The 55,844-nt window shown below is 65.6% G+C and carries 52 protein-coding genes, 1 tRNA gene and 1 pseudogene (1 of these 54 cut by a window edge); 22 read left to right on the top strand and 32 right to left on the bottom strand.

All coding sequences use genetic code 11. From position 1 onward, the window contains the following. The 3 genes from ACYVJ8_RS08470 to ACYVJ8_RS08460 all read right to left on the bottom strand — a co-directional run. Positions 1–111, bottom strand: partial view of a hypothetical protein gene (locus ACYVJ8_RS08470; protein ID WP_460711307.1) — the start only. Its footprint begins 1,038 nt before the window's first position; only the first 111 of its 1,149 coding nucleotides appear in the window; its start codon is at positions 109–111; its stop codon lies beyond the left edge, outside the window. A gap of 83 nt (positions 112–194) precedes the next feature. Beyond that, positions 195–1,994, bottom strand: a complete 1,800-nt coding sequence (locus tag ACYVJ8_RS08465; protein WP_460711305.1) for an ATP-dependent nuclease — start codon at positions 1,992–1,994, stop codon at positions 195–197. A gap of 14 nt (positions 1,995–2,008) precedes the next feature. After that, positions 2,009–3,124 carry a hypothetical protein gene (locus tag ACYVJ8_RS08460; RefSeq protein ID WP_460711303.1) on the bottom strand — a complete coding sequence of 372 codons (1,116 nt, stop codon included), beginning with the start codon at positions 3,122–3,124 and terminating at the stop codon, positions 2,009–2,011. 145 nt (positions 3,125–3,269) lie between these two features. On the opposite strand from ACYVJ8_RS08460, the pseudogene ACYVJ8_RS08455 reads away from it, so the two are divergent. From ACYVJ8_RS08455 to ACYVJ8_RS08440, 4 genes and pseudogenes are all read left to right on the top strand, one after another. Continuing rightward, positions 3,270–3,715, top strand: a pseudogene (locus ACYVJ8_RS08455) (DUF6998 domain-containing protein). Between the two features lie 4 nt (positions 3,716–3,719). Further along, on the top strand, positions 3,720–4,328 hold the full coding sequence (locus tag ACYVJ8_RS08450; RefSeq protein WP_460711301.1) for an HNH endonuclease signature motif containing protein: 609 nt from the start codon (positions 3,720–3,722) through the stop codon (positions 4,326–4,328). Between the two features lie 23 nt (positions 4,329–4,351). Then, positions 4,352–5,317: a hypothetical protein gene (locus ACYVJ8_RS08445; protein WP_460711299.1), complete on the top strand. Its 966-nt coding sequence runs from the start codon at positions 4,352–4,354 to the stop codon at positions 5,315–5,317. A 14-nt stretch (positions 5,318–5,331) separates the two neighbouring features. Next, complete coding sequence (locus ACYVJ8_RS08440) at positions 5,332–5,973, top strand: DUF6988 family protein (RefSeq protein ID WP_460711297.1); 642 nt, start codon at positions 5,332–5,334, stop codon at positions 5,971–5,973. 322 nt (positions 5,974–6,295) lie between these two features. Here ACYVJ8_RS08440 and ACYVJ8_RS08435 read toward each other — a convergent pair whose 3' ends face one another. Next, on the bottom strand, positions 6,296–7,492 hold the full coding sequence (locus ACYVJ8_RS08435) for a tyrosine-type recombinase/integrase (RefSeq protein WP_460711295.1): 1,197 nt from the start codon (positions 7,490–7,492) through the stop codon (positions 6,296–6,298). 155 nt (positions 7,493–7,647) lie between these two features. Then, positions 7,648–7,724, bottom strand: a tRNA-Met gene (locus ACYVJ8_RS08430). A gap of 137 nt (positions 7,725–7,861) precedes the next feature. Here ACYVJ8_RS08430 and ACYVJ8_RS08425 point away from each other — a divergent pair. From ACYVJ8_RS08425 to bfr, 3 genes are all read left to right on the top strand, one after another. After that, a complete protein-coding gene (locus tag ACYVJ8_RS08425) occupies positions 7,862–8,473 on the top strand; it encodes an RNA pyrophosphohydrolase (RefSeq protein ID WP_460711292.1) in 612 nt (203 codons plus the stop codon). 67 nt (positions 8,474–8,540) lie between these two features. Beyond that, a complete protein-coding gene (locus ACYVJ8_RS08420; RefSeq protein ID WP_460711290.1) occupies positions 8,541–8,744 on the top strand; it encodes a (2Fe-2S)-binding protein in 204 nt (67 codons plus the stop codon). A gap of 140 nt (positions 8,745–8,884) precedes the next feature. Continuing rightward, the gene (gene bfr / locus ACYVJ8_RS08415) at positions 8,885–9,355 is read left to right on the top strand and encodes a bacterioferritin (RefSeq protein WP_460711288.1); all 471 of its coding nucleotides are present in this window, start codon (positions 8,885–8,887) and stop codon (positions 9,353–9,355) included. Between the two features lie 96 nt (positions 9,356–9,451). Here bfr and ACYVJ8_RS08410 read toward each other — a convergent pair whose 3' ends face one another. Beyond that, on the bottom strand, positions 9,452–10,051 hold the full coding sequence (locus ACYVJ8_RS08410) for a DUF4126 domain-containing protein (protein ID WP_460711286.1): 600 nt from the start codon (positions 10,049–10,051) through the stop codon (positions 9,452–9,454). 156 nt (positions 10,052–10,207) lie between these two features. Here ACYVJ8_RS08410 and ACYVJ8_RS08405 point away from each other — a divergent pair, with 156 nt between their 5' ends. The 5 genes from ACYVJ8_RS08405 (at position 10,208) to ACYVJ8_RS08385 (ending at position 13,913) form a co-directional block, all read left to right on the top strand. Further along, positions 10,208–10,636, top strand: coding sequence for a bactofilin family protein (locus ACYVJ8_RS08405; RefSeq protein WP_460711284.1), 429 nt, complete (start codon positions 10,208–10,210; stop codon positions 10,634–10,636). A gap of 97 nt (positions 10,637–10,733) precedes the next feature. After that, entirely contained in the window at positions 10,734–11,453 is a 720-nt protein-coding gene (locus tag ACYVJ8_RS08400) for a DUF6776 family protein (RefSeq protein WP_460711282.1), read from the top strand. Between the two features lie 49 nt (positions 11,454–11,502). Beyond that, the gene (erpA, locus tag ACYVJ8_RS08395) at positions 11,503–11,886 is read left to right on the top strand and encodes an iron-sulfur cluster insertion protein ErpA (protein WP_460711280.1); all 384 of its coding nucleotides are present in this window, start codon (positions 11,503–11,505) and stop codon (positions 11,884–11,886) included. Positions 11,887–11,928: 42 nt separating this feature from the next. Continuing rightward, a complete protein-coding gene (gene nudC, locus ACYVJ8_RS08390; RefSeq protein ID WP_460711278.1) occupies positions 11,929–12,852 on the top strand; it encodes an NAD(+) diphosphatase in 924 nt (307 codons plus the stop codon). Between the two features lie 134 nt (positions 12,853–12,986). Then, on the top strand, positions 12,987–13,913 hold the full coding sequence (locus ACYVJ8_RS08385; RefSeq protein ID WP_460711276.1) for a hypothetical protein: 927 nt from the start codon (positions 12,987–12,989) through the stop codon (positions 13,911–13,913). 2 nt (positions 13,914–13,915) lie between these two features. Here the strand turns inward: ACYVJ8_RS08385 and ACYVJ8_RS08380 are convergent, their stop codons facing one another. The 5 genes from ACYVJ8_RS08380 to ACYVJ8_RS08360 form a co-directional block, all read right to left on the bottom strand. Continuing rightward, the gene (locus ACYVJ8_RS08380) at positions 13,916–14,341 is read right to left on the bottom strand and encodes a DUF2752 domain-containing protein (protein WP_460711274.1); all 426 of its coding nucleotides are present in this window, start codon (positions 14,339–14,341) and stop codon (positions 13,916–13,918) included. A gap of 28 nt (positions 14,342–14,369) precedes the next feature. Next, a complete protein-coding gene (locus ACYVJ8_RS08375) occupies positions 14,370–14,720 on the bottom strand; it encodes a CD225/dispanin family protein (RefSeq protein ID WP_460711272.1) in 351 nt (116 codons plus the stop codon). Between the two features lie 270 nt (positions 14,721–14,990). After that, positions 14,991–16,886, bottom strand: a complete 1,896-nt coding sequence (locus ACYVJ8_RS08370; RefSeq protein WP_460711270.1) for an MFS transporter — start codon at positions 16,884–16,886, stop codon at positions 14,991–14,993. A gap of 64 nt (positions 16,887–16,950) precedes the next feature. Continuing rightward, the gene (locus tag ACYVJ8_RS08365) at positions 16,951–17,976 is read right to left on the bottom strand and encodes a magnesium transporter CorA family protein (protein WP_460711268.1); all 1,026 of its coding nucleotides are present in this window, start codon (positions 17,974–17,976) and stop codon (positions 16,951–16,953) included. Between the two features lie 136 nt (positions 17,977–18,112). Beyond that, on the bottom strand, positions 18,113–18,319 hold the full coding sequence (locus tag ACYVJ8_RS08360; protein WP_460711266.1) for a hypothetical protein: 207 nt from the start codon (positions 18,317–18,319) through the stop codon (positions 18,113–18,115). 309 nt (positions 18,320–18,628) lie between these two features. On the opposite strand from ACYVJ8_RS08360, the gene ACYVJ8_RS08355 reads away from it, so the two are divergent. Continuing rightward, the gene (locus ACYVJ8_RS08355) at positions 18,629–19,216 is read left to right on the top strand and encodes a DUF4136 domain-containing protein (protein WP_460711264.1); all 588 of its coding nucleotides are present in this window, start codon (positions 18,629–18,631) and stop codon (positions 19,214–19,216) included. Positions 19,217–19,272: 56 nt separating this feature from the next. Here ACYVJ8_RS08355 and ACYVJ8_RS08350 read toward each other — a convergent pair whose 3' ends face one another. From ACYVJ8_RS08350 to ACYVJ8_RS08325, 6 genes are all read right to left on the bottom strand, one after another. Beyond that, a complete protein-coding gene (locus tag ACYVJ8_RS08350) occupies positions 19,273–20,286 on the bottom strand; it encodes an esterase/lipase family protein (RefSeq protein WP_460711262.1) in 1,014 nt (337 codons plus the stop codon). A 138-nt stretch (positions 20,287–20,424) separates the two neighbouring features. Then, entirely contained in the window at positions 20,425–21,015 is a 591-nt protein-coding gene (locus tag ACYVJ8_RS08345) for a hypothetical protein (protein WP_460711260.1), read from the bottom strand. 4 nt (positions 21,016–21,019) lie between these two features. Beyond that, the gene (locus tag ACYVJ8_RS08340; RefSeq protein ID WP_460711258.1) at positions 21,020–24,463 is read right to left on the bottom strand and encodes a cytochrome c peroxidase; all 3,444 of its coding nucleotides are present in this window, start codon (positions 24,461–24,463) and stop codon (positions 21,020–21,022) included. 281 nt (positions 24,464–24,744) lie between these two features. After that, positions 24,745–26,382, bottom strand: coding sequence for an ABC transporter permease (locus ACYVJ8_RS08335; protein WP_460711256.1), 1,638 nt, complete (start codon positions 26,380–26,382; stop codon positions 24,745–24,747). After that, positions 26,379–27,245 carry an ABC transporter ATP-binding protein gene (locus tag ACYVJ8_RS08330; RefSeq protein WP_460711254.1) on the bottom strand — a complete coding sequence of 289 codons (867 nt, stop codon included), beginning with the start codon at positions 27,243–27,245 and terminating at the stop codon, positions 26,379–26,381. The genes ACYVJ8_RS08335 and ACYVJ8_RS08330 overlap by 4 nt, the downstream gene beginning before the upstream one ends. 106 nt (positions 27,246–27,351) lie before the next feature. Beyond that, on the bottom strand, positions 27,352–27,606 hold the full coding sequence (locus ACYVJ8_RS08325) for a hypothetical protein (RefSeq protein WP_460711252.1): 255 nt from the start codon (positions 27,604–27,606) through the stop codon (positions 27,352–27,354). Between the two features lie 157 nt (positions 27,607–27,763). On the opposite strand from ACYVJ8_RS08325, the gene ACYVJ8_RS08320 reads away from it, so the two are divergent. From ACYVJ8_RS08320 to ACYVJ8_RS08310, 3 genes are all read left to right on the top strand, one after another. Next, positions 27,764–28,603 (top strand): NYN domain-containing protein, encoded by an 840-nt coding sequence (locus tag ACYVJ8_RS08320; RefSeq protein WP_460711250.1) that lies wholly within the window; start codon positions 27,764–27,766, stop codon positions 28,601–28,603. A gap of 196 nt (positions 28,604–28,799) precedes the next feature. Further along, positions 28,800–29,426 (top strand): hypothetical protein, encoded by a 627-nt coding sequence (locus ACYVJ8_RS08315; RefSeq protein WP_460711248.1) that lies wholly within the window; start codon positions 28,800–28,802, stop codon positions 29,424–29,426. A gap of 136 nt (positions 29,427–29,562) precedes the next feature. Beyond that, positions 29,563–30,066, top strand: coding sequence for a CHRD domain-containing protein (locus tag ACYVJ8_RS08310; RefSeq protein ID WP_460711246.1), 504 nt, complete (start codon positions 29,563–29,565; stop codon positions 30,064–30,066). A gap of 21 nt (positions 30,067–30,087) precedes the next feature. Here ACYVJ8_RS08310 and ACYVJ8_RS08305 read toward each other — a convergent pair whose 3' ends face one another. After that, positions 30,088–30,906: an isocitrate lyase/PEP mutase family protein gene (locus tag ACYVJ8_RS08305; protein ID WP_460711244.1), complete on the bottom strand. Its 819-nt coding sequence runs from the start codon at positions 30,904–30,906 to the stop codon at positions 30,088–30,090. A gap of 168 nt (positions 30,907–31,074) precedes the next feature. On the opposite strand from ACYVJ8_RS08305, the gene ACYVJ8_RS08300 reads away from it, so the two are divergent. Further along, positions 31,075–32,850, top strand: coding sequence for a monovalent cation:proton antiporter-2 (CPA2) family protein (locus ACYVJ8_RS08300; protein ID WP_460711243.1), 1,776 nt, complete (start codon positions 31,075–31,077; stop codon positions 32,848–32,850). A gap of 450 nt (positions 32,851–33,300) precedes the next feature. Here the strand turns inward: ACYVJ8_RS08300 and ACYVJ8_RS08295 are convergent, their stop codons facing one another. Then, a complete protein-coding gene (locus tag ACYVJ8_RS08295) occupies positions 33,301–35,919 on the bottom strand; it encodes a hybrid sensor histidine kinase/response regulator (RefSeq protein WP_460711241.1) in 2,619 nt (872 codons plus the stop codon). Between the two features lie 248 nt (positions 35,920–36,167). Here ACYVJ8_RS08295 and ACYVJ8_RS08290 point away from each other — a divergent pair, with 248 nt between their 5' ends. After that, positions 36,168–37,943 carry a diguanylate cyclase domain-containing protein gene (locus ACYVJ8_RS08290; protein ID WP_460711239.1) on the top strand — a complete coding sequence of 592 codons (1,776 nt, stop codon included), beginning with the start codon at positions 36,168–36,170 and terminating at the stop codon, positions 37,941–37,943. A gap of 104 nt (positions 37,944–38,047) precedes the next feature. Next, positions 38,048–38,338: a hypothetical protein gene (locus ACYVJ8_RS08285; protein ID WP_460711237.1), complete on the top strand. Its 291-nt coding sequence runs from the start codon at positions 38,048–38,050 to the stop codon at positions 38,336–38,338. A 185-nt stretch (positions 38,339–38,523) separates the two neighbouring features. Here the strand turns inward: ACYVJ8_RS08285 and purD are convergent, their stop codons facing one another. After that, complete coding sequence (gene purD, locus ACYVJ8_RS08280; protein WP_460711235.1) at positions 38,524–39,810, bottom strand: phosphoribosylamine--glycine ligase; 1,287 nt, start codon at positions 39,808–39,810, stop codon at positions 38,524–38,526. Positions 39,811–40,042: 232 nt separating this feature from the next. Further along, the gene (gene purH / locus ACYVJ8_RS08275; RefSeq protein ID WP_460711233.1) at positions 40,043–41,614 is read right to left on the bottom strand and encodes a bifunctional phosphoribosylaminoimidazolecarboxamide formyltransferase/IMP cyclohydrolase; all 1,572 of its coding nucleotides are present in this window, start codon (positions 41,612–41,614) and stop codon (positions 40,043–40,045) included. A 180-nt stretch (positions 41,615–41,794) separates the two neighbouring features. On the opposite strand from purH, the gene ACYVJ8_RS08270 reads away from it, so the two are divergent. From ACYVJ8_RS08270 to ACYVJ8_RS08260, 3 genes are read left to right on the top strand one after another with little or no spacing between them, the layout of a single operon-like run. Beyond that, positions 41,795–43,693, top strand: coding sequence for a TonB-dependent receptor plug domain-containing protein (locus ACYVJ8_RS08270; RefSeq protein WP_460711231.1), 1,899 nt, complete (start codon positions 41,795–41,797; stop codon positions 43,691–43,693). 47 nt (positions 43,694–43,740) lie between these two features. Further along, positions 43,741–44,313: a YfiR family protein gene (locus ACYVJ8_RS08265; RefSeq protein ID WP_460711229.1), complete on the top strand. Its 573-nt coding sequence runs from the start codon at positions 43,741–43,743 to the stop codon at positions 44,311–44,313. Beyond that, positions 44,310–45,854 carry a sensor histidine kinase gene (locus ACYVJ8_RS08260; RefSeq protein ID WP_460711227.1) on the top strand — a complete coding sequence of 515 codons (1,545 nt, stop codon included), beginning with the start codon at positions 44,310–44,312 and terminating at the stop codon, positions 45,852–45,854. The genes ACYVJ8_RS08265 and ACYVJ8_RS08260 overlap by 4 nt, the downstream gene beginning before the upstream one ends. Positions 45,855–45,900: 46 nt before the next feature. On the opposite strand, the gene fis is transcribed toward ACYVJ8_RS08260, so the two are convergent. The 11 genes from fis to ACYVJ8_RS08205 form a co-directional block, all read right to left on the bottom strand. Continuing rightward, the gene (gene fis / locus ACYVJ8_RS08255; RefSeq protein WP_460711225.1) at positions 45,901–46,170 is read right to left on the bottom strand and encodes a DNA-binding transcriptional regulator Fis; all 270 of its coding nucleotides are present in this window, start codon (positions 46,168–46,170) and stop codon (positions 45,901–45,903) included. Between the two features lie 140 nt (positions 46,171–46,310). Next, a complete protein-coding gene (locus tag ACYVJ8_RS08250; RefSeq protein ID WP_460711223.1) occupies positions 46,311–47,099 on the bottom strand; it encodes a DUF3426 domain-containing protein in 789 nt (262 codons plus the stop codon). Positions 47,100–47,131: 32 nt separating this feature from the next. Continuing rightward, positions 47,132–48,055: a 50S ribosomal protein L11 methyltransferase gene (gene prmA, locus ACYVJ8_RS08245; RefSeq protein WP_460711221.1), complete on the bottom strand. Its 924-nt coding sequence runs from the start codon at positions 48,053–48,055 to the stop codon at positions 47,132–47,134. 368 nt (positions 48,056–48,423) lie between these two features. Beyond that, positions 48,424–48,891: a hypothetical protein gene (locus tag ACYVJ8_RS08240; protein WP_460711219.1), complete on the bottom strand. Its 468-nt coding sequence runs from the start codon at positions 48,889–48,891 to the stop codon at positions 48,424–48,426. A gap of 99 nt (positions 48,892–48,990) precedes the next feature. Next, the gene (gene accC, locus ACYVJ8_RS08235; RefSeq protein WP_460711217.1) at positions 48,991–50,358 is read right to left on the bottom strand and encodes an acetyl-CoA carboxylase biotin carboxylase subunit; all 1,368 of its coding nucleotides are present in this window, start codon (positions 50,356–50,358) and stop codon (positions 48,991–48,993) included. 18 nt (positions 50,359–50,376) lie between these two features. Further along, positions 50,377–50,853, bottom strand: a complete 477-nt coding sequence (accB, locus tag ACYVJ8_RS08230; protein ID WP_460711215.1) for an acetyl-CoA carboxylase biotin carboxyl carrier protein — start codon at positions 50,851–50,853, stop codon at positions 50,377–50,379. Between the two features lie 52 nt (positions 50,854–50,905). Then, on the bottom strand, positions 50,906–51,343 hold the full coding sequence (gene aroQ, locus ACYVJ8_RS08225; protein ID WP_460711213.1) for a type II 3-dehydroquinate dehydratase: 438 nt from the start codon (positions 51,341–51,343) through the stop codon (positions 50,906–50,908). Between the two features lie 147 nt (positions 51,344–51,490). Beyond that, the gene (locus ACYVJ8_RS08220) at positions 51,491–52,093 is read right to left on the bottom strand and encodes a TlpA family protein disulfide reductase (RefSeq protein ID WP_460711211.1); all 603 of its coding nucleotides are present in this window, start codon (positions 52,091–52,093) and stop codon (positions 51,491–51,493) included. Continuing rightward, on the bottom strand, positions 52,090–54,462 hold the full coding sequence (locus ACYVJ8_RS08215; RefSeq protein WP_460711209.1) for a protein-disulfide reductase DsbD family protein: 2,373 nt from the start codon (positions 54,460–54,462) through the stop codon (positions 52,090–52,092). The genes ACYVJ8_RS08220 and ACYVJ8_RS08215 overlap by 4 nt, the downstream gene beginning before the upstream one ends. A gap of 19 nt (positions 54,463–54,481) precedes the next feature. After that, on the bottom strand, positions 54,482–54,817 hold the full coding sequence (cutA, locus tag ACYVJ8_RS08210; RefSeq protein WP_460711207.1) for a divalent-cation tolerance protein CutA: 336 nt from the start codon (positions 54,815–54,817) through the stop codon (positions 54,482–54,484). A gap of 116 nt (positions 54,818–54,933) precedes the next feature. Beyond that, positions 54,934–55,329, bottom strand: a complete 396-nt coding sequence (locus ACYVJ8_RS08205; protein ID WP_460711205.1) for a helix-turn-helix domain-containing protein — start codon at positions 55,327–55,329, stop codon at positions 54,934–54,936. Between the last annotated feature and the right edge of the window lie 515 nt (positions 55,330–55,844).

The following is a 55,844-nucleotide window of genomic DNA, read 5'->3' as shown; positions in this document are numbered from 1 at the left end:
GGCCGCGAGGTCAGCCACCCGTCGGAGGGCGGCTTGCTGCAATGGGCTTGCCTTCTTCTTCGGCTTGCCGGGCTGTTGGGGCTTGCGTGGGGTCTTGCGTGGCTTGTGCATCGGATGCTCCGGGTGGGTATGTCCCAGATGCATACGGTGGCAAGGCATGGCATTAAAGCCATCTGTGGAACGATGCGTTTCCGTTATGCGGACCCAGGAATTGCTACTCCGCGAGCCCACTCGAACAACGCCTTGAGGGCTGGCATGGAAGCCTCAATGCCCTTAGCCCCAACTGCTTGTAGCTGTTCTTCCTGTCGCAGGATCGCGTCCTCGCCTTTGTCCGTGGCGCCGGTGACCTGTTCGATGCACCCCACTGACCATAACCACACTTGGTGGGCTTTCAATGCTTCGTGCGCCGCTTCCGAGTAGGTTTTTCCTTCTGCGTCTTTTGCGAAAGTCGCCCACGAACTCGCTGCCGTGAAGGCCCCCTTACTCATCGGCAGCCCATTGTCAGCCAAGGGAAACCCCTCGGCATCGCCTAGACGTTTCAAGATCGCTTTTACCGCTTTGAGGTCATCTGCATCCTTACTCAGCCACGCATCCGCCCCACCTTTTCGGGCCTCGGTATACGCAAAGTCCAGATCGGCGACGGCGCAGGCCGATATACCCATGGCGCGCAGGACTGGCAGCCCCTTAGGTATGTCAGAACTGCTCCCTAAGGAAACGAAGCAGATGCGGTCCAGTTCCGCTGGGTGCCCGTAGACTATTTCGTACGCCAACGGCAGCAGCCGCTGATCTGTCTTCCCTTCGCACAGGATCACCCGTTCGCAAAAATATATCTCCGCAACGTTGCCAAGCTGAAACAGTGCCCTGGCTTGGGCCGCTGCATCACTGAGGGCATTGAGCACAGCTTCGCGAAGCGGCAGTCGTATTGCAGTACCTTCGGACGCACGGGTCACTATGATCGTATCCGACGCATTTTCCCGACTAAGCATCAAGGGCGAATGTGTAGAAAAAATCACCTGGAAGCCGCGCTCCGTAAGCTTGCGCAGGGCTTCCCGAAGATGACGGACACCTTGAGGGTGAAGAAATAGCTCGGGTTCGTCTATTAGCAGTAGTCGCCGGCAGCTAGAGCCCCCTTGGCCCCCACGAATGCCAGCGAGATAGCGCACCAGCGCCATCTGGATTGCGCGCTGCGCGCCGGTGCCCATCTGATCGAACTTGCGCCTATCCCCTGTACGGTTGTCTGTGACGTACAAATCACCCGCTCGGAAGAACTCCTTCAAATCCACGGCAGGCAGATCCACGTCCAAGCCAAGACCTGGAAAGAAATCGGCCAGTGCCGTTGTCGCTCCAGTATCAAAAGTCGACAAGTGGGTGGACCTAGAGTTGCCATCGGTCGACAGGACGTTCCGAATCGTCGCAAGTGCGGCAGTTAGCTCTTCATGAGCCTCAAGGACAGGGCCCATGACCTCATCCAGAAGCGCCTTTATGGTGGTACCGGCCTTCGCCTTCCCGAGGTCTTCGGACAGGTCCTCCATGGCGACTATATGCAGGGGCTCGGGAAACAATGCCGATACGGCTTGTGGCAGTCCCGTTGGGTACGCTCGCCATTGGTCTGGCACTCCAGCGCCCGAATAACTCGCCGGCTCCCAAACTCGTTGATCGGCCTTCTTGCCGGCAGTAGCCCAAACCACTTGTATCCACAACTTGCCCTCAACGCAGTATCCGGAAATTGCCGCGCGATGTTTGGCATCCGGAATGGCGTCCAGAAGGTCAGTCGTAATCCCCTCAATACACGTTGCGATACTTACGGGCTGATCTGTGTCGCCAAAGTCAGCTTTGCTTAGCGCCCGAGGCGCCAATGCCAGCTCGATTGCTTGAAGGATGGTCGACTTGCCGACGTTGTTCTGCCCCACCAACGGCGTGAAGTCTCCTAGTGGCAGTGCAACGTTGCGGCACGCCCGGAAGTTCGATATGTGGATGTGACTGATCTTGTGCATCTTCCTCGAAGACCTCAACGCGAGGCGGCAGCAAGTGCGTCGCGAATCCTTTTCACTTCCCCTGCCAGCTGCCTATCTGACGTGTGGCCAGGGTACATCTGAGTCATTGATGCGTACGGAAAGAAGGGCTCCCGGAGTGTGCTCACGTGCCTGCCGTCCACCGAATCTTCTTCGAGCGCCGCACCAAGCCAGCCACTGGGGACAGGGTTAATCGCGTTTGGGTTTCGGATCAGAGAGGTGCCTTCGCGCCACGTTTCGGGAGTCAGGTTCGGGTCGCCAACCTCATAGAAGAAATCATCGGGGCGCGTGGCATTCGGGTCATGGCGGTAACAAGTCCCCCAGCGCAGCATGCGCACCGAGTCGCTCCGATACTTTCCTTCCTGCCCCATGCGAGCAAACTTCGGCACCGTGCCAGTGTTGCAGAACAGGACTGCCGAGATGTTTTCTGCCTCGGGTTGAAAGAAGAACCCGGAAGATATTTTCTTCGGGCCGACTTCGTGGTGTGCCACGGCGCGCTCCGTGATTATTAACTTGCCCTCGGCGTCGTGATACCAATCCTGATCAAAGCCAAACAGGTAGCGGCTAAGCGGCGTGGAGGTTGTTCCAAGCGAGCCTGGAGCATGGAAATCCTGGATCGCCAGCACAAGCGGACGACCCTGCACGTGTTGCTCAAGCCAGTAGCGCTGACGCAACTTGGTGAACAAGGGGCTTCCCAGTCGAATGGGAACATTGTTGCGGAGATACTCTGCTCGTTCGTCTGCTGTCTGATGCCTTGGTAGGGCAAAGTACGGCTGTATGCCGTCATTGGAAGGGACACTAGCTGTCACGGCCTCCACTGCCACTGTGATGTGGTCTTTAGTCAGTAAAAAGTCGGGGCGTGGATGGCTGCGATCTATCGAGTGTGCTGCCTCCTGGAACATCGCGAACAGGAACAGTTCAAAAGTGCGCGCATCGAATCCAGTTGTCTGGAACTGCTCGACAAAGTTGCCGTCCGGGTCGGTAAAAGCTTCCTGTAGCTCCCTAAGCTGGTCGCGTGCCGGCGCATAGTGAGGCGCGTCGCGCAGCGTGAGGAACTGCGGGTGCAGCTCGCTATCGGGTTTCCCGATGGCTGCGAATAGGTCGATGGCCACGGCATTCCCCTTACAGCCGCAGGATAGGACGGTTGCGGCTGAGATTACACCGATGCGAGTGGCTGGGCGCCCAGGAGTGTTCTTCGCCTTCTGGTTGGCGGGCGCGCCTTTCGACGGTTAAGCTCGGAGGGCTAGGGGGTGTTCGATGGAAGATACTCGCAAGTTGGTGCGTGAGCTTTATGAGGTCGCCGCAAAGCTAAAGCGATTGCATCCGCACCGAAATTTCACGCCTGATGGAATTCTAGTTGGCAGTCTTGGCGAGGTTCTCGCCGAATTTCATTATGCCTTGTCGCCCTTGCGAACCGGGCAAAAGGCCCACGACTGCTCCATCAATGATCGCCTCGTCCAAGTCAAAACCACGCAGCGGGAAGCAATCCAGATCGGGGAGCCTTGCCGTCACCTGCTTGCCCTAAGCTGTTGCCGGACGGCACGGCTACAGAGGCCTTCAATGGCCCGGGCGAGCTAATTTGGAACTTGGTAAAGGATAAGCCAAGACCCAAGAACGGCCTTTATCCCGTGCGGCTGAATCTCCTTCGCGCGGTAATGGAAACCGTGCCGATAGACCAAAGACTCGTTCGCGTTCGCCCTTAAAGCCATGGCCGTCTACAACACACCATCCGACGCGGCTAATACCGCAGTTCGTTCATTCCTGACATCTGTCGGCGAACACTACCTCGGGAAACGGTTTAACACGGCGTCCGGGTCAGGCAAGGCCACCTGGGAAAAGATCCGCAAGGATTTTGATGATCGCTGTGCGTATTGCTCTGCCAGGGACACAATGCAGATCGAACACCTGATCATGTTCAACCGCGCGGAGTACGGCTTGCATCACCCCGGCAACATAGTCCCCGTATGCAAAGCCTGTAACAAGCGGGAGAAGAACGATAGTGCGCGTTTTGTTTCCTGGGAAGCTCAACTCGCTGCCCGTTGTGGGGGAAGCGCTACGGATGCGTTCCGAGACCGACGTGCCAAAATTCTCGAGCACATCGAGCGATACGAGTATCCGAGGCTTAGCGATCAGGAAAAGCACGCCATCCGAGTGATCGCGGAATCGCTCTATGAAAACATCAAGGGCGAGGCCGAAAAGTCCCTAGCCATGTACCGGGCTCTTGACGAAGCGTTCGTCACGCGCGCGCGGCCCCAGTCAATCGAGCAAATCAGGGCGGATTCCAATGACTTGGAAGCCGAGAAAGTTATCGCATAGTCGCAAGCGCACACGAGAATCAGATGGCCGACAGTCCATTCGTACCTGCTTTTCCGATCACACCACGCGCGGTGCGTTACGTGAAGCTCGGACCTAGTGGTTCATGGGAGCAGGAAAGCAAACGGCGTGGAATCCTCCGGTTTGGGTTTGAATCCGCCGACCCAGAAACCCTCGCACTGTGTCGAGCTAAAAAGTGGGACGAGCTGGCGAGGTTGTGGCGCGAACAGGGCAAGCAGCCCCCGGGGACGGCAACGTCGTTTACGAACCAGGTCAAGGCATTTTTCGAGGACCAGGGCGACACGCTGTGGGTTTCTTTCATTGACGACGTGTTGCACTACGGTTTTTTGGAGCCGGGTGAGCCGCAGCGCTGGGACCAAAACGACGGAAACTACAGCAGCTATCGGATCGTTCAGTGTGGCTGGAGGTCGACTGACGCAGCTGGAATTACGCTGACCAAAACGAGCCTGCCCGGCACTATCACTAAGCTCACTATGTTCAGGGGCACCTCGTGCAACGTCATCGATGCCGGGCGCTTGGTGAAGCGCATCAATGGTCAGCGGTCCGATGAGGTAACCCGAGTCGAACAGGCCCGGACATCGCTTCTTGAGGCCCTTGTTCCGCTAATCCAGATGCTGCACGAGCGTGACTTCGAGATACTCATCGACATGGGGTTCGTCAACGCCGGTTGGCGCCGTTTGGGCGCTGTCGGTGGCAATCAGGCCACCAAAGATCTCGACCTCGAAGCACCCCTGACTCGCGAACGTGCATATGTCCAAATCAAATGCCAGACGACGCAGGGTGAGCTGGATGCCTACGCGAAGGATTTCGCTAACAAGGATACCTACGATCGCCTCTTCTTCGTCTATCACACCGGCCAGATCGAGAATCCTTTCGCAGAAGCGGGGGTAACGCTATTTGGAGCAGTCGATGTGGCGCGGATGGTTCTGGAAGGCGGCCTCGTGGATTGGGTTATCGATCGCGTGAAGTAGTGAGTGAGGTCTCGATGGACGCGCTTGAACGGCTGCTTGAACGCTCTGCCGCTCTCACCGACACGGTTGCGGTTCTATTCCAGGACGTGGAGTTCGACGGCAGCCCGCGAGGACAGGCGACGCTGGGGATGTGTGATATCGCATTCGAGCACGCGGAGTCTCTGAAACTGCTTATCTCTGCCGGTCTGCATACTTCCGGCATCGCCATGCTACGTCTGCAATATGAGGCGTTGGTGCGCGGGGCGTGGCTATGGCACGCCGCTGGTGATAACCAAGTCGCACGTTTGCAAGCACCATTAACGGTTGAGAACCAACAAGCCGCAAAGAACCTACCTTCGGTCAAGGAAATGCTGGCCGATCTTGGCCGCAAGGGTCCACCGGGAGCGGAGCGATTGCTCACACGATTTCGTGATCGCCTGTGGGACGGGCTGAATTCTTTCGTCCATGGGGGCATCCACCCGCTGCGACGCAACGGCGATGGTTACCCGACGGGTCTATTGTCCGACCTGGTGAAAAATTCCAATGCGGTGTCGCTGCTAACCGTACTGGTACTAGCAGAGCTATCCACCGATGCTGGAATCGCGATGCAAGTGGTAACGCTCAATCGCGACTTTGTTGATTGTGTTCCAGCCCTAGAGCCATTTCCGAACGGTTGATCGCCTGCACTGCGGCAAATCCAAGTTCTGGAAGCGGGCATCTGTGCTGTGCCTCTATGGAGTGCCCCGCAAGCGCCCTCCACTGCGGTAGCAGTGGAATATGGTTTCCAGCACCTGTCTAGGACTTCCACCCGTGCGGCGATGCCCTGCTCGATAGCCCCATGTGGCGCGTGCTGTAGCACCCAGCAGGACGCAACCAGCGCACACCTGGCTCGTTCCGTATCGCACAAGTAGAGGGACAGCTGTCAGCAGCTAGGATGCACGCAGGGTGCGACTGGTGCCGTTCTGCTTGTGCCCGAAGCAAGGGCTGACGGGCAATCGATCAAGCAGCTAGCTTCGCCACTGCTGCGGCAAGCGTACCCGGGCAGAGGTGGGCATAGCGCAGAGTCATGGCGATAGTCGAATGCCCGAGTAGTTCGCGCACGACATTGAGGTCAGTTGCGGCCCTGACCAGCTTGCTGGCGAAGTGATGGCGCAAGTCATGGAAGCGGAAGTCATAAATGCGAGCGCGGGCCAACAGTGCGCCCCATGCTTTCTTCACGCTGGCAACGCCGAACACGCGGCCCGGCGCATGCGTTTGGTTCGCCCACTGTGCAAGCACGGCATGGGCTTCCGTGTTCAACGGCATGTGGCGTTGACGCCCGCTTTTGGCGTTTTCGGCGCGAACCGTAAGCATGCGGGCGTCCAGATCGATATCAGCCCAGATCAATGACAGCAGCTCACCCCGACGCAAGCCGGTGTTTATCGCCAGCAAAACGATCGGGGTCAGATAGTCGGCATATCCGCCCACAGGGATTTCCCGCATCAAGGGGGCATTTCGGTCTGCCCGCCAGCGATTGCCCGAAGCGCGGGCGTCAGCAAGCTGTTGGTCGCGTTCAATCAGTGCTTTGCGCAACCGGACTTCCTCGTCTGCTGACAGGAACCGCACGACTTTGCGGGGCTCGGCTGACTTCTGGCGAAGCCCCAGCAGTGGGTTGCGCTCCAGCAGCTTCCATTCGACTGCTTTCGAAAGTGCGGAACGCAGGCAAGCCAAGTCGCGCGCTGCGGTGGCTTTGGCTACGGCGCGATCCCCTGTAACACGGTTGCGCCACCAGCGATCAATTGCGACCTCGTCGATTTCCGATAGCTGGCGAATCAACAAGCCAGCGAAGTGAGTCTGGATGCGCTCGACGTAATGCTGCCCACCCCGGAGCTCAACCTTCGCCCATGGCTCGTAGTGGTCATCCAGAAACCCAGCCAGCGTGCACCTGGGGCGCTCCGGTTTAGCGATGCTGGGCAATCCCTGCTGGATGACTTCGGCCATAGCCTGGGACGCGTAGGCGCGCGCCTGTTCGAGTGTCAGAAGGGTGGCTGACCCCAGCGTCCTACGCTTCCCGTGCGCCCACGTCACTATCCATGCCTTGTGACCCGAGGGCTGCACCCGTAGCAGTAGACCTCGCACGAGCGTGTCCCGCAGCTCGTAGGGGCGCTCTCGGGGCTGCGCTGTCGCTACGATGCGCTTAGTGAGGGCAGTCCTCATTGGGGCTCGATCCGTAAGTGTCTGGTAAGCCAGACGCTATCGGAGCCCTAAAGGCGGTGATCGGACGAGGAGCATCCGCAAAGGGCGCTGGGCCAACGGAAGTCCTTGAAAAACAAAAACCCGCACTGGGCGGGTTCTCGGTGTCTCTCGCGGAATGGTGGCTATGGGTGGACTCGAACCACCGACCCCAGCATTATGAGTGCTGTGCTCTAACCGGCTGAGCTACATAGCCATTGCGGATGCATTTCCCGCAGAGAGCCGCGAATTATTCCGGCTCGGCCCGTCCTCGTCAATCCTCCGCCGCCTTGCTTGTCCGCCGACAGGGGCCGTGGCAGAGTCGGACGCAGCGCATTAGTTGGAGTCCGCATCGTGATCGATCCGGACGGATACCGACCCAACGTCGGCATCGTGTTGATGCACCCGGATGGGCGCCTCTTCTGGGCCCGGCGGGTGCACCGCGATGGCTGGCAATTCCCGCAAGGCGGGATGAACAGCGACGAGACGCCGCTGGAGGCCATGTATCGCGAATTACGCGAAGAAACCGGCCTGTTGCCCGAACATGTCGAGGTTCTCGGCGCCACTCCCGGCTGGCTGCGCTATCGGCTGCCGCAACGCGCGATCCGGCGCCACGACCGACTGGTCTGCATCGGGCAGAAGCAGGTCTGGTTCCTGCTGCAGCTGACCGGGCAGGAGAGCGACCTGCGCCTCGACCTCACCGACAAGCCTGAATTCGACCATTGGCGCTGGGTCGACTTCTGGTATCCGATCGAACATGTGGTGACCTTCAAGCGCGGGGTGTACTGCAGTGCGCTGCGGCATCTCGCGCCCGTCGCGCGGCGAATCGCCGGCCTGCAGGCCGTGCCGATGCCTTGCCCGGAGCTGGTGCGGGATCCGCGCCGTAACACCGGCCGCGCGCGTCAGCGGCCGCGTTCGCGGGGCGATTCGCAGGCGCGCGGGGGCGGTTCAGAATCACCTAATTGACAATCATTCTCATTCATGGCGGAATGACGCCGCAGCCACGAGGCTGCCCAGCACCGAAAACCGCCGCATGTACGTCTGCATCTGCAATGGGGTCACCGATCACGACATCCGCCAGGCGGCGGACGCCGGGTGCCGCACCGTGGCCGAGCTGACCATGCGGACCGGCGCCGGCGCCACCTGCGGCAGCTGCCTGGATCTGGCGGCGCAGCTGCTGGAGGAAGCCCGCACCGTGCGCGAGCTTCCGCTCCCAATCCTGTCGCAGGCGGCCTGAGTCCGCAGCTGGACCGTTGACCTCGCCCGGCGAGGGCTCCGCTTGAAGCGCCGTTTCGCGGATGCACTCGATTCGCGTTTCGTCATCGCGCATCCGATAGGGTCTAGAGTCGCGCCAACGAATCGCACGGAGCCACCGCCATGAAGGGCGACGCCAAGGTCATCGAGTACCTCAACAAGGCGCTCTACAACGAGCTGATCGCCATCAACCAGTACTTCCTGCACGCCAAGATGCTGAAGAACTGGGGCCTCAACGAGCTGGCCGAGCACGAGTACAAGGAATCCATCGACGAGATGAAGCACGCCGACAAGCTGGCGGAGCGCATCCTGTTTCTCGAAGGTCTGCCGAATTTCCAAAACCTGGGCAAGCTGCGCATCGGCGAAGGCCCGCGCGAAGTCCTGAGCTGCGATCTCGCCCTCGAACTCGATGCCCTGCCGATGCTGCGCGAAGGCATCGTCTACTGCGAAAGCGTGAAGGACCTGGTCAGTCGCCGGTTGCTGGTCGACATCCTGGAATCCGAGGAAGAACACATCGACTGGATCGAGACGCAGCTGTCGCTGATCGATCGCGTCGGCGAGCAGAACTACCTGGCGATGAAACTCGAAAGCTGAACACCAGCGCCAGCTGAAAATCAGCGTCGGCTGGAAACCAGCGCCGCCGAACAAAAACGCCACCGTGAGGTGGCGTTTTTTTATGCGGCAACGATGTCAGGCCGCCCCGAATCCCGAAGCGCCGTCGACGCGCGGCCTGCGCCGGAACAGCTTGCGCCAGACCCACCACAAGCCCAGGGCGAACAGTGCCGTGATCACGACGACCATCGAGAGCGCCAGCCAGGGATGCGCGAAGACCAGCGCCAGCCCACCCACGGTCGCCAAGTCCTCGGTCACCGACGCGGTCCAGTTGCTCACCGGTTCGGGCGAGGTATTCAGCAGTGCGCGGGAGCCCGCCTTCAAGGCGTGGCTGGTAAGCGCCACGCCCGCCCCGGCGGCCAGCGCGCCGGCGCCCAGATGGCCATCCGGCGACAGCGTTGCCGCCGCCAGGAAGGCGCCGGCGGGGATACGCAGCAGCGTGTGCAGCAGGTCCCACCCGGAATCCACGCCCGGAATCTTGTCGGCAAAGAATTCGGCCGCGGCCAGCGCGCCGGACACCCCGATCACCCAGGGCGATTGCGTCACCTGCAGGGCAGTAGGCAGCTCCAGCCAACCCAGCGCACCGGCCAGGCCCACGCCGAACACGGTCAGATAGACACGGATGCCGGCCAACCAGGCCAGCACGACGCCAATTGCGAACAGGTGCGCATCCGTCATGGCCGTCTCCCGCTAGACTTCGCGCCGAGTATAGGGGAAGGGGCATTCCGTCCTGACCGGCCCGCAGGGCCGGTGGGCGGAGGTTCACGCGCGGCCGACGCCGCCTGTCCTGAGGGGCGGTGGTGCCGGCGTACTCCAAATAGCAGTGGGGAAACCATGTTCAAGAAAGACAAGAAGTCGGCGATCGCTCCTGGCCAGGTCGACACCCTGATCGGCCCGCAGGTGGTCATTCGCGGTGACTTTCACTTTTCCGGCGGCCTGTACGTCGAAGGCCGGATCATCGGCAAGATCATCGCCAGCAACGGCGAGGCGGCGCAGGTCACCATCGCCGAGACCGGCGTGGTGGAGGGTGAAGTCCGCGCCCCCAGCGTCGTGATCAACGGCCAGCTGGTCGGCGATGCCTACGGCGAACAGGTGGAGATGCATCCGAAGGCACGCGTCAACGGCAACGTGCACTACAAGGTGATCGAGATGATCGCCGGCTCCACGTTGACCGGTCGCCTCATCCACGCCGAAACCGTGGCGGTCACGGTGCAAGACAACGCCAACGTCACGCCGATCACGCCGGACGTTGCCGTCGCCTGAACCGATGGCACCGGACAGCGTCCGGAACACCGGGTCGCTGTCCACAGCGTTACCGCCGGCACACACGGCCGGCGGCCGGTGCGGCTAATCTCGGCGCATGTATCAACGTCGACAAACTTCATGGCTGCGCGAGCACTGGGGCGTGCTTGTCCTGGGCGTGCTCTTTCTGGCTGCGCTGGCGTTTGGCGGCTGGGGCCTGTGGCAGGTTTTCTCGCCGGCTTCGGGCGACCCGCGAGCGCAGCTCGCGGCGCTCCGCCGCGAGAAAGGCAACCTGCAGGATGAAGCCGAACAGCTGCAACAGCGCGTGGCGACGCTCACCCGCTCCGACCAGATCAGCCGCGACGCCAACCGCGACCTGCAAGGCGCGTTGGCCGATCGCGACGAGGAAATCGCCGGCCTGCGTGCCGACGTCGCCTTCTACGAGCGCCTGGTCGGAGCCACCGCGCAACGCCGCGGCCTGACCGTGCATGCCCTGCGAATGCAGCAGCAGAACGGCCCGGCCTGGCACTTCACCAGCACGCTCACCCAGAATCTCAACCGTGGCGCAGTGAGCGAAGGCGTGCTCACACTGTCGATCGAAGGCACCCGCGCCGGCAAACTGCAGAAACTGGCCTGGACCGACCTGCGCCAGCAGTCGGCGGCGCCGGGCGTCGTGTATTCATTCAAGTATTTCCAGCAGATCGAGGGCGATGTTTTCCTGCCGCCCGATGTGACCCCGGCGAAGGTGACGGTGCGTCTGCAGCCGCGTTCGGGCGCCGTGATCGAGCAGTCGTTCACCTGGGCCGAAGCCTTGCGCGGACAGTCTGTTGCGGAATGACGGCCGCTAGCGGGTTGAATGCGCGGCGTGCGCGCCCCATCCTGGGCACATGAGCCAGAGCATCACCCCCCTCGACACCCTTGCGCCCGACTACCAGGCGTTGGAGCGCCCGCTGCAGTTCACCTCCGCCGCCGCCAACAAGGTGCGCGAGCTGATCGTGGAAGAGGGCAATCCGGAGCTGAAGCTGCGCGTCTACATCCAGGGCGGCGGCTGCTCGGGCTTCCAGTACGGCTTCGAATTCGACGATCAGCAGGCCGAGGACGACCTCGCCGTGCAGACCGACGGCGTCACCCTGCTGGTCGATCCGCTTAGCCTGCAGTACCTGATGGGCGCGGAAGTCGACTACACCGAAAGCCTGCACGGCGCGCAGTTCGTGATCCGCAATCCGAATGCGAAGACGACGTGTGGGTGCGGGTCGTCGTTTTCGGCGTAGCATCGCCGATAATCCGCAGCACTCCGCGCTGCGAATCGCCCGATGCCGATATCCCCGTTCGCCTTCGCCGAAGCCGATGCCGTGCGTGCCGCGCTCGATCGCGCCGATCACCTGCGTACCGACAACGATGCCCTTGCACGCATGTGGCCGACTTCGCGCGTGGTCGTGCTCGACGAGAACGGACACGCCTTCGCCGACGAGGCTCGCCGCCTGCTCGCGCCCACCGGCGCGCGGCTGAGCGAAGGTCCGGGCGGAATCGGTGCAGCGGTATTTCTCGGCGTCGACGAAACGGGCACCGGATGGTTTTCGCTGGACGCCGCGCTCACCGCCTTCGAAGCGCCGCAACGCCTCGACCTACGTAGCGCCGCAACGCATTGGCCGCACTTCGATGCGTCGGTGTTCGCGCAGGCGCGCGCCGTGCAGCACTGGCGGCAGCGGCATCGGCATTGCGGCGTATGCGGCGCGCCGCTGACTTATTCGCGCGGCGGCTGGCTGGGTACGTGCACGCAATGCAAGGCGGAGCATTACCCCCGCACCGATCCCGCCGTCATAGTCGCGGTGACCGACGGTGAGCGTCTGCTGCTCGGCCGCCAGGCCGCGTGGCCCGCGCGCCGCTTTTCCACCATCGCCGGCTTCGTCGAGCCGGGCGAGTCGCTGGAGCACACCGTCGCCCGTGAAGTGCTGGAGGAAACCGGCGTACGGGTGAAGTCGTGCCGCTACCTCGCCTCGCAGCCGTGGCCGTTTCCCAGCTCGCTGATGCTCGGCTTCGTCGCCGAGGCGCATCCGGACGAGCCGCGCATCAGCGACGAACTCGAGGATGCGCGCTGGTTCACCCGTGATGAAGTCCGCGCAGCCCAGGCGCGCGAAGCCGATCCCGCGCGCGACGACGGCACCAGCCTGCTGGTGTCACCGCGCCTGTCGATCGCGCGCTGGCTGATCGACCTGTGGACGGACGGCGTACGCTGAGCGCGCAGGCTCACCCGCGCGCGTACCTGTCCATACCGGCTCTCGGCTTACGTTGGCACTAACAGCCGACCCGCTAGAATCCAGCTCCGCGTCCGAATAGAGCGCTGTCCGTCCCGCTTCCGCAAGGATCCGTCATGGCTGTCACCCTGCTCGCCGTCGTTGCCGCCCTGGTCATTGGCCACATGGCGCAGTCGCTGGCCGCGTCGGTGCGGCACTACGACTGGTACGGCAACTGGCTGGCGTGGCTCGACGCGCAGTTTCCCGAAGGCAGTTTCTGGCGCGGCCGGTGGGGCGTGGCCATGGCGCTGGTGCCGCCGCTGCTTGCCGTGCTGCTGTTCCAGATCGCGCTGAAGCTACCGCTGTATGGCCTGGTCGGCGTTCTGTTCGCGATTGCCGTGCTGTTCTACGCCTGGGGACCGCGCGACCTCGACCTCGACATCGACGCGATCGCCGAAGCTCCCGATGCGGCTTCAAGGCGCGAGGCGATGGCGAAACTGTGGCCCGACGCGCCCCCGCTCGTCGTCGACGGCGGCGCGTTGGTGTCGGCCGTATTCCAGAATGCGCTGCGCCGTTGGTTCGGCGTGCTGTTCTGGTTTCTGTTGCTGGGTCCCGCCGGCGCGTTGCTGTACCGGCTGACCGTGATGTCATGCGAAGGTCCGTTCGCGCGCCGCCTCGCGGTCGAAGCGCGCGCCGGCGCGGCCACGCTGCTCAAGCTGCTCGACTGGCCGGTCGCGCAACTGTTGACGCTGTCGCTCGCGCTGGTGGGCAATTTCGACACCGTGCTGGGCGCGTGGCGCGAAGCCGGCGGCGCATCGTTCACGCTCGATCACCGCTTCCTCGATGCGGCCGGGCGCGCCAGCGTGCGCACCGAACTTGCCGAAGAAGCCGCCGACTACGCGGACGAGCCCGGATTCGCCGAGCCCACTGCCACGCCCGCGGCCACGGTGATGACGGCACCGGAGTTGCCGGAGCTGCGCGACGCGATGAGCCTGGTATGGCGCAGCCTGTTGGTATGGCTGGCGGTGCTGGCGCTGTTCGTGATCGCCGGCTTCGTCGCCTAGTTCTAGAGCAAACCGCCGGGCACGAGCCACGCGAAGGCGGGAAGATTGCGCGCCAGGCCGAAGATCAGCAGCGCACCGATCCACATGCGGCCATCGAAGGCGACGCGCTGCAGCAGCGCCGGCAGCAAGGCGCGCCGCGTGATCCCCTGCAGCGTCATGGCGGCCAGCAAGGGCAGGCTGAGCACGAAGAACGCGTTCATCGCTAGCGCGCGCTGCAGATCGAAGTGAACCAGCGCATGCAGCGCCCGCGTGAGGCCGCAGCCTGGGCAATACCAACCGGTCAGATCATGAAACAGACACGACGGGAACCAGCTTCCCGCCGTGTTCGGATCGAAGGTGCGCAACAGCCAGATGCCGCCGAGCATCGCGCACATCGCGACGGCCGCCGTGGCGGCCATCGCGGGGCGGGACAGCAGGGATGACGGCATTGCACGCATCGTCGACGTCCGCTTTAGATCAGCGGTGTTCCATCTGCTCGGCCCAGTTCTTCCAATACTGCGTCGAGTCGTAACCGGCGATGCGCATGCCGATGTTGATCAGCAGCCCCAGGATGCACAGGCCGGTGGTGATCTGGCACCACAGCTTGGCCTGCTTCGACGCGTTCTCGGCGCCGGCACGATCGCCCGCGGAGAGCTTGCTGTTGACCTGTGAGGCGAACACGATCGCGACCACGCCCGGAATGGTGCCGACGATGCAGCACAGGCACAGCGACGCGATCGTGATCAGGATCGCCCAGACCAGATAATTCGGAAGCGGACCGAACGACTGCTGTTGCTCCGGCGGAAATGACGGCGGTGTGCTGCTCATGATGCGACCCCTTGGACGATGGTGGATGAAGTCCCCGTGGGCCGTATGGCCCTGGGGCGCATCCTAGCAGCGGGCGTTCGCGAGAGTCACCGCGCATGCCCTGGACGTCCCCTCACCCTGCGTTGCTGCGCAACACTGTCCCTCTCCCCGCAAGCGGGGCGAGGGTGTCTCTCTTCTCCCCGCAAGCGGGGCGAGGGTGCATTTCTTCTTCTCCCCGCGCCAGCGGGGAGAAGCTGCCCGAAGGGCAGATGAGGGGCGCTTTTGCTGTTGTTACGCTGCATCCCCCCGCAATGCCCGCACCTGCGCCTCCAGCAGCTCCGCCGTCACCCCCTGCGGATCGATCGGTGCATCCGCGGCTACTTCGACATGCGCACGGAAGCGGCGCGGCACGCGCATCCGGCCCAGCCGGCCGTCGCGGCGGCTCCACATGCTCGCCCACATCCCGCGCAGCGCCATCGGCACCACCGGTACCGGGCGGCGTTCGAGGATCTTCTCCACGCCCGACTTGAACTTCGCGATATCGCCATCCTGGGTGAGCCCGCCTTCGGGGAAGATGCCGACGATCTCGCCCTCGGCCAGCGCCGCGTCGATCGCATCGAACGCGCGCTGCATCACCTCCGGATTCTCGCGCGCACCTGCGATCGGGATCGCCTTCGCGGTGCGGAAGATCCAGCTCATCACCGGGATGTTGAAGATCTTGTAATACATGACGAACCGCACCGGCCGCGGAATGCTCGCCGCCAGGATCAGCGCATCCATGTAGCTGACGTGATTGCACACGATCAGCGCCGGTCCCTCATCGGGCACGTACTTCTCGATGCCGTGCAGCTTCAGCCGGTACAGCGTGCGCACCAGCAACCAGCTGAGGAAGCGCATCGCGAACTCGGGCACGATCGTGAAGATCCAGATCGCGACCAGGGCATTGGCGATGGCGAGCGCCAAAAACAGCTGCGGGATCGACCAGCCCATCAGGCGCTGAACCGCGATCCCCACGCCCGCGGCCAGCACGATGAAGAACGCATTCTGGATGTTGACGCCCGCGATCACCCGCGACAGCTCGTTCCTGGGCGTACGGCTCTGGATCAGCGCGAACAGCGGCACCAGGAAGAAGCCGGCGAACAGGCCGATGCCGACCAGATCCATCACGATCCGCCATGCACCGGGCTGGCCCAGGAAGCCCATCGCATCCAACCCGGCCACCGGCGCTACACCGCTACGTGCGAAATACAGATCGAGCAGGAAACCGGTCATGCCGATCGCGCCCATCGGCACCAGGCCGATTTCGACCGTGCGCGCCGACAGTTTTTCGCACAGCAGCGAGCCCACGCCGGTGCCGATCGAGAACAGCGCCAGGGCGAGGACGTAGATCGTCGCGTCGTCGCGCGGGGCGCCGAGGTTGATCTCCGCATAGGTCGGCAGGTTCGAGGTGATCACCGTGCCGAAGAACCAGAACCACGACACGCCCAATACGGAATTGCGCACGCCAGGTTGCCGGCGGGTCAGGCGCATGATCGCCAGCGACTCGGGCAGCGGGTTCCAGTTGATCTTCAAGTCCGGTGCGCCGGGTTCCGCGCGCGGGATGAAGCGGCTGACCACGTTGCCGGTGATCGCCAGCAGCACGATGGCGATCGCCGCCACTACAGGTCCCTGCGCGCCGGAGAGCTGGAAGATCAGCCCACCGAACAGCATGCCGGCCAGAATCGAGATCGACGTACCCATCTCGACCAGGCCGTTGCCGCCGGTGAGTTCTTCCGGCTTGAGCACCGACGGCAGGATCGAATATTTCACCGGCCCGAACAGTGTCGATTGCATGCCGGTCGCGAACAGCGCCACCAGTAGAACGACCATGTTGTGGGTGAGAAAGCCGATCGCCGCGAACGACATGATGACGATTTCCATCGTCGTCGTGATCCGGATCAGCTTCGACTTCTCCAGCTTTTCTGCGATCTGGCCGGCGGTGGCCGAGAACAGGAAGTAGGGCAGGATGAAGATCGCCGGCGCCAGGTTGGTGTAGAGCGTCTTGTCCTCGGGGCTGACGGCGAGATAGCCGAGCAGACCGATGATCGCCAATCGGTAAACGTTGTCGTTGAACGCGCCTAGCGACTGCGTCAGGAAGAACGGCAGGAAGCGCCGCTGCCGGAGCAGTTCGAACTGGTTGTGGGCCATGGGGGCTCCCTGGAGTTTGCGGGAGCCTAGCAAAGCCGCGTGACTTACCGGAACTGGCCTCCGCCTACCACCACCGCCTGCGCTTGGCCATCGCCAACGCGCCCACCACCACGCCCGCCATCAGCACGATGGTGGTGACGAACCCGCGCGTCCCCGTCTTGAAGATCGGTGCTTCGAAGTTCATCCCCAGCACGCCCGCGACCACCGCCAGCGTGCCCAGCAGCACGGTGACGAAGGTCAGCGTGCGCATGATCTCGTTGGTCCGCTGCGCGGTGTGGGTGGCGAACAGCTCGAAGCTGCCGATCACGAGCTGGCGCGCCGCCTCCACCGCTTCCAGCGTGCGCTCGAAACGTTCGTTCAGTGCCCGGAAGTGCGCATCGGTCTCCTTGCCCGCGTCGGGACGAAAATCGGGACGCGCCATGGCACCGTACACGCGGCGGTGCGGAGCCAGGAGTCGGCGAAGCTGCGAGGTCGCACGCCGCAGTACCGCCAGTTCCGCCGTGTAGCCGCGCGGCGATGGACGCTCGAGCAGTTGTACCTCGAGCCGGTCCACGTCCGCCTCCAGTTCCGCTACCGCATCGAAATAAGTCGCCATCTGCCAATCCAGCAGCGAAGCGGTGAAGCTCTCCGCGCTGAGCACGCCGATGCGCGTGTCGGCCCGCTCGCGCTCGCGCAGCTGTGCGAGATATTCCAGCGGCTGCCGGTGCAGGGTCAGCACGAAGTTGCGACCCGCCAGGATCAGGAGCGACTGTCCGGCGCACTCCCGCCGCTTGTCGCGCGCGACCGCCACCACCTTCAGCAGGAACCAGTCGCCGAAGTTCTGCAGTCGCGGGCGGCCATTGCCTTCCTCGGCCGCCGGCAGCGCCTCGGTCAATCCGAGCGTTTGCAGCAGTTCTTGCGCCTGGTCGCCCTCATGGTCGATCCACAGCAGCTGCCGTTCCGACAGAGCGCCCAAATCTACGGCATCGATACCGATCCGACGATCGCTGCCATCGGCATCGAACAAGACCGCGTGGGTGCGCTCGTCGCCCGGCGCCGGCTCGCGGTCATCGGTTCCGGCTTCGGACGAGGTGGGCATCAATGCGGTCACGGTGATCCTCGCGTGGGCCCCGCAGCTTCCGGCGGCTGCGGTGAAGGCCGGGCGAATCCACGGATGCGCGACGCGGACATGTCTGCAGGCACAAAAAGGCCCCGCAATGGCGGGGCCTTCGCACGCGAGATGCGCCTTAGTGCTCGTCGCGACGCGTCTGCGAGCGGTTGCTCTGGCTGCTCTGGTTGCCGGTGTTCTGGCGGTTGGGCTGGCTGCTATCGCTTTGGCTGGCCTGGCGCTGCTTCTGATCCTGATCGCGCCCCATGCCTTCGCGGCGTTCGGTGTTGCTGCCGGTATTCGAGCCGGGGTTCTTCGGGGTATTGCCCATGGTGTTGCTACCCATGCAATGTGCTCCTTACGTAAGCCGACTTTTGTCGACGCGTGCAATGGTGATCGAGCAGCAATAAGGCGAGGGTGAGCGACGCGCGAACATTCCGCAAACCGCCGCCGCGAATCCGCACGCGATGCGATGCCGGCCGTATTCATGCAGCGGGACGGAACTGAACGGGACCATGCCGTCCTGCGCCCGATTCACGGCGACACCACTGCTGCTGGCGGAAGGTAATCTTCAGCGATCCCGCCATGCACGTCGGGCAACCGTCCTTGCCGCACGCGTGGCGCGGATCGCAGCCCACCGTTCGGGAGCGCAGACATGAAACGGTTGCTCACGGCAGTGCAACGTCCGCTTTGGAGTCTCCCCTTCGTTCTGCTGCTCCTGCTCGCCGCGTGCGCCACGCCGCGCGTCTACACCGATCACGACCCGGCGGTGCAGTTCGGCCAGTACCACAGCTACAGCTGGCGCGAGAAAGCCGAGAAGGCGCCGCCGCTGGTCGCGCAACGCATCGTCGATGCCGTCGACACGCAACTGCGGGCTAAAGGCTGGACGCTGATGCCGGAAGGCGGCGACGTCGTCCTCGCCGCGCACGTCGCCAGTCGCCAGGAATACGAGCTGGACACCTTCTATGACGACCCGTTCTGGGGCGGCTGGGGCTGGCACGGCGGCTGGGGCCACGGCTGGGGTTGGGGCATGCACAGCGGCTTCGACACGACGCGCGTGCGCAGCTACACCGTCGGCACGCTGGTGCTGGACATGTTCGATGCCAAGACCAAGCAGGCGATCTGGCGCGGCACGGCAGAAGGCACGGTGCCGAAGAAGCCGGAGAAGCTCACCGCCGACATCCAGGTAGCGGTGGCGAAGATATTCGAAGATTTCCCCCCGGGAAGCGCGCCGCCGCGATAAAAACAGCAGCAGCGCGAAGGTACGGCTACGAGACGGCGAGGGGAGCAGTCGCTCCGTTACCGTGGTGACGAGATCTGCGTGGACACGGCATCCTCGCGCAGGATGCGCAGGATCTCCGCGACCGCGGCATCGTTGTCGCACAGATCGTGCCCGCCGTGGACGATCAGCGTGGACGCGGCGCCGGGCAGTAGCGCACTGGTGAGCGGCACGACGCCGTCGCCCGGGGGCTCGGCGCCAGGCAATTCGCCGGCGATCACGTGGTATGGAATGCCGTTGGGCAACAGCGATTCGCCTGCGCGCCGCACCGGCTGCGATACCTGCAGGGTGGAAATGCTGTTGAGCTTGCCCTGTCGGTAGGTCTCGAGCAGATCCGCCTGCACCAGCTCCGGATGCTCGCGCACCAGGGCGCGTAGCACGCGGATCTCGTCGGTGCTATCGCCCATCAGATTGCGGAATGCGCGCCCGAACCAGTTGTCCGCATTCGGACTGCCGCGGTGCGGTGCGCCCATGAAGATCGCGCGTCCCACGCCGGGATACGGCCGGAAGCGGAACACCGCGTCGACTAGACCGGCGGCCTCGTGTTGCAGCTGTTGCGGTCCGACGGTAAAGACCACCGTCCAGATCGAATCGCCGCTCTCGACGCACAGCATGCGCGCCACCACGCCGCCGAGACTGTGGCCCACCAGCACCATTCCAGACCGCGCCGGTGCCTGGCCTTCCGGATCCAACTCCCGCCATGCCTCGTCCAGGTAATTCTGCGCGCGGCGCCGGATCACCAGCGTCGGCGCGTTGCTGTTGTAGACCAAGTGCCAGACCTGGAAGCCGGCACGCAGCTCCGCGTTGCCTTGCACCGCCTGCGTCAGCCGCGCCCAGGTGAGCGCGTCGCCGCCGAGTCCGTGGATCATCACCACGACGCGCCGCGTGGGATCGAAGGGCTCGCTCAGATAAAGGCCGGCATCGCCGTCGCTGTCGAACACACCCAGCAAGCGCAGCGCCGCACCCATGCGCCGTAGCAGGAAGCGCGCCGCCCCGGGGCGATAAAGCTGCTGCGATGGTGCGAGCATCTTCATGGTTGGTCCGCGCTCGAAGCCGCGGGCGGCGGCGCGTATTCGACACGATTCTAGAGCCGGCCGCGACCGGCCGCATCCACGAGTTTGCGGCATGCGGCACCAGCCGCTCCTGGGACGACTCCCTCGAAAAGGACACGCCTACTGACTGATGCTCACATCCATCGCATCGTCCGTCTGCCGCGCCTGTACCCGCAAGGTCTTGGTCTCCCCGCCTGCCGCCACGAACAACCGCGCCTCGCCGGCACGCCGGACCACGACGGTCACCTCGCCGAGTTCATGCCGCGTGATCGCGATCATGTCCGGATCGTCCGTGCTCCAGTTGCCGTTGAGATCCACGTACTGATCCTGCGCATCCACCGATTGCAGTTTTGCCTGCACCACGTACTGCTTGCCGGGTTGGGCGAAATGGAACACCGGCGGCGATACCCAGCGATCGCCCAGGAACAGACCGCGGGTAACACGCGGGTCGAGGCGGAAGCTGACCACCGTGCGCGTTTCGGGTTTTGCAGCCGTAGACACGCGGTTCGAACTCGCTGCGGATGCCGCGATGGCGTTGGCCGATGCCGCCGAAGCGCCTTTCGGTGCCTCGCTGCCAACTGCATCACCGCTATCCGCGTGTCGCGAATAGGCCAGTGTGAACACGGCCGCCGCCAGCACTACGAGCATGCCGACCAGCAACGATCGCTGCGCCGCCTTGCTCCGCTTGCCCGCTTCGTCGCTGCGCTGCATGGCATCACTGCTCGAAATGATCCGGCCCCGTGCCCGCCACGCGCGAGACGTTGAGGAAGGCAGGGATCCGCTCGGAATGTCCCGCCGCGCCGACCGGCAGCAGACGGCGGAAGCAGAACGACGTGCTGCACACGCTGGTGCCGCTGGTCTGCGTCAGCAGGCTCGCGCGGCCTCCGGTGTTGTCGGGTGCGCGCCCATCCACCGGGATGAACAACTCGGGCCGGTCGAACGGCGCCTGTTCGCGCGCCACGCGCTCGTCGGTGAGGCTGAGCAGGAAGGCGGTGAGGGCGACGCGGTCGTCCGACACCAACTGCGCGCTCGAGGTCACGTTGAGAATGTTGAAGGCCTTGTGCGGTCCGTTGGTGACTGGGAAGTCGCTGCCGTGCGTATAGAAATTCACCGCTTGCCGCAGCGTCAGCTTGCCGCCGTTGTGGAAGTAGGGCCCGGTCAGTTCGACGTTGCGCAGTTGCGGCACCTTGGCGGCACCGCGATCGCCGGCGCGATTGACCGCGGGGAAGGTACCGAGCAACGGACCCTCCGCGCGATTGAGTTGCTGGTTGAGCCGCGCCTGGCCATTGAACGGACCGAGCAGGTCGAGGTAGCTGTCGATCAACGGCAAAGCGGTGCGCGTGTTGAGCCCGACTTCTATCTCGCCCAGCTCCGGATGCGCGCGACCGAGCGGGAAGGGATTGACCCACGGCGCCAGATGCCCCGGTAGTCGCGGCGAGAGCGGACGCCCGCTCGCACCCGGATTGAGGCGCTGGTCCTGCGCCGTCGCCGCGAACAAACCGCCGGCGGTGCCGCGCGCCGGATCGAACGTGGGCAACGCGGTGCCCGGCACCATGCCGGTGCCGCCCACGTTCTTCAACGCCAGCGTGGTCAGCGACAGCGGCCAGCCCCAGGGATCGTTGCCGCCGCGCAATGCGTCTTCGGCGGTGGGCCGCACGGCGATGTTGTAGATGCCGCGGTCGAACATCGCCGAGCCTTCCGGCTGCCCACCATTGACGGCCTGGTTGATGAGGTGGCGCTGCAATGCGCTTTCGGCGTTGCCGTTGATCAGGGCTTCGAGCAGGAAGCCCGAGGCGACGCGCGGCCGGCCCAGCGCCTTGCGTGAGCTCTTGGTGCCTGGCGTGGTGAACTCCGCGGTGAAGTCCATCAACGTGAGCTTCCCGACCATGTCCATGCTGTTGCTGCTCAGCAGGCCGCCGGTGTGGCAGTTGCCGCAGCGCGCGGCGCGGAAGTCCGGATTGCGGCCGCTGAGGTTGGTGCCGAAGAACAGGTCCATGCCGAGCAGGCGATCGTCCTCCGCGCGTGCCGGCACGGCGCGGGTGAAGCCTTCGGCCTCGGTGAAGCACGGCTGGCGATTGCCGGTGCTGCTGCACAGGGGCAGCGGCGCGCCGCGGAAACCGCGGAAGGCTTCCGGATTGCGGTCGAGGAAGCGATCGAACGGTGTGTCGTCGGAAATCAGCAGGTCGGTGTACGCCTGCGTCGCCAGCCCCGCGAACAAGGCGAAGTTCGCCTCCATCTGAGTGAACTGCGCGCGGTCGGCCGGCGCCGCGGCGCCGCTGGCGAGCGACAGCACGAAGCCGTCGAAGGGATCGCACCCGGCCGGCGAGACCACGCCGTTGCTCGCACTGATGCATGCGGCCGTGGTGCCATTGAGATGCTGCGTGGTGTTCGACCACAAGGCATCGAAAAACGCCTGCTGGATCAGCTCGCGATAGTTCAGGCACAAACCCGGCCGGCCGCTTGCGACCGCGCGCCCTAGCGCGACGCAGCGCGAACCGCCCTGATTGGAGAACGGACCCAACACGCTATCGCTGGTCGACACCAACTGCCCCGCCAATGGCGTGACGTTCGGCGCGGCGACCGTGCCATCGCCCTGCAGCAGCTTCTTGCCGATCTTGGGCCAGCTGCGGCCGGTGAAAGACATCTCGAAATCCGATAGCGCCGGCCCGACCATCTGCGAGGCGATGCTGGAGAAGCGGATCAACTGCCGCGTGCGCAACAGCGTTCCGTTCTGGTCGACGATGACATGGCTCTGCGGATCGCTCGCGCCGGAAATGCTGCCGCCGTTGAAGTCGTGCCGCGCACGCCCGTCCCAGAAATTGTCGAAGAAGAACGCCGCATTGATCATCGTCGGCGTGTTGCGCGGCTCGACGCGACGCAGGCCCTGGTAGAGCGGGATCGGATCGGTGATCGCCGTGCCCAGGTCGGGCAGCAGCGCGCGCACGCCGCCATTCGCCGGCCCGAAGGCGTTGGTTCCCGGCACCGGGATATCGTCGAAGCGGCGCAGGCGTACGCCCATCGAACCCACCACGTCGTTGCTGTCCCGGATCACGTTGGCGGAATTGAAGCGCGGCTCGCCCGCCGCGCCCTGCTGGATCAGCTTGTGCGTGGGGAAGTCGTTGAGGCCCAGGTCGCGATTGACGTTCTGGTCCAGCGCCACCGGCTCCGTAGTGGGATGGCGGTTGCGGAACACCTCCAGCTGCGTGTCGCCGCCCAAATGGTCCGGGTTGAGCGCATTGCGTACGCGATTATCGGTGCCGGCGGAGAAGTGACAGGACGCGCAGGCCTGCACGCCGTCGCTGCCCAGCTGCATGTCCCAGAACAGGGCCTTGCCCAGCACTTCCGCCATGCGCGGGTCGCGGATGTAGTCGCTGGGATTGGACGGCGCCAGATCCTGCGGACGCGAGGCGAGAGCGCCTTCTGAATTCACCGCATAGGCGCGGTCTACGCTGGGTTTGGCGAGCGAAGTGATGATCCCGCGCGAGGGATCCAACAGTCGCCCCGTGTTGCCGGAGCACGCCGCACGCGTCTCGGTCCAGCCCAGACGATTGTCGGTGCCGCACACGGCCGCGCCGGAGTAGCCCGTGGGTTCGCCCGGATCGCCGCCGTCCGAGCGCAAGGGACTATTGAAGTCGATCGCCGGCGGATCGCCCGCGCCAATGCGCGTGGATCCCGCCGAGATCGCGCCGAGGTCGGCGAAACTCGACACGCCGGGGAACGCAGGATTGAGCAGGCGCATCTGCTCGCCCGTCGATGGGTTGTAGTCCAATGGATGCACGACCAGGCGCGGCAACAGCGCGTCGTCGCACGGCGGCAAACCCGTGCTTGCATCGTACGTACAGCCTGCCGGCAGGAATGAACGACGGCGTTGGATCGTCGCGCAGCGCGCGGCGAATCCCTGCCCATTCGGCAATGCGGCGCGGCCTGAGGCGTCGGGCGGGCACGTCGTCGTCGCGTAAGGATTGTCGAGCAGTTGTTCCAGCTCGCTCCAGACCGGCATCTCTTTCAGCGACTGGAACGCGGTATCGCCGCGAAACGGAAACGAGGGCGAGAGTCCATCGTCCTGATCGGGTGTATCGATGATGCCGCCGGCGGCAGCGAGGATCGACCCGGCCACCAATAAGACGGCGAGTACGCAAATCGACTGTCTGGCATTCATGCCGAAACCTTGCGCCGCCCACTCCGCCGCACGACGCGGCGGATCCGATATGTAGCGGTTCGTTGAATGGCATGAAAACTAGGCGTTAAGCAGTGAACGCTTCGTCGCTGCGGCCGCAGTAAAAGCTGACTGCGATGACGCGGCCGCTCACGACGACTGAACGGGTTGCACGCGTCGTGCCGGTTCGTAAGGGCGATGTGATGTGCGCGAGAGCGGACGGCAGTAGCGAAGCCGCTAGCGTGAACGCTTCAGTCTTGTATGCGCCCGGGCTCGGTCGCCGCCTAGGCCTGTGCGGTCAATCCCCTCCGCCACGACATCAGCAGCACCGCGCCTGCCAACGGCAGCAAGGCGGCATGCCACAGCGCTGTCGTCTGCGGCGCAGCCAGCGTGTTGAGAATCAGCGCGCCTTGCACGCTGATGTAGCTGGCTACGAGCAGGCTCAATTCGAACGGCCGCGGATTGCGGAACAGCGCGCCCAGCGCGAGTGCCCACAGCGCGATCGAGACGCCCGCGATGAGCGTGCAAAGTGCCGCGTCGGGATGCTGCAACGTCAGGCGCAGAAGCGCGGGCACTGTCACCGCGCAGGCCAGGCCTGCCGCCATCACCACGCGCGTCGTGAGCAGCTTGGTCCGCATGCCGGGCGCAGTGAACACCAGCGCCGCGGTACGCGTCTCGTATTCGCGCAGCACCAGCCGCGAGAACACGTCCAGGCTCAGCAGCCAACCGGCAAGAATGGCCGCCACCAGTCCTTCGGTGGGCGCAGCCAACTGCGCAACGAAGGCGATCGCCATGCCCAGCCACCACCACCAGCGTCGCGAACGCAAGGCCAGGCGCAGTTCGGCGGCCAGCAAGGTGCCGTGAGTGCCGCGTTGCAAGGGAGCGAGCAGCCACTCCAGCCAGTGCAGCGAGGCGCCGCGTGTGCGTGCCGCGGCGGACGTGCTGGCGTTGGCGGCGAAGCGATCCAGCAATGGTGTCGCGGCCAGCAGCACGACGATCGCCAGGCCCAGCCAGAATGCGCGCGCAATGAGGATGCCGCCGCTGACGTTCCACTTGGGCCAGTCGACGAGGAGAGGGCGCTTGCCGTCGAGGGTTTGCGTACCCACGCTGAGTCCCAGCGAGTCGTCTTTCGCGGCATCGGACGCGGAGCCCTTGGCGTCTGGCTTGACGTTGCCCTTCGCGCGCTGACGCGCGGCCTGCGCTTCCAGCGCTGCGCGCGCAGCCGGCCAGTGGTGCGCGATATCGTTTTCGACGGCGACCAAGCCCTGAAAGTCGCCGGGAAACGGCGGTTTGGCGTTGGCCGAGCGGTCGGCCTGGGAGACACCCATGCTGACCAGGAAAATGAAGAGCACGAAGAACAGCACGTTGCCTGCGCTGCGCCGCAGCCATGGCACCAGGTCGAACCACACCGCGAGGGCCGCCGTAACAGCCAATGCGGGCAGTGTGACCACGATGATCGGCTTCACCAGTTCCACCAGATCGACGTGCATGTCCTCGCCGCGCATCAGCTGCAGCGCCAGGGCCACGATGAGCCCGACCAGCAGCATGCCGACGAACACGGTCAGATGGCTCAGCCACTTCGCCACCAGGTAAGCGCGCCGGCTCATGGTGGTGGCGACCAGCAACTGCCAGGTGCGCGTTTCCAGGTCGCGGGTCACCGTGCCGCGCACGAGATAGAAGCCGGCAAGCGACAACAGCGGGCTGTAGATCAGCGCCATCGACATGCCGACCCAGCCGCTGGAATAGCGCCCGCGCAGGTTGTCGCCGATCGACACGGTGAGGTAGTCGGCCTGCGCCGGCGGCAGGCACCACCACATGAAGGCGCCCAGTGCGAACATCACGATCCAGAATCGCGGCGTGCGTGCGCGCTGAAGCAGGTCTGCGCGCAGGATGGCGGCCGTCGCGCGAAGGGTGTTGCTCATGCGTCCACTCCCGAGCGGTGCAGCAGCCACATGTACGCGTCCTCCAGGTCGGGCAGCGCGGGCACGGCGTCGGACGACGGGGCCTGTTCGCCGACGACGCGAACTTCGACGCCTTGCGCGCGGCGCTGTGCGCGACTGATGCGGAACTGCGTGCGCACCTGGGCGAGCTGGTCGGACGGGATCGTCCAGCTCCACACGTGCCCGAGCGCGGCGGCAATCAGCGTTTCGGGCGTGCCGTGGTAGCGCAGGCGGCCGCCGGCCATCACCGCGAGTTCGCCGGCGCTCGCTTCGATGTCGGACACGATGTGGGTCGAGAGGATGACCAGGCGTTTGCCGGCCAGCTCGGCCAGCAGGTGGCGGAAGCGCGCACGTTCTTCAGGGTCGAGGCCTACGGTGGGCTCGTCGACGATCAGCAGCTTGGGGTCGTTGAGCAGGGCCTGGGCGATGCCCACGCGCTGGCGCATGCCACCGGAGTAATCGCCCAGGCGGCGATCGGCGACTTCGTGCAGGCCGACCATGTCCAGGCACTCGTCCACGCGCGCAGCGGCTGCGTGCGTGCGCAGCCCCTTCACGGCGGCGAGGAAGGCCAGGAACTCGCGCGCGGACAACGCCTCGTAGACGCCGAAGTCCTGCGGCAGATAGCCCAATTCGGCGCGCAGCAGGTCGGGTTTGCGGGCGATGTCCTCGCCGCGCCAGAGCACGCGCCCCGTCGTGGCACGGGCCAGCGTCGACAGCACGCGCATCAATGTGGACTTGCCCGCTCCATTGGGACCCAGCAGGCCCACGATGCCCGGACCGAGCGTGAGGCCGACCTCGGAGACGGCCCGGTGTCCGCCGCGATACCGATAACCGACTGATTCCAAAGCCAATTCCAACACAGCGCCGCACTCCTGCGATCAATTGTGTTGGTACTATAGTGATGTATAACACCTAATGACATAGGACATTAGGCAGGGGCCGGCAGCTTCCTCAGCCATCCCACTCCAACGGCCCAAGCCGATCCCTCACGACCATGTCCCACTCCCGGTTGCGGGTCACCGCCTCCTTGATGTCGTACCCGGTCGGGCCACTGAAGGTGGTGAGGCGGCGCCAGATCAGATCGCCGGGTTCGCCGAGTTGGTCGAGGGCGCGCTCCTCGTAGTAGATGGCGATGGCATCCATCGCCGGCACATCCGCCTCTTTCGGCGTGAGGTGGACGCTGTAGCGCACGGTGCAATGTGGCATGACGGCAGAACCTGCTTCGGGGGATTCCTCAGTAGGCCACGGCGCACGCGGGGGCCGTGAATTACCCGGATGGGGGAGGGGGTGCCCGGCCGCCGCAACCGGCCTGGCGTAGGCTAGCGCCGCACCGCGGCTCGGCCGCGATCCAACCAGGACGCCCATGAAATCCCGCAAGCACGCCAGCCCCGACGACGAGCAATCCCGCCTTGCCGTGCTCATCGATGCCGACAACGCGGCGCCCGCGGTGGTCGAGGGGCTGCTCGCGGAGGTGGCGAAGTACGGCGTCGCCAGCGTGAAGCGGATCTACGGCGACTTCACCTCCAACCAGCAATCGCAATGGAAGAAGGCGTTGTTGAAGCATTCGATCCAGCCGGTGCAGCAGTTCGCCTACACCAGCGGCAAGAACGCGACCGATAGTTCGCTGATCATCGATGCGATGGATCTGATGTACACGCGCCGCTTCGACGGCTTCTGCCTGGTGTCGAGCGACAGCGATTTCACCCGCCTGGCGCAGCGACTTCGCGAGGAGGGACTGATCGTGTACGGCTTCGGCGAGCGCAAGACGCCCGACGCGTTCGTGCAGGCCTGCGACAAGTTCGTCTACACCGAGGTGCTGCGCGCGGAGGAGCCGGTCGCTGCAACGGCGCCGGCGAAGAAGGTAGGAAAGGCGACCAAGGCTTCGCTTTCCGCGGCGAAGCAGGCGGCTGCGCCGTCGGCGCTGCCGGCCGAACCCGCGCCGGCAAAGCCGAAGGGACCCGAGCCCTTGCCCTTGAATCTGCTGCGTCAGGCGATCGAGGAAGCCGAGAACGAAGAGGGCTGGGCGCACCTCGGTGCGGTCGGCAGTTATCTCAACAAGGTGCGACCCAATTTCGATCCGCGGCTGTACGGGCACAAGAAGTTGAGCGATCTGCTGCGCCAGCACGCGCGACATTTCAAGGTGGAGGAGCGATCCGCGCCCGGCGGCGGCGGACCGACGCTGTATGTGCGCGCGCTGGGCTGAGCCTGGGTCGCGCACTCGACCTGCAGGCAGTCAGCGACATGAACAGCCAGCCGTCGCGCGATGAAGATTCGAAGCCAGCCGTAGACGCGTACTTAATGTGGCCGGAGATATTAGAAGGGCTGCGGCCGAGCTTGCTCGCGCCGGGGGCGAGGGATCGCAACTGAGCTGAGTATTTCGCGCCTGCTCGAGGTGGGCCATGAAATGCACGGTGTATTGGGGAAGTAACGGCTTCGTCGTCGTGCCGAACTGCGTACTGGCATCGCGCGATGCCGAGCGAAAATATGGGCCGTTGCTGGAATGCGCCCATGTCGAAACGGACGGATTGGATCCGGTACTGGCCGAAGATATCGGCCTCGCCATCGACCAGCGCACCTATGCCTGTGTCGGTCCCGACTTGGCGCTGCATCTGAGCTACAAGCCGATCCAGCCGTTGCCGCTCCCTTACGGATTCCACTGGGAGCGTTACGACGAAAGCCGGACGAGCCAACCGATGCTGCTGATGTGCGGCTGGTATCCGCCGGTGCTCGTCGCCGAACTCATGCCGATGGGCGCGCACGGTGGCTGGATGATCATCACCAGTTCGCACAAGGCGTGGGCCTTCCGCGGCTTGCGCGTCGCACCAACGCACGATGCCGCGATGCATTTCATCGCGGCATGGGCGGGTGGGTGTGCGTGGGCATTGCGCAGCGAGATCCTCAGGTCGCCCGCCGTCATGACCGCCGCGAGACTGTCGTCGGCAAAACGGCGCCGCCCCGCAGCGGCCGCCGCAACATCGCAGCGTCGCCGCGACATGCAATCCAACGGCGGCACGGCCGGCGTCTAGACACTGCAGGACTGGAGCCACATGGATTGCTGCGCAGAGGCAGGCCATATGGTCGAGCCAGACGCTTGACGTTGCAGTAATTCGCATGGGCGCATCGTGCACGCGGACGCACAGTCCGCCACTGTCGAGGCACACCATGAAACTCGCTCCCTTGCTGCTCGCGCTGTTGATTCCGTTGTGCGCTTCCGCCGCCGATCCCACCATCCGCTTCCGCGCGAACCTGGTCGGAAGTTCGGAGGTGCCGAGCATCTCGACACCAGGTACCGGTACTTTCCATTCCTATCTCGCCAGCGATGGCCTGCACTACGAATTGATCTACAAGGATCTGAAGGGCGGTGCGATCACGCAGGCGCACATCCACTTGGGTCAACAGCACACCAATGGCGGGATCATGGCGTTTCTGTGCTCCAACCTCGCCAGTCCACCGCCGGGCACACCGGCTTGTCCGGCTTCGCCGGGACGGGTGATCGGCATCATCTCGTCGCTCGACGTCATCGGGCCGGCGGGCCAGGGCGTATCGGCAGGCGATTTCCGCGCGCTAATCAAGGCGATGGACAGGGATGCGGCCTACGCCAACGTGCATACGGCTACGTTCCCGTCCGGCGAGATTCGCGGTGTGGTGTCGCGATTCGAACCTTAGGTGTCGATCGCCGGCGCATCGTCACGCAAGGCGAGCGTCGAATAGCGCGTTGATGGCGCCGTAATTCATCCGCGGCGCCATGCCCGCACGACCATCGTGCAGGAAGGCGCGCGCCAGCTCGGTGAGTTGCGCGAACGCCGCTTCGGCGAGGTCCGAGCCGGCGCTGAGGCGGCGCACGCCCAGCGCATCGAGTTCGTCCAGCGCGGGCAGCGCCGGACGCAGCATCACGTTGAGCGGTAGCGCGGTGCCGCCAGCAATCGTGCGGATCTGGTTTGCGTCGACGAGGCCGGGAACGAAGAGACCATCGGCTCCGGCCTGTGCATAGCGTGCGGCGCGCTCCAGCACGGCCTCGGCGCGTTGTTCCGCCGGCGCCAGGCCGCGCAGATACACATCGGTGCGTGCGTTGACGTAGACGTCCAGGCCGCGCGCGGCCAGTGCCTGCTTGATCGCGGCAATCTTGGCGCAGAGGAGATCGGGCGCGCCGTTGCCGTCCTCCAGGTTGATGCCCACCGCGCCGAGCTCCGCCAACTGCACCACGTGGGCGGCCACGATTTGCGGATCGTCGGAGTAGCCGCCTTCCGCGTCCACGCTCAGGGGTACCCGGATCGCCTGCACGATCTCCGCCACGCGCGCGAGCAGCAGTGCGAACGGAAGGTGGTCGCCGTCGGCATGGCCGCAGCTCCAGGCCACGCCGGCGCTGGTGGTGGCGATGGCCTGCGCGCCCAGGCTTTCGATCAGGCGCGCGCTGCCGGCATCCCAGGCATTGGCGATGCGCAGTACGCCTTGTGCGTGCAGTTGGCGGAAACGGGCGGCATGGTCGGCGTTGCGCGTGGAAGTCATCGGAGGGGCGCCAAGGTAGGGGACCGCATTAGCTTCGCAGATTCGTGCGACGGGTTCTGGTCGTTTTCGGACGCGGATCTCTTCTGCCGTCACGCGATCGCAATGCACGCCATCGGCCTGGGCTATGCTCGCGCGCAGCTCGCCCCGCACACCCTTCCAGGAGCCGCGATGACCGTCGAACAGCACGGTGTGGAACTGTTGCCGATCATCACGCTGCTCGCGGTGGCCGTGATCGCGGCGCCTTTGTTCAAACGCCTGGGCTTGGGCGCGGTCCTGGGGTATCTCGCCGGCGGCCTGGCGATCGGTCCCTTCGGCTTGCGCGTGTTTACCGACTCCCAATCGATCCTGCACGTCGCCGAACTGGGCGTGGTGATGTTCTTGTTCGTGATCGGACTGGAGATGCGGCCTTCGCGTTTGTGGGCGATGCGCCGGCAGATCTTCGGCCTGGGCTTCGCGCAGGTGCTGGCGTGTGCGTTGCTGTTGACGCTGGTCGGCGTAGTTACCGGGTTCCCGGTGGCGTTGTCGTTCGTTGCCGGCGCGGGCTTCGTGCTGACCTCCACCGCGATCGTGATGTCGCTATTGGAGGAGCGCGGCGAACTCGCTACGGACGCCGGCCAGCGCATTGTCGCGATCCTGTTGCTGGAAGACCTGATGATCGTGCCGTTGCTGGCCCTGGTCGCGTTCCTCGCGCCCATCGCGCCGGGCAATGCCGAGGCGGGCGGCATCGACTGGAAGGCGATCGCCATCGGTGCCGCCGCGATCGGTGGGGTGATCGTCGCCGGTCGTTATCTGCTCAATCCGTTTTTCGGCTTCCTCGCCAACGCGCGCGCCCGCGAGGTGATGACGGCCGCGGCCTTGCTGGTCGTGCTCGGCGCCGCCTATGCGATGGAACTGGGTGGGCTGTCGATGGCGATGGGCGCGTTCATGGCCGGGGTGCTGTTGTCGGAATCGAGCTACCGCCATCAACTGGAAGTAGACGTCGAACCGTTCCGCGGCATCCTGCTCGGGCTGTTCTTCGTCGCGGTCGGGATGTCGCTGCAGTTGGATGTGGTCGCGGCGAACTGGGGCACCGTTCTTGGCTATGTGGTCGCCTACATGGTGGTGAAGGCCGCGGCGATCTACACGGTCGCACGTCTGTTTCGCTCCAAGCACGGCGAGGCGTTCGATCGTGCGGTGTTCATGGCGCAGGGCGGCGAATTCGCCTTCGTGTTGTATGCGGCTGCGGCCGCGGCGGGAATCATCGATGCGCGGCAGAACGCGATGCTCACCGCGATCATCATCCTGTCGATGGTGCTCACGCCGCTGGCGATCGCCGTGCTCAACCGTCTGCGTCGCGGGGTGCAGCCGTCGGCGGAGGGGCTGCCGCGGCCCGAGGGCCTCAGCAGCGCTGCTCTGGTGATCGGCTTCGGCCGGGTGGGGCAGATCGCGAGTCAGTACCTGTTTGCGCGTGGCTACGAGATTTCGATCATCGATACGGATGTCGAGATGGTGGAGATCGCGCGGCAGCTGGGCTTCGACGTCTATTACGGCGATGGCACGCGCCTGGACATTCTGCATGCCGCCGGTGCGCCGGATGCGCGGGTGGTGATGGTGTGTGTGGAAAAGGCCGCGGACGCGACGCGCATCGTGGAGTTGATGAAGGCGGAATTCGCCGACGTGCCGGTGCTGGCGCGGGCAGTGGACCGGGTACACAGCATCGATCTGATCAAGGCGGGCGTGGACGTGCAGGTGCGCGAGACGTTCGAGTCGGCGTTGGTGCTGGGTGCCGCTGCGCTGGAACGGTTGGGGGCGTCGCAGGCGGAGATCGCCGACATCACTGCGCGGGTGCGGGATCGGGATCGGCAGCGGTTGGAGGTGGAGCTTGAGTCGGGGCCTGTCGCTGCACGCGCTCTGTTCAATCCGCGCCTGGCGCAGGCGGGGGATCGTGAGTCCGATGGTCATTAAAGCGCTGCGGCTGTGAGTTGCACGGGCGGGCAGGCGGCGCCGGTGGGCAGTCGCGACACGCCGTGAATCCGTCCATGGAGGCTTGGTCAGCGGCATCCATGCCGCTGACAGTCGCGACTGCCCACCGGCACCGCCTGCCTCCACACATCTCGGGCGCGTCTACGAAAGAGCACAGGCAACTCGCTGCGCTCGCTCCCCCCTCATCTGCCCTTCGGGCATCTTCTCCCCGCAAGCGGGGAGAAGAAGAGCGTGTAGTCGAAGCGGCGGTCTGCACGTTTGCGGTAAGCGCTGCCCGATGGGATGGGGGTGCGGAGAGCGGACCAGGATGGTCCGCGGCCCCGACTAAAGGCAGGGATGCCGTCCGGAGGGGCGGAGCACCCCCGTCCCATCGGGCAGCGCGTCCTTCCGAAGCCGACACGCTCTTGCTGAGCGCGAGGATGCACGAACGACTCAGCGCATCTCCAACCGATGCAGGATGTCGTGCGCGTTCACCGGCTTGATCAGATGGTCGTCGAAGCCGAACGCCGCACTGCGGTCGCGATCGGTCTGCTGGCCCCAACCGCTCACCGCGATGATCACCGTGTCCCGTCCGGTGGCGGAGGTGCGGATGCGGCGGCACAGTTCGTAGCCGTCCATGCCGGGCATGCCCAGGTCCAGCAGGACGATGTCAGGCGTGAGAGTCTCGAACGTCGACAGCGCTTCGTAGCCGTCGTAACAAGTATGTGTTTCGTGGCGGCCCAATGCGAGCAGCCGCGCCAGGGATTCCGCGTGCGCGACGTTGTCGTCCACGATGAGGACGCGGCGCGGCTGTTCGCTGGGCGCGATCGTATTTGCGGGCGGCTCCTGCACTGCGGCGCGGGTGTCGGGCGGGGGCAGCTCGACCACGAACTCGCTGCCCTTGCCGATGCCTTCACTTTGGACCGTGATCGTGCCGCCATGGAGTCGTACGAGATCGCGTGCAAGCGTCAGGCCGATGCCGAGCCCGCCGCGAGACTGGCGCCGGGTGTGCATGCCTTGCGCGAACAGTTCGAAGATCTGCGCGTGCTGGCGAGGATCGATACCGGCACCGTCGTCGCGCACGCCGATCCGCACATGGTCGCCGACGATGCGCGCGTGCAAGGCCACGTTGCCGCCGGCCGGCGTGTACTTGGCGGCATTGTTGAGCAGGTTGGACAGCACCTGCGCGATGCGGATCGGATCGACGTCGAGCACGATGGGATCGGCGGGCAGGTCGACGCTGAAGCGGTGGCCGAAGCCATCGAGCAGCGGCTGGCTGGTCTCCACCGCGGTGGTGACGACGTCGCTGAGCGCGGTGTGGCGGCGGCGCAATTCGATGTGGCCGCGGGTGATGCGCGAGACCTCCAGAAGATCGTCCACCAGTCGCACCAACTGCGTCATCTGGCGATCCATCATCTCGTACAACGCATGGTTGTCGTTGCCGGTGGTGCCCTCCATGCGCAGGATGTGCAGCGCGTTGCGCAGCGGCGCCAGCGGATTGCGCAGTTCGTGGCCGAGCATGGCCAGGAATTCGTCCTTGCGACGGTCGCTTTCGCGCAGCTCCCAGTCGGCTTGGCGCCGCTCGATGAGGTCGGCCGCCAGGCGGGCGAGGATGTCGAGGAGGCGCAGCTCGTGTTCCGACGGATGGTGGGGATACGCCCAATGCGTGGAAAGCATGCCGACTACGCGGCCGCTGCGCGACTTCAGCGGCGTGGTCTGCACGGCGACGATGCCGGTTTCGCGAAAGTGCTCCAGCTGTTCGGCACCGATGTGGTCGGCCATGGTGCGCACGTCGGTATAGATGACGCGGCGGCCGGTATCGAATGCCTGTCCGCACGACGTGCTGCAGGCCGCATCGAGCCAGCGCCATGCCTCGACCGCTCGCGGCGTGAAGCCGTGGTGCGCCAGCAATTGCAGCCGCGAGCCGTGCCGCATCTGCAGGCTGGCGAATTGGGAATGCATGATCAGGCACGCCGCATCGATGATCTTGCGGTAGATGACGGAGACATCGTCCTCGGCCATCAGCTCGACGCTGACCTCATGCAGGGTGCGGGCATCGGCGAGTTCCGCCGCGAGCTGCGCCTCGCCCGTCTGCAGGGCGTTCACTACGCGATCGCGCTCGACCAGCAGGCTGGCGATGTGCGCGCCGAACTGCGCGATCTGCAGTTCCCATTCGTCCGGTGCCCGCGCTTCGCCCAGGCACAGGCAGAACGATCCGACTGCGCGGCCGTCGTCGGGCCGCAACACCGGCACCGAATAAGTGCTGCGTACGTCCTGCGTCAGGCACAGCCCGCGCCATTGGGCATGCCAGGCGTCGTCGTTGGCGATGTCGTGGCTGGCGAAAGGACGGCCATGGAAGATCGCGGCCGAGCAGGTGCCGAACGACGCCTGTCCGATCGGCATCGCGAACAAGTGTTCGATCACGTCCGGCGGAAACGGAGCGATCACTTCGATCACGCGCGTGCGTCGCGGATCGGCCATCACGAAGCAGCCGCGCACGCGTGGGTCGAGGGCTTCGATCGCCTGGTTCACCGCGGCCAGGCATTCGGCGCGCGGGTGGCCCAGGGCGACGCGCTCCAGCAACGCGTTCTGCATCAGCGCCAGCGCTTCGGCGCGGCGCGGACGGGTGATGTCCACGGTAACGCCCGACAGGCGACGCGGTTGTCCCCGATCGGCGCCGCTGCGGCCGCGCGCGTGAATCCAGTGCAGGGAACCGTCGGGCCAGATGACGCGGTGTTCGATGTCGTATTCGCTGGCGCCGGCCGCGGCGGCGTCGAGGGCTGCCTGCACGCGGCTGCGGTCTTCTTCGGGGATGGCCTGCATCCCCCGTTCGGCGGTGAAGTCGGCGGTCGCCGGCAAGCCGAAGTTGGCTTTGCACTGCGACGACACGGTGACGACACCGGTGTCCAGGTCGAGATGCCAGGTGCCGATGCGGCCGGCTTGCATCGCGCGATCGAGCTGGTCCGCGACGGTATCGGGTTTCCGCCGGGGGCGGACGCCCGTACGCAACGAGTTGGCCGCTGATGAAGGCATCGCCAGCGTGCCGCGGTCGTCGGCAGCTCCGTTGGCCATGATTTGTCCCCGCTGAACTTCGGGCGCAGATGATTGCGCACGCTCATGTGAAGGCTGCCTTCACGCGGCTGTACTGATCTAAACACGCGAGCTCGTGAGTGTTTTCCCTCATGCCGCTTACGCATTCTCGCGCGGCCGCAACATTTATGATGGCGCCGGCTCTCTTGGACGGGGAAGTCTGCATGCGAAGCGTCGGCGCGGCGCAAGCTCGTCTCTGGCAAGTTCATTTCTGGCGAGACTGCATCGCCATGGCCCTGATGGTCGGGGTGTTGGCCTGGCTCTCGCTCGAGTTCGCGCGCGGGCCGGGTGAACTCAGCGCGGTCTGGTTTGGCAACGGCATCCTCGCCGGCTGGTTGCTGTCGCGCCCGACTTCGTTGTGGTCGTTCTATGTGTCGGCCGGTTTCGCTGCCGAAGCGTGTGCGCGGCTGCTGAGCGGCGACGGCGCGCTCGACGCGATCGCGATCGGGCTGAGCAACAGCATTGAAGTGATGATCGTGGCCATCGCGATACGCCGGCGCGTGCCCGACATAGGCGACCCGCGGCGCTGGGTGCTGCTGGGCGGCATCGGCACGGCGAGCGCCCTGGGCGCCTGTGCCATCTCCGGCGTGCTGGCGGCCGGTGCCAACACGCTGCTGGACCACGGGCGCTTCGGTCCCGCCTTGCTGACCTGGTATTCGGCGCACGTCGTGGGCATGGTCATTCTGGGCACGAGTACGCTGGTGCTGCAGCGCGAAGGCCGCGGCCTGTTCAGCGCGGGAGGGCGCCGGATCTCGTTCGCCCTGTCGATGATGTTGATCGCGGTGGTCAGCCTGATCGTGTTCAGCGTGCCGTATCCGGTGCTGTTCCTCGCGTATCCGCCGCTGCTCTTCGGTGCCTTCCGCTATCGCTTCCCCGGAGTGGCGGTGGGCATCCTGTTGCTGGCGGTGATCGGCAGTGTGGCGACGACCTTGGGGTACGGTCCGATCATGGTGCAGGGGCTCGGCAAGGCGGGCCATATCGCCTTGCTGCAGCTGTATATCGCTGGCGCGTGCCTGATGACGATTCCCGTGGCGCTGGCGATGGCCGAACGCAAGCGCCTCACCGCGCGCCTGCGCGAGAACGAACTGCGCTATCGGCTGCTGACCGACTACTCGCACGACGTGATCGTGCGCATGCGCCAGGATGGCACACGCTTGTACGTATCGCCGTCGGCGCGCGACATCCTCGGCTGGGCGCCGAGCGAGATGCTGGGCTCGCGCTGGGATCTGGTGCATCCGGACGACCAGGCGCTTCAGCGGGAGATCATGCGCGAGGTGATCGCCAGCGGCGAACCGCGCACCGCGCGCTATCGCGTGCTGCACAAGGAAGGCCACTACGTCTGGATCGAAGCGGTGACGCGCACGATCCCGAGCGTCGATGGCGCGGGCACGGACATCATTTACACCGGCCGCGACATCAGCCGCCGCGTCGCCGCCGAACAGGCATTGGAAGCCAGCCGCGAAGAGCTGGAGCGACTCGCGCGCGTGGACGCGCTCACCGGCCTCGCCAACCGTCGCCAGCTCGAGGAGCGTCTGGAACTGGCGATGCGCCGGCTGCACCGGCATGGCACGCCGGTGGCGCTGATGTTCCTGGACGTCGATCACTTCAAGCCCGTCAACGACACGTGGGGTCATGCCGCCGGCGATCGCGTGCTGTGCTCCTTCGCCGAACGCCTCAGCGGCTGCGTGCGTGCGATCGATCTGGTCGCGCGCCTGGGCGGCGACGAATTCGTAGTCGTCGTGGAAGACGCGACCCTCCCCGCCGCGGCGGTGGCGATCGCCAACAAGCTGCTCGAAGAGATGCGACACAGCATCGACATCGGCGAAATTTCGCTGACGGTGACCACGAGCATTGGCATCGGTTACGCGACGGCGCAAACCGACATGGCGGCACTGCTGGCCGCCGCCGATTCGGCGCTGTACGCGGCCAAGCAGGCCGGACGCAACACCTTCCGCATGCAGCAGGTCAGCGATCCGCGCTACGGCGATCAGCGGGCGGGCTCATAGCGCAGCGGACTTCTTCACACGGCGTCGACGCCGCTGCGCGCCATTTCGGATGCGGCCAGCTTCGCGCAGTTAGGCTGCTGGAAACCCCGCAATAGGAGGTCGCCATGTCCGCGGACAACAAGACGCCAGTCGAGCAGGTCAGCGACACGCTGACCCAACTCAAGGAAATGCGGCATTACTCGAAGAACAACGTCGAGCGCCTGACAGCGCAATGGCTGCTATTCGACGGCGAGCTGAAGAAGCTCAAGCAGGCCGAGCGCATCGAAGAGCTGATGACGCGCCAGGGCGAGCTGCACGATGCGCTGGAGGCGGAAATCACCGAGCTGGAAAAGTTGGTGGTGCAGTTGCAGCCGGCACCTGAAGAGGGGGCTGAGGGCGATACCACAGTGCATTGAGGCTTCGGGCCGCCTGCCCCTCATCCGGCGCTACGCGCCACCTTCTCCCCGCAAGCGGGGAGAAGGATGACCTCTCCTAACCCCCGCAAGCGGCGAGGATTACCTCTCCCTCGCCCCGCTTGCGGGGAGAGGGACAGCATCGCGTAGCGATGCAGGGTGAGGGGACGTCAGGCGGTGAGGGGACGTCAGGCCTGCTCGCGCTCGATCGCCCGCCACCCAATATCGTGGCGATGAAACTCGCCATGCCAGGAAATCCCCGCGACGGCCTCATACGCACGCCGTTGCGCAGCGGCCACGCTGTCGCCCAGCGCGCATACGCACAGCACGCGGCCGCCCGACGTCACCACGTGCTCGCCTTCCACCTTCGTGCCGGCATGGAAGACCTTGGTGTCGTCCAGCTCCGGCGCGTCGATGCTGTTGATGACGTCGCCCGTGCGCGGCGTGCCCGGATAGTTTTCCGCAGCCATCACCACGCCCAGGCTGGGGCGCGGATTCCACTGCGCCCTGGCTTCGTGCAGGCGCTCGTCCAGCGCCGCTTCGACCAGGTCGAGCAGATCGCTATCCAGGCGCAGCATCACCGGCTGCGTTTCCGGATCGCCGAAGCGTACATTGAATTCGATGACCTTCGGCGCACCGCTCTTGTCGATCATCAACCCGGCATAGAGAAAACCGGTGAACGGCACCCCGTCCTTCGCCATGCCCTGCACGGTGGGATTGACCACCTCGCGCATCACCCGCTCATGCACGTCGGGCGTGACCACCGGCGCGGGCGAATACGCGCCCATGCCACCGGTGTTCGGGCCGGTGTCGCCGTCGCCGACGCGCTTGTGGTCCTGGCTGGTGGCCATGGGCAGGGCGGTCTTGCCGTCGACCATGGAGATGAAACTGGCTTCCTCGCCGTCCAGATATTCCTCGATCACCACGCGTGCACCCGCGGCGCCGAAGGCATAGCCGCCAAGCATGTCGGTGATCGCCGCCTCGGCCTCGGCCAGGTTCATCGCGACGATGACGCCCTTGCCGGCGGCCAGGCCGTCGGCCTTGATCACGATGGGAGCGCCCTTGTCGCGCACGTACTCCAGCGCTTCCTCGACATGCGTGTGCACCGCGTAGTGCGCGGTGGGAATGCCGTGGCGGGCGAGGAAGTCCTTGGCGAACGCCTTGCTGCCCTCCAGCTGCGCGGCCTGCGCGCTGGGACCGAAGACGCGCTGGCCCGCGGCGCGGAACTTGTCGACCACGCCCGCGACCAGCGGCCCTTCCGGACCCACGACGGTCACCGCCACGCCTTCGTTCTTCGCCAGCGCGAGCAGGCCGTCGAGGTCGGTCGCGTTGGCGGCGACGTTGCGGCATTTGGCTTCGTTCGCGGTGCCGGCATTGCCGGGCGCGACCAGCACCTCGGAGACGCGCGGGGACTGCGCGAGCTTCCAGGCCAGGGCGTGTTCGCGACCGCCGGAACCGATGACGAGGACTTTCATGGGCTGCTCCTGTTCTCTCAAGCAAACGTGCGTAGTGCGTGGGTCAGGTCACTGCGGTCGCGGCTTCGCCGCGCCCCTCATCCGGTGCTGTCGTTTTCCTTCTCCCCGCAAGCGGGAAGAAGGAAAACTCCCCTCGCTCCCCGCAAGCGGGGAGAAGGAGAACTCCCCTCGCCCCGCTTGCGGGGAGAGGGACAGCATCGCGTAGCGATGCAGGGTGAGGGGGCGTCTCCGTTCAATGCCGGAAATGCCGCACTCCGGTGAACACCATCGCGATCCCATGCTCGTCGGCCGCCGCGATCACTTCCGCGTCGCGCATGGAGCCGCCGGGCTGGATCACGGCCTTGATCCCGGCCTCCGCCGCGGCATCGATGCCGTCGCGGAAGGGGAAGAACGCGTCCGACGCCATCACCGAGCCGGGCACCACCAGCCCCGCATCGGTCGCCTTGATACCGGCAATGCGCGCCGAATACACGCGGCTCATCTGCCCGGCGCCCACGCCGATCGTCTGCTTGTTCTTCGCGTAGACAATCGCGTTGGACTTCACGAACTTGGCCACGCGCCAGGCGAACAGCAGATCGGCGAGCTGTTCCTCGGTCGGTGCGACCTGGGTGACGACCTTGAGTTCGTCGCGCGTGACTTCGCGAATATCGGCGGTCTGCATCAGCAGACCCGAGCCGACGCGCTTCACGTCCACGTTGTTGCGGCCTTCGCCGTGCGGGATGCGCAGCACGCGCACGTTGGCTTTCTTCTTTGCGTAGTCGAGCGCGCCTTCCTCGTAGTCGGGCGCGATCAGCACTTCGACGAACTGGCGGTCGAGGATGGTCTTCGCGGTCGCCGCGTCGAGCGTGCGGTTGAAGGCGATGATGCCGCCGAAGGCCGAAGTCGGGTCGGTGGCGTACGCGGCTTCGTAGGTGTCGGCGCAGCTGGCGCCTTCAGCCACGCCGCAGGGGTTGGCGTGCTTGACGATCACGCAGGCCGGCTGCTCGAACTGGCGCACGCACTCCCACGCCGCGTCGGCATCGGCAAGATTGTTGTACGACAGCTCCTTGCCCTGCAGCTGGGTGAAGGTCGCCAGCGTGCCAGGTACCGGCCACAGATCGCGGTAGAACGCGCCGTGCTGGTGCGGGTTCTCACCGTAGCGCAGGTCCATCACCTTCACGAAGTTGCTGTTGTTCTGCCCCGGGAACAGCATCTGCTTGCCATCCGCATCGAGCGAGGACAGGTAGTTGCTGATGCAGGCGTCGTAGAACGCGACATTGTTGAAGGCCGCGACCGACAGCGCGAAGCGGGTCTTGCCAGAGAGCGTGCCGTCGTTCGCGTCGAGCTCCTGGACGAGACCGGCGTACTGCGCCGGATCGGTGGCGACCGCGACGCGGGCGAAGTTCTTCGCCGCCGAGCGCAGCATGGCGGGACCGCCGATGTCGATGTTCTCGATGATCTCGTCGAAGCTGCTGTTCGGATTCGCCGACACGGCGGCGAACGGATAGAGGTTCAGCACCAGCAGGTCGATCTTCTCGATGCCGTGCTGCGCCATGACGGCGTCGTCAATGCCGGCGCGGCCGAGCAGCCCGCCGTGCACGATCGGATGCAGGGTCTTGACCCGGCCGTCCATCATTTCCGGGAAGCCGGTGGCGTCGCTGACGTCCTTGACCGGCAGGCCGGCCTCGCGGATCGCCTTGGCGGTGCCGCCGGTGGAGAGCAACTCGACGCCGCGAGCGGCCAGGGCCTTCGCCAGGTCGATAAGGCCGGTCTTGTCGGAAACGGAAAGCAATGCCCGACGCACGGGCAGGCGGTCAGCGGTCATGGGAGGCGGTGCAGGGGAGAAAGACGCGGAATTATAAAGGCTGCACGTAAAGGCACGTGCCCCGACCCATTTGACAAGCGTCCGGAACGGTCGTATTGCTTGCCGCGCTTGCCGCAAGCGAGTACGGCCAAAGGAAGGGCACTCATGGGGGAATGGGGGCATCGACTGGGGACACGCGGAATGGGAGCGCGCGGCGGCGCGGCGCTGCTTGCGCTGGGCGCGGCACTGACGATCGGTGCGGTGCCGACGGCATTCGCCGAGGACACGGCGCCGGACAACCTGGCCGACTTCAGTCTGGAAGAGCTTGGCAACATCGAGGTCACCTCGGTTTCCAAACGCGCCGAACGGCTGGCGGATGCGCCGGCGTCCGTCTTCGTCATCACCGCCGATGACATCCGCCGCTCCGGCGCGACCAGTCTGCCCGAAGCGCTGCGGCTGGCACCCAATCTCGAAGTCGCGCGCGTCAGCGCCAACGCGTATGCGATCAGTTCACGCGGCTTCAACAACGGCATCGGCAACAAGCTGCAGGTGCTGCTGGACGGTCGCATCCTGTACACGCCGCTGTTTTCCGGCGTGTTCTGGGACACGCCGGACGTGATGCTGGAAGACGTCGAGCGCATCGAGGTCCTGAGCGGACCCGGGGCGACGCTGTGGGGCGCCAACGCGGTCAATGGCGTCATCAACATCATCACCCGTCGCGCTACCGATACGCAGGGTGGGCTGGTCAGCGCCAGTGCAAGCGACCTGGGACGAAACTACGCCTTGCGCTTCGGCGGCGGGATCGGGTCGGGCGCGTACCGGGTCTACGGCAAGTTCTTCGAGCGCGACGACAGCGAGCGCGCCAACGGCGCGAATCAGAACGACAGCTGGCATCGCGGCGAAATAGGCTTCCGCGCCGACTGGGGCACGGCCACCGACGGCGTCACGCTGCAGGGCGCCACCTATCGCGGCGACTTGGACACGGCCACGCCCGACGATCTGGAAATCTCCGGCACCAACATTCTGGGCCGCTGGACGCGCGAACTGGCCTCCGGCGGGTCCACGCAACTGCAGGCGTACTTCGACCGCAACGATCGCGACATTCCCACCTCGATCCGGCAGCGCCTGAAGGTCTACGACGTCGAGTTCCAGCACGAGGTCGGCGGACTGGAGAAGAACATCCTGGTGTGGGGGATCAACCACCGCACCGCGCGCGACGAAGTCGTCAACCGGCCTACGATCGCTCTGCTGCCGGCGGAGCGCGACCTGCACTGGACCAGCGTCTTCGTCCGCGATCAATACGCGCTGCGCGACGATCTGCAACTGATCGGCGGCCTGCGCATCGAGCACAACTCCTACACCGGTACGGAGGTCATGCCGACGGCGCGGCTCACCTGGAAGGCGACGCCTTCGCAGCTGCTGTGGGTATCGGCGGCGCGCGCGGTGCGCACGCCGTCACGTTTCGACCGCGATCTGTTCGCGCCGGCGCAGCCGCCGTTCGTAATCGCGGGCGGGTCGGACTTCCGTTCGGAAGTGGCGAACGTGTATTCGCTGGGGTATCGCTCGCAGCCCATGCCTCGCGTGTCGTATTCGCTCACGCTGTCGCACCACGACTACGACTATCTGCGCAGCTTCGAGCAGAGCGCTCCGGGCCGGTTCTTCATCGGCAACGAGATGGAAGGCGACGGCACCAGCCTGGAAGCCTGGGGCGCTTTCCAGGTGACCGACGTGTGGCGCCTGAGCGCAGGCGGGGCATGGCTGGACCTCAATCTGCGGCTCAAGCCGGGCAGCACCGATCCCCTCGGGCAGCCCGCCGCCGGCAACGATCCCGAATACCACTGGATCCTGCGCTCCTCGCTCGACCTGCCGGCCGGGCTGCAGCTGGATACAAGCGTCCGCCATGTCGCCGCGCTGCCCGCGCCGCGCGTCCCAGCCTACACCGCCGTCGACGTGCGTCTGGGCTGGCGTCCCAACGATCGTTTCGAGTTGTCGCTGACGGGGCAGAACCTTTTCGACGAGCGCCATGTCGAGTTCGGCAGTACGGTCGCCGGCAGCCAGATCGAACGCGAACTGCGGGTGGGCATCCGATGGCTGTTCTGAGCGTGATCCCGCCATGCCGGAACGCCGCACGCCGCGTCATCGGCGGGTTGTGCGAAGGCGTGCGCGCGTGCGTTCCGGGCGCGCTGCTCGCGTTCGCGCTGGTCGTAGGCAACAACGCGCTCGCGAACGCGGCCCCGGCCGAACTGCAGGTCTCGGAGAGCCGGGTGAAGGCGGCCTTCGTCTACAAATTCGGCGATTACATCGAATGGCCTGCCGAAGCGTTCGAAGCGGCGGATAGCCCGCTGATGATCGGCGTCGTCGGTGCCGACGGGCTGGCCGACGAACTGGCGCGGATCGCGCAAGGCCACACCGTCGGCGGGCGCCGCGTGGTGGTGAGGAAGTTGCGCTACGGCGATGCGCTGACCGGACTGCACATCGTCTTCATCGGGCGTGCGGACAGTCGGCGTGTGACTTCAGCACTCGCGGAAAGCAAGGGCAGACCGGCACTGACCATCACCGAGTCCGCGGACGGGCTGCGGATGGGCAGCATGATCAATTTCGTCGTCGTCTCGGACAAGGTTCGCTTCGATGTCGCGCTGCCGTCGGCGGAAGCCAGCCGGCTGAAGATCAGTTCGCGCCTGCTCGCGGTCGCGCGCACCGTCGTGGAGTCGGCGCCATGAGGCTCGATTTCGCCGGCTCGCTGCGGCTCAAGCTGATCGGCGTGATTCTGCTGACCACGCTGGCCGCGTTGATCGTCGCGCTGCTGGCGATCGTCGCCTACGACCTGCGTGCCTACCATCGCAACTGGATCGCCGACGTCAGCACCCAGGCCAAGCTGCTCGGCAATGCATCGGCATCGGCGATCGCCTTCGACGATGCGAAGGTGGCCGAGGAGAACCTCGCGCTGCTGCGGCTGCGTCCGCAGGTGCAGGCGGCGGCGATCTACACCGCGCGGGGCGGATTGTTCGCGTCGTATACGCGGCCGGGCCTGCGTCCCAACTTCCCCAAGCTGCCCGAATCCGAGGGCATGCGCATCCACGGCAAGGCGCTGGAGCTCTACCAGCGCATCGCCAGCGACAAGGAAATCCTCGGGACCGTCTACCTGCGCACCGACTACGAGATGCTGCAGCGCATCGGCGACTACGCCGTGATCGGCGTGCTGGTCGCGCTGGCGGCGATGCTGGTGGCCTTGCTCATGTCGGCGCACCTGCAACGCATCGTCACCCAGCCGATCCTCGCCATCGCCGGCATCGCGCGCGAGGTGGTCGAGCAGAAGGACTACTCGCGCCGCGCGGAGAAGATGAGCGACGACGAAGTCGGCGTGCTGGTGGGCTCGTTCAACGACATGCTCGCCGAGATCGAGCGCCGGACCCACGAACTGGAAGTGACCAACGACGACCTGGGCCGGGAGATCGCCGAACGCAGCAAGGCCGAAGAAGAAGTCCGCCGGCTCAACACCGAACTGGAAGACCGGGTGCGCGAGCGCACCGCCCAGCTGGAGGCGGCCAACCGCGAGCTGGAGGCTTTCTCCTTCTCCGTCTCGCACGATCTGCGCGCGCCGTTGCGGCATATCGACGGCTACGCGCACATGCTGCAGGAGGACGCCGCAAGCAAGCTCGATGGCGACATGCGCCGCTACGTCGACACCATCAGCGAAAGCGCGCGGCGGATGGGCATGCTCATCGACGATCTGCTGGCGTTCTCGCGCCTGAGCCGCAACCAGGTGCAATGCACGACGGTCGACATGAACGCCCTGGTCGACGGCGCGCTGAAGGAAGCCAACAACGCGCAGAACGGACAGGCGCAATTGTCGATCGGGCCGTTGCCGTCGGCCTACGCCGATCCGCGCCTGCTGCACCAGGTCTGGGTCAACCTGCTGTCGAACGCGCTCAAGTACAGCGCCACCCGCGGCGCGGATGCGCGAATCGAAGTCAGCGGCGAATCGGCGGGCGAAGTCAACCGCTACCGCGTGCGCGACAACGGCGTCGGCTTCGATATGCGCTATGCGGACAAGCTGTTCGGCGTATTCCAGCGCCTGCATGCCCGCGAGGAGTTCGAAGGCACGGGCGTGGGGCTGGCGATCGTGCACCGGATCGTGACGCGCCACGGCGGCCGTGTATGGGCGGATGCCGCGCTCGATCGCGGCGCGACGTTCACCGTCGAACTACCCAACCGGCGACCGGAAAATCGACCGCGGGATACGGTTGAGGCGATGGCTTAGCGCCCTGCCCACAGGAATCGCCAGCGGCGGTGCGCTTTGCGGCCGATCAATCCAGGCCGTATTCGCGCAGCTTTTTACGCAGCGTCGCGCGATGGATGCCCAGCATCGACGCGGCGCGGCTCTGGTTGCCGTCGCAATGCGCCAGCACTTCGACGAACAAGGGGATCTCGAGTTCGCGCAGCGCGATCTCGTAAAGATTCTCGGTGCCGCTGCCGTTGAGGTCGCCGAGGTAGCGGCGGATCGAGGTGGCAACGTGGTCGCGCAGGGGCGGACGCGGTTTGGAGCGTTGATCGTGGCGATCGGCAGCGGCGTTCAAACGGAATCCCCCGGAATCATCCGCCGGGGTGGCCCAACCGCGACGGGAGGGGGAGTCTAGCGCGCGTCCGTCGCAGGCAACAACAAGAACCGCAGCCTCGACTCCAGATTGCCGCCGGCGCGCTGCTGTTACCCGTTCTGTTACATGAAGTCGAAGGTGAACGCGACGACCTGCTGCGCGGGCTCGACCACATCGAGCTGGATCGTCGCGCTTTGCCCCGGCGCGATGAGGCCGTTGTCGCTACTGCCGCGATAATCGGCCGGAACGAATGCGCGTTGTCCCACCTGGCGTCCGTCCATGTCCGACAACGTCAACAGTACGGTAGGCCAAGGCTGCTCCCAGCGCGCATCGTTGCGGAAACTCGCACTGACGCGCAGCACGCCGCGCTCGCCGGGCTTGGGCTGCACGCTGCGCTGGAGCATGGTGAAAGCGGTCGGTTCGCGCCACGCCGGTACATTGCAACGCAGCACCGGACACACGCTGGCGATCAGCGGACGCCAGCTCGCATCCGCGGCCAGCACCTCGCGTTGCGCGAGCACGACCTGCACGCACAGCAGCAATGCCAGCACGCCGGCGACGACCCAGCTGCGCCAGTCGGTCACGCGCAGGGGTGCGGGTGCATGGCGGCGGACGAAGCTCGGCGGCTGTGCGCCGCGACGGCGGCGCGGCTTGGCGGTTTCAGGTGCAGCGGTCTCAGGCGTGGCGACCTGCTCTTCCGGTTCGCGCGCATCGATCGATGCCGCGGGCTGCGTCGCGGGTGCCGACTCCGCTGCGGCATCGCCGGATGCTGCAGTTGGAGCGGCGGCTTCCGGTTCCGGCAGAGGCTTTGCCTGCTTCGGATCGATCGGACTGCCGCAGCGCGGGCAGCGCTGTGTCTTGCCGCTCTGCGCGGCGACCAGGAATCCACAATGCGGGCAGGCAACGAACATGGCCCTATTCAAGCATGCCGCGATGCATGTGGTCAGCCGTGCCGACGCTTCCCCGTGACGCGCATCCAGTCCTCGAGGCGTTCGGCGCGCAGATCGTCGAATTCGGCCGCATAGCGCGCAATCACCTCGTCTTCCTGGCCGGCGAGGATGCCAGACATGGCGAGCACGCCGCCGGGAGCGACGCGCGCGGTCAGCGTGTCGGCCAGCGCGACCAGGGCCGAGGCGAGGATATTCGCCACCACGATCGGGTAAGTCGCGACGGGTTCGTCGTCGGGCAGATGCACTTCGAGCCGATCGGCGACCTCGTTGCGCTCGGCATTGTCGTGCGTGGCGATCAGCGCCTGTGGATCGTTGTCGACGCCGACTGTGCGCGCTGCGCCCAGCTTCAGCGCCGCCAGCGCGAGAATGCCGCTGCCGCAGCCGAAATCGAGCACGCGCTGTCCCTGCAAGGCATGCTTCGAAGCGAGCTCGTCGAGCCACTGCAGGCACAGTGCGGTGGTCGGATGCGTGCCCGAGCCGAAGGCGAGGCCGGGGTCGAGGCGAACGATCGCGGCGTCTTCCGCCTGTGCGTCTTCGGGCAGCTCGCTGTTCCAGGGCACGATCCAGGTGCGCGCGCCGAAGCGCAGCGGCACGTACTGGTCCATCCACGCGCGTTCCCAGTCCTGGTCTTCGACCTTTCGGAACCGCGCCTGGGTCCAGTCGAGGTCGTCGTCGAACGCGTCCAGTGCCGCGAGCAGCACCAGGCCGTCGGTGTCTTCGGGAAACAGCGCGGTGAGGACCAGTTCGCCCCACAGCGGCTGCTCGCCGACGCCCGGCTCGAAGATCGCCTGCTCATCCGGCGCATCGGCATGCGCATCGGCCAGGGTGACCGCGAGCGCGCCGACGTCTTCCAGCGCGCGCTCGTAGCGCGGTTGCTGGGCTTCGGTGCAGGGGAGGGAGAGTTCGAGGAAGGGCATGGAGGTGCGTCGCGTAAACCGGGGCGCATTATCCCATCAGAGGAAGCCCGATCTGTCGGAACAATCGAGGCGGTATCCAACCCATCGCCCCGCTTGCGGGGAGAGGGACAGCTTCGCGCAGCGAAGCAGGGTGAGGGGGCGTGCCGTCGGCGGCGTAGCGATCCCAGCACGGGCAGGCGGCACCGGCGGGCAGTCGCGACACGCCGTGAATCCGTCCATGGAGGCTTGATCGGCGGCATCCATGCCGCCGACAGTCGCGCCTGCCCACCGGCACCGCCTGCCCTTCCACACATCTCGGGTGCGTCGGCAAAAAGCAAGTCAACTCGCTGCGCTCGCATCTTCTCCCGTACGCGGGGAGAAGAGAGACGTCACAGTGGCGTATCTCCGCCCTCGAGCCATGCGCGTCGCTTCGCCATGGCCGCATCGAGATCGAAAGCCGGTCGAAACGCGCGGCAGGCGTCGGCCAGGGTGCGCTGCTGTTTGTTTTCCAGTGCCGTGGCCATGGCCTCGCCGGCATGCTCGACGACGCAGGTGGCCTGCGCCGGTGCAGGCTGCTCCAACCACGGACGCCAATCGACGGCGCATTCCACTTCCAGCTGTTCGCCCTGACGACGAAAGCGGGCGCGCGAGGCGCTGGTGTCGGTCGCATCGAACAGGCCGCAGGTCGCGTGGACTTGGCGCAGAGGCGATCCCTGTTCGGCGACGGTGACGGCGAGATGTTCGGCGAATTGTTCGGAGGCCTGCTCCAGCAGCGCTTCCAACTCTTCGGAGGCGGGATCGCGGCCGCCGAACAGCCTCTTGTCGATGCTCAATCCGATGAAGACTTGCAGCTCCATGCGTGATCGCCTCCGTTTTGCGGGGACTCACGTCCCCTCACCCTGCGTCGCAGGCGACGCGGTCCCTCTCCCCGCAAGCGGGGCGAGGGAAGCGCCGTATCACGCCATCGAGATCGACTTTTCCTTCTGTTCCTTCAGCCGCTTCTCGAGGTAGTGGATGTTCTGTCCGCCCTGCTGGAAGCCGGCGTCGGACAGGATGCGTTGCTGCAGCGGGATGTTGGTCTTGATGCCGTCCACGACCATTTCGCTCAGCGCCACGCGCATGCGCGCGATTGCGGTTTCGCGGTCGGGGCCGTGCACGATCAGCTTGCCGATCATCGAGTCGTAGTTCGGCGGCACGCGATAGCCTTCGTAGATGTGGCTGTCGACGCGCACGCCGGGGCCACCCGGTGCGTGGAAGTGCTGGATCAGGCCCGGGCAGGGCATGAAGGTCTCGGGATCTTCCGCATTGATGCGGCATTCGATCGCGTGGCCTTCGAGGACGATGTCTTCCTGCTTCAGGGTCAGCTTGTGGCCGGCCGCGATGTTGAGCTGTTCGCGCACCAGGTCGATGCCGGTGACCATTTCGGTGACCGGATGTTCCACCTGGATGCGGGTGTTCATTTCGATGAAGTAGAAGCGGCCGTTCTCATACAGGAATTCGAACGTGCCCGCGCCGCGATAGCCGATGCGCTTGCACGCCTCGACGCAGACCTTGCCGATCTCGGCGCGCTGTTCCGGGGTGATGCCCGGTGCCGGCGCCTCTTCCACCACCTTCTGGTGGCGGCGCTGCATCGAGCAGTCGCGTTCGCCCAGGTGGATGGCGTTGCCCTGGCCGTCGGCGAGCACCTGGATCTCCACGTGGCGCGGGTTTTCCAGGAACTTCTCCATGTAGACCATGTCGTTGCCGAACGCGGCCTTGGCTTCGGTCTTGGTGGTCTGGATCGCCGAGCTTAGGTGCGCTTCGGTGTGCACCACGCGCATGCCGCGGCCGCCACCGCCACCGGCTGCCTTCACGATCACCGGGTAGCCGATCTCGCGCGCGATCTTGACGTTGGTCGCCGCGTCGTCGCCGAGCGGGCCGCCGCTGCCGGGCACGCAGGGCACGCCGGCCGACTTCATCGCGCGGATCGCTTCGACCTTGTCGCCCATCAGGCGGATGGTGTCGGCCTTGGGGCCGATGAAGATGAAGCCGCTCTGTTCGACGCGTTCGGCGAAGTCGGCGTTCTCGCTGAGGAAGCCGTAGCCGGGATGGATCGCCTGCGCGTCGGTGACCTCGGCCGCAGCGATGATCTGCGCCATGTTGAGGTAGCTGTCGGTGGACGGCGCGGGACCGATGCACACCGATTCGTCGGCCATGGCGACGTGCTTGAGGTTGCGGTCGACGGTGGAATGCACCGCGACCGTACGGATGCCCAACGCGTGGCACGCGCGCAGGATGCGCAGCGCGATTTCGCCACGGTTGGCGATGACGACTTTATCGAGCATGGATGTTTCTCTTTCCGCTTACCCGATGACGAAGAGCGGCTGATCGAATTCGATCGGCTGGCCGCTCTCGACGAGCACCTTGACGATGGTGCCGGCGACGTCGGCTTCGATCGGGTTGAACATCTTCATCGCCTCGATGATGCCCAGCGTCTCGCCCTGCTTGACCGACTGGCCCTGGGTGACGAACGCCGGCTTGTCCGGGGACGGGGAGGCGTAGAAGGTGCCAACCATCGGCGCGCGCACGACATGGCCCGGCGGCAGGTCAAGGCTCGGCTTGGGCGACCCGCCGCTGGCGGCTTCAGTCGGGCCCTGCATGGGCATCGCCGGCGCAGCAGCGACGGCGGGGGCCGCCTGCATGATGGTCGGCGCGGCCATGGCGATGCCCTTGGGCGTGCGGGCGAGGCGAACCGACTCTTCGCCTTCCTTGATCTCGATTTCGGCGAGGTTCGACTCTTCCAGCAGGTCGATGAGTTTCTTGATCTTGCGCAGGTCCATGGTGGGCCTCTGGGTACTTTGAAAGGAAAAAGGAGAGCGCGGCGGGCGTCGGTCAGCCCAGCCGCGCCAGTGCGGCGTCGAGCGCGTAGCGGTAACTGTCGGGCCCGAAGCCGGCGACGACGCCGACAGCGAGATCGCTGAAGTAGCTGGTGTGGCGGAACGGTTCGCGCGTATGCGGGTTGGACAGGTGCACTTCGATGAAGGGGATGGCGACCGCCGCCAGCGCGTCGCGGACCGCCACGCTGGTATGGGTGAACGCCGCCGGGTTGATTACGATGAAGCGGGTGCCGTCCTCGCGCGCGGCCTGAATGCGGTCGACCAACGCGTGCTCGGCATTGCTCTGGAAACTGGACAGTTCGTGCCCGGCCTTCTGCGCGAGCTCTACCAGATAGTCGTCGATCTGGGCGAGCGTAGTCCGCCCGTAAACCTCGGGCTCACGCGTGCCCAGCAGGTTCAGGTTTGGGCCGTGCAGGACCAGCAACTTGGCCATGGCAGGGAGCGGGTCCGGAGTCGAAGGCCGGGAGTGTGGCCCAAGGCCACGAGCCTGTCCAGACGTTCGCTACCGTATCGGCGAAGTTGTAGGGAGTTAAGCAGTTGTTGGAGCGGTCACTCTAAACCTGCGACCGGGTTGGCGATTTCATCGCGTCCAGGGGTCGATTTCGCCGCTATCGAAGGGGCCGATCTTCTGTTTGAGCACGCGCCCGTGCGCATCCAGCAATACGGAATAGGGCAGCACGCCCTTGGGGTTGCCCAGGCGGACGCCGGCATCGCGCGGCCCCGGCGCATCGACCAGAACCGGATAGTTCACCGGAATTCGCTGCAGAAACATGCGCACGGCCTCGGGGTCGTCCAGCGCGATGCCGACCACTTGCGTGCCGTTCGCGCCCTGGCCGCGGGCGAAGCGATCCAGCTCCGGCATTTCGCGAACGCAGGGGCCGCACCAGCTGGCCCAGATGTTCACCAGCACGGGGCGACCGGCGTAGGCCTGCGGGACGGCGACTGGAGCGCCGTTCAGTGCCGGCACGGCGAAGGTGGGCACGATCTGGCCACGTTCGGCGATTTTCACGTCGGCGGGCGGCTTCGGCGCGGAGGCCGAGAGCGCTTCCTGGAGGGCGCGTTGGCCCACTTCCGTGCGCAGCAGCGGCCCGGGTCCGTTGCGCCAGAGCCCGACCGCCGCGCCCAGTCCGCCGGCGAGCACGGCGACCAGCAGCAGCTTCGCCGTTGCCCCCGGCTTCTTCATCGCGCGGCGTCCTTGAGCGCTTCCTGCACCGAGGCGGTGGTCAGGACGACCGGCAGAACGGTGCCGTCGCCACCATTGCGGGGAAACACGACATACAGCGGCACGCCCACGGCCTTGTAGCGCTGCAGGAAGGCGGTCAATGCCGGATCGACGTCGGTCCAATCGCCGACCATGTAGACGGCATTGGCCTTGGCCATGGCATCACGGAAGCCGTCGCTGCGGAAGACCGCACGCTCATTCACCTTGCAGGTCACGCACCAGTCGGCGGTGACGTTGACGAAGACGATGCGGCCATTGGCGCGCAAGTCGGCCAGACGCTGTTCGGAGTACGCCACGGGCACGATGGACTCGTTGGGCGCGGCGAGTGCGGTCGCGGCGCTGGGTCGTGGCGTCGTATGGATGGCGTGCAGCGGCCAGATCAACGCGAGTGCGGCCAAGGCCGCAGCGACCATCGCCCAGCGATGCCCGGTAGTGCGCGCGCGCGTCCAGGCCCAGGCGGCGAAGGCGAGTAGCACGGCCGCCAGCAACCACCAGCCCATCGCGTCCACGCCGCGCTGACGGGCGAGCACCCAGGCCAGCCACGCCGCGGTCAGATAGAGCGGGAAGGCGAGCGCCTGCTTGAAGGTCTCCATCCACGCGCCGGGCCGTGGCAGGCGGTGCGCCAGCGCCGGGACGAAGCCGATCACCAGGAACGGCAGCGCCAGGCCCAGGCCGAGCACCAGGAAGACCAGCAGCGCGTTCGCGGTAGGTGCGAGGAACGCCCAAGCCAGCGCCGGTCCCATTAGCGGCGCGGTGCAGGGCGTCGCCACCACGACCGCGAGCACGCCGGTAAAGAAGTCGCCCAGCGGTCCGCTCTTCGTGGTCAGGGCGTGGCCCATGCCGGTCCAGCGTCCGCCGACGTGCCACACACCCGACATGCTCAGGCCCAGGCCGAACATCAGCAGCGCCAGCAGTGCGACCACCAGCGGCTGCTGCAGTTGGAAGCCCCAGCCCAGCGCGAGCCCCGCCTGACGCAATCCGAGCGCGAGCCCGCCCAGCAGCAGGAAGCTGAGCAGGACACCCGCCGTGTACCAGAGCGCGTGCTTGCGCGCGCGCGCCGGATCTTCGCCGTTGCCCGCCAGCGACAGCGCCTTGAGCGACAGCACCGGCAACACGCACGGCATCAGGTTGAGCACCAGACCGCCGAGCAGAGCGAACAGCAGTGCCGAGAACAGGCTCAGATCATTGCCGCGCGGGGCAACGGCGGTGTTGCCCGGCGGCGGCGCGGTTTGCCGTGCCACGTTGTCGGTTTGCGGATTGGCCGGCGCAGTCGATGCATTCGGCGCCGACTCGCCTACCGCCGCGGCAGTCGTCGCGGTCGTGGCAGCGTCGATCGGCGTGACCTTGCCGGTCGGAACGTCGAGCGTTACCGCGCGCGTCATCGGCGGATAGCAGATGCCGTTGGTCTGGCAGCCTTGGAAGGTCGTGGTCAGCGTCAGCTTCGCCGCATCCGCGCGCGTGCGCTGCAACGGCAGCGGCACATCGACGGCATCGAAGTACACGATGACGTCGCCGAAGTGCTCATCGTGATGGCGTACGCCCGGTGGCCATTTCGCCCGACCCGGCGCGATGCCGGCTTTCGTCGCGGCCGCGTCCAATTTGAAGGAGGTCTTGTCGCGATACAGGTAATAGCCCTGCGCCGGAGTGAAGCGCAGCAGCAAGGTATTGCCGTCGCCGACGATCGCTTCGAAAGCGAAGGCTTGCTCGGGCGGCAACGGTTCGGCATCGATCGCGGCGCTGCCGGGCTTGCCGAGCAGGCCGCCGGCCAGCGGCACACCGCGCGCGGTGTTGTTGCCGAAGGCGACTACGGGTTCGTCCTGCGTCGCGCTCGGCGCAGTTGCGCTCGCCGCCGCGCCCGGCAGTGCAACCGTGATGATGCGCGTCTGCGGCGGATAGCAGATGCCGGCATCGGCGCAACCCTGGTAGCGCACCTTCAAGGTGGTGCTCGCGGCCTGCGCCTTGCCGGGCAGCACCACGGTCAGCGCATTGCGATAGGTCTCGACGCGGCCGAAGTATTCGTCTTCATGCACCGCGCCCGCGGGGATCTGCGGTGCGCCGGCGGCGAACCCGGCATCGGCCTGGATTCGCAATTGATGGCGGTAGAGGTAGCAGCTCGGCGCGATCTTCCAGTGCAGTTCGATGCGGTCGGCGCTCTTGGCCTCGGCGGAGAAGACGAATGCCTCTTCGACGGGCAGCAGATTGTCGCGGTCGGTGCACGACGGCGCCGCGGCCCAGGCGGGGGCGAGCCCCGAACAGAGCAACAGCAGCACCAGGGCGGGCAGGCGGAGCAGGCGCGCGGTACGCGCAAGGCGCAGAGAGAAAAGACTCATAGGGGCCAAGTGGATGAATTCAGGCGCGCGGGTCGGGCGTCGGTGTCGTTTCGGCCGCCACCCAGTCGAGATAGGCGGGCAGGCCGGAATGGACTTCGACCGCGATCAGTTCCGGCAGTTCGTAGGGATGCAGGGCACGCAGCCGAGCGGTCAGGGCGTCCAGACGATCGGCGGTGGTCTTGATCAGCAGCAGTACTTCGTCGGCCTGCTCGACCTGGCCCTGCCAGCGATACGTCGACTGCACGGCGGGCAGGCGATTGACGCAGGCGGCGAGGCGCTCGGTCACCAACGCCCGCGCGATCACGTCGGCGCTGGCTGCGTCGGGACAGGTGCTGTAGGCGAGCAGGACGGGCATCGGGCGATTGTACCGGCGGCGCCCGGCGCGACCGTTCCACCGGCGCAACGAAAAAGCCCGGCCATTTGCCTGGGCTTTTTCTTCGGTCACCCTGGCGACGGTCCCGCCGCGCCGCTTTAGCGGGCGCTGCCGATCTTGCGCCCGGTGCGCAGCGAGGCCAATTGCTCGATCACTTCCACCAGCGGCGCGCGCGATCGCGTGGGGGCGTCGCGAAAAGCGAGGATCAACCGCAGCTCGATCGGATCCTCGATCAGCAGCGCATCCGCGGCGGCGACCGAATCCAGCGCGGTGTCGCTCGACAGGCTCATCTTGCCGCGCCCAGTGGCGAGCCATTCGAACTGCACGCCGCAGGCAAGCGCGACCTCGCGCATGTGGGTCACGCTCGGGTGTTTGCCGTTGTTGGTTTCCCAATGGCTCACCGCGCTGCGCTGCACGCCGATCGCGCCGGCAAGGGCCGACTGGGAGAGGCCGGCGTGGCGCCGGGCGAGCCGAATCCGCTGCTGAGGGGTCATGGCAAGTCGCTCCGGAGTGAAATCGAGGCCGATTGTTACCGTAAGTCACTATGCCATCAAAAGACACCAAGCGCTGAGCGCCGCTGGTCTCCTAAACAAACGTTAAACCTATGTCTATCAATTGCTTAAGGTCGTGAAAGCCGCCAAAGCGATACCAATAGTAACCAAATGACTACGATTTCATACTGGACAAGGCGTTACCACGAGCACACATTGCCTTCCGTCCGGCACGGATGTCGGCGTCGACAAGAGGTCAGGTAAGGAGACGCGGCGCGGGAATGCGCCAAGCTGAGGACGGCCATCTCCAAACCGGAAAGAGCGCGAACCCCTGTCCGCGCTCTTTCTTTCTTTTTGGCCTCCCAAAGTCCGGACCTCCCCCGTCCGGACTTTTTTCTTTTCCGGCGCTTGAAAGCGCAAACCACGACCCCATCTGCTGGGCTGTCCCGGTTTTTCCGGGTCTTTCTATGTCCAGGTTTCTGGCACTCGCCGCAGGCGACTGCTAATTCCTGGAACTT

Source organism: Lysobacter terrae (assembly GCF_054782215.1).
Note: the sequence above shows the minus strand (reverse complement) of the source record. Positions and strands in the feature narration are given on the sequence as shown.

What these genes read in the sequence shown, in the direction of transcription:
- ACYVJ8_RS08465 (WP_460711305.1), bottom strand. Translation starts at nt 1,994, where the DNA reads ATGCACAAGATCAGTCACATCCACATATCGAACTTCCGGGCGTGCCGC.
- ACYVJ8_RS08450 (WP_460711301.1), top strand. Translation starts at nt 3,720, where the DNA reads ATGGCCGTCTACAACACACCATCCGACGCGGCTAATACCGCAGTTCGT.
- ACYVJ8_RS08445 (WP_460711299.1), top strand. Translation starts at nt 4,352, where the DNA reads ATGGCCGACAGTCCATTCGTACCTGCTTTTCCGATCACACCACGCGCG.
- ACYVJ8_RS08440 (WP_460711297.1), top strand. Translation starts at nt 5,332, where the DNA reads ATGGACGCGCTTGAACGGCTGCTTGAACGCTCTGCCGCTCTCACCGAC.
- ACYVJ8_RS08435 (WP_460711295.1), bottom strand. Translation starts at nt 7,492, where the DNA reads ATGAGGACTGCCCTCACTAAGCGCATCGTAGCGACAGCGCAGCCCCGA.
- ACYVJ8_RS08420 (WP_460711290.1), top strand. Translation starts at nt 8,541, where the DNA reads ATGTACGTCTGCATCTGCAATGGGGTCACCGATCACGACATCCGCCAG.
- bfr (WP_460711288.1), top strand. Translation starts at nt 8,885, where the DNA reads ATGAAGGGCGACGCCAAGGTCATCGAGTACCTCAACAAGGCGCTCTAC.
- ACYVJ8_RS08410 (WP_460711286.1), bottom strand. Translation starts at nt 10,051, where the DNA reads ATGACGGATGCGCACCTGTTCGCAATTGGCGTCGTGCTGGCCTGGTTG.
- ACYVJ8_RS08405 (WP_460711284.1), top strand. Translation starts at nt 10,208, where the DNA reads ATGTTCAAGAAAGACAAGAAGTCGGCGATCGCTCCTGGCCAGGTCGAC.
- ACYVJ8_RS08400 (WP_460711282.1), top strand. Translation starts at nt 10,734, where the DNA reads ATGTATCAACGTCGACAAACTTCATGGCTGCGCGAGCACTGGGGCGTG.
- erpA (WP_460711280.1), top strand. Translation starts at nt 11,503, where the DNA reads ATGAGCCAGAGCATCACCCCCCTCGACACCCTTGCGCCCGACTACCAG.
- nudC (WP_460711278.1), top strand. Translation starts at nt 11,929, where the DNA reads ATGCCGATATCCCCGTTCGCCTTCGCCGAAGCCGATGCCGTGCGTGCC.
- ACYVJ8_RS08385 (WP_460711276.1), top strand. Translation starts at nt 12,987, where the DNA reads ATGGCTGTCACCCTGCTCGCCGTCGTTGCCGCCCTGGTCATTGGCCAC.
- ACYVJ8_RS08380 (WP_460711274.1), bottom strand. Translation starts at nt 14,341, where the DNA reads ATGCCGTCATCCCTGCTGTCCCGCCCCGCGATGGCCGCCACGGCGGCC.
- ACYVJ8_RS08375 (WP_460711272.1), bottom strand. Translation starts at nt 14,720, where the DNA reads ATGAGCAGCACACCGCCGTCATTTCCGCCGGAGCAACAGCAGTCGTTC.
- ACYVJ8_RS08370 (WP_460711270.1), bottom strand. Translation starts at nt 16,886, where the DNA reads ATGGCCCACAACCAGTTCGAACTGCTCCGGCAGCGGCGCTTCCTGCCG.
- ACYVJ8_RS08360 (WP_460711266.1), bottom strand. Translation starts at nt 18,319, where the DNA reads ATGGGTAGCAACACCATGGGCAATACCCCGAAGAACCCCGGCTCGAAT.
- ACYVJ8_RS08355 (WP_460711264.1), top strand. Translation starts at nt 18,629, where the DNA reads ATGAAACGGTTGCTCACGGCAGTGCAACGTCCGCTTTGGAGTCTCCCC.
- ACYVJ8_RS08350 (WP_460711262.1), bottom strand. Translation starts at nt 20,286, where the DNA reads ATGAAGATGCTCGCACCATCGCAGCAGCTTTATCGCCCCGGGGCGGCG.
- ACYVJ8_RS08345 (WP_460711260.1), bottom strand. Translation starts at nt 21,015, where the DNA reads ATGCAGCGCAGCGACGAAGCGGGCAAGCGGAGCAAGGCGGCGCAGCGA.
- ACYVJ8_RS08340 (WP_460711258.1), bottom strand. Translation starts at nt 24,463, where the DNA reads ATGAATGCCAGACAGTCGATTTGCGTACTCGCCGTCTTATTGGTGGCC.
- ACYVJ8_RS08335 (WP_460711256.1), bottom strand. Translation starts at nt 26,382, where the DNA reads ATGAGCAACACCCTTCGCGCGACGGCCGCCATCCTGCGCGCAGACCTG.
- ACYVJ8_RS08325 (WP_460711252.1), bottom strand. Translation starts at nt 27,606, where the DNA reads ATGCCACATTGCACCGTGCGCTACAGCGTCCACCTCACGCCGAAAGAG.
- ACYVJ8_RS08320 (WP_460711250.1), top strand. Translation starts at nt 27,764, where the DNA reads ATGAAATCCCGCAAGCACGCCAGCCCCGACGACGAGCAATCCCGCCTT.
- ACYVJ8_RS08315 (WP_460711248.1), top strand. Translation starts at nt 28,800, where the DNA reads ATGAAATGCACGGTGTATTGGGGAAGTAACGGCTTCGTCGTCGTGCCG.
- ACYVJ8_RS08310 (WP_460711246.1), top strand. Translation starts at nt 29,563, where the DNA reads ATGAAACTCGCTCCCTTGCTGCTCGCGCTGTTGATTCCGTTGTGCGCT.
- ACYVJ8_RS08305 (WP_460711244.1), bottom strand. Translation starts at nt 30,906, where the DNA reads ATGACTTCCACGCGCAACGCCGACCATGCCGCCCGTTTCCGCCAACTG.
- ACYVJ8_RS08300 (WP_460711243.1), top strand. Translation starts at nt 31,075, where the DNA reads ATGACCGTCGAACAGCACGGTGTGGAACTGTTGCCGATCATCACGCTG.
- ACYVJ8_RS08295 (WP_460711241.1), bottom strand. Translation starts at nt 35,919, where the DNA reads ATGGCCAACGGAGCTGCCGACGACCGCGGCACGCTGGCGATGCCTTCA.
- ACYVJ8_RS08290 (WP_460711239.1), top strand. Translation starts at nt 36,168, where the DNA reads ATGGCCCTGATGGTCGGGGTGTTGGCCTGGCTCTCGCTCGAGTTCGCG.
- ACYVJ8_RS08285 (WP_460711237.1), top strand. Translation starts at nt 38,048, where the DNA reads ATGTCCGCGGACAACAAGACGCCAGTCGAGCAGGTCAGCGACACGCTG.
- purD (WP_460711235.1), bottom strand. Translation starts at nt 39,810, where the DNA reads ATGAAAGTCCTCGTCATCGGTTCCGGCGGTCGCGAACACGCCCTGGCC.
- purH (WP_460711233.1), bottom strand. Translation starts at nt 41,614, where the DNA reads ATGACCGCTGACCGCCTGCCCGTGCGTCGGGCATTGCTTTCCGTTTCC.
- ACYVJ8_RS08270 (WP_460711231.1), top strand. Translation starts at nt 41,795, where the DNA reads ATGGGAGCGCGCGGCGGCGCGGCGCTGCTTGCGCTGGGCGCGGCACTG.
- ACYVJ8_RS08260 (WP_460711227.1), top strand. Translation starts at nt 44,310, where the DNA reads ATGAGGCTCGATTTCGCCGGCTCGCTGCGGCTCAAGCTGATCGGCGTG.
- ACYVJ8_RS08250 (WP_460711223.1), bottom strand. Translation starts at nt 47,099, where the DNA reads ATGTTCGTTGCCTGCCCGCATTGTGGATTCCTGGTCGCCGCGCAGAGC.
- prmA (WP_460711221.1), bottom strand. Translation starts at nt 48,055, where the DNA reads ATGCCCTTCCTCGAACTCTCCCTCCCCTGCACCGAAGCCCAGCAACCG.
- ACYVJ8_RS08240 (WP_460711219.1), bottom strand. Translation starts at nt 48,891, where the DNA reads ATGGAGCTGCAAGTCTTCATCGGATTGAGCATCGACAAGAGGCTGTTC.
- accC (WP_460711217.1), bottom strand. Translation starts at nt 50,358, where the DNA reads ATGCTCGATAAAGTCGTCATCGCCAACCGTGGCGAAATCGCGCTGCGC.
- accB (WP_460711215.1), bottom strand. Translation starts at nt 50,853, where the DNA reads ATGGACCTGCGCAAGATCAAGAAACTCATCGACCTGCTGGAAGAGTCG.
- aroQ (WP_460711213.1), bottom strand. Translation starts at nt 51,343, where the DNA reads ATGGCCAAGTTGCTGGTCCTGCACGGCCCAAACCTGAACCTGCTGGGC.
- ACYVJ8_RS08220 (WP_460711211.1), bottom strand. Translation starts at nt 52,093, where the DNA reads ATGAAGAAGCCGGGGGCAACGGCGAAGCTGCTGCTGGTCGCCGTGCTC.
- ACYVJ8_RS08215 (WP_460711209.1), bottom strand. Translation starts at nt 54,462, where the DNA reads ATGAGTCTTTTCTCTCTGCGCCTTGCGCGTACCGCGCGCCTGCTCCGC.
- cutA (WP_460711207.1), bottom strand. Translation starts at nt 54,817, where the DNA reads ATGCCCGTCCTGCTCGCCTACAGCACCTGTCCCGACGCAGCCAGCGCC.
- ACYVJ8_RS08205 (WP_460711205.1), bottom strand. Translation starts at nt 55,329, where the DNA reads ATGACCCCTCAGCAGCGGATTCGGCTCGCCCGGCGCCACGCCGGCCTC.